Here is a 55511-nt window from a genome sequence, read left to right as displayed (position 1 = left end):
GGCTATTCGGCGCTCATCCTCCTCATGGGCAGCCTGGGCTCCGTCCTGCTGGCGCGCGGCATCAAGCGCGCGACGTTCGGCCTAGAGCCCGCCGAGATCGGCTCGCTCCTGCAGGAGCGCGAGGCCCTCCTCCACGGGATCAAGGAGGCGATGATCGGGCTTGACGACGACGACCGCGTCACCGTGATCAACAACGAGGCCCGGCGGCTCCTCCGCCTTGAGGGCACCGCGCTCGGGCAGCGCATCGGGGAACTCATTCCGGCCGGGCGCCTCAGGGACATCCTCACAGGGAAGGCGTCCGGCGCGGATCAGGCGGTGCTCACCGATGACGCGCTCCTCGTGGCCAACCGCATGCCCGTCAGCGTTGGCGGCCGGAGCGTCGGCGCAGTTGTGACGCTACGGGACCGTACCGAAGTCGAGGCGCTCGTCAGGGACCTCCGTTCGACCGAGGGCCTCATGGAGGCGTTGCGAGCGCAGGAGCACGAGTACGCGAATCGGCTCCACGTGGTGAGCGGGCTGCTGGAGCTCGGCGATGTCGATCAGGCACGCACCTTCATCTCGGGCGTGGCCGACACCTCGCGGTCACTGGGCGAGGGCCTGCGAGCGCGCATCGAGCCGCCCGAGCTTGCGGCACTCATCCTCGCGAAAGTCACCGTTGCGGCAGAGCAGGACGTGCAGTTGTCCGTGACGGACGACTCGCAGCTGCGGCAGCCCTTCCTCCCGAGCCAGGACCTCGTCACCATCGTGGGCAACCTGCTCGACAACGCCGTGGATGCCGTCGTCGGCCAGCCCGCCCCGCGCGAGGTGAGGCTGCAGCTCGACGACTCGTCGGGCATCTTCATCTCGGTGACCGACAACGGGCCGGGCGTGCCCGCGGAGGCGGTGGACGCCGTCGTCCGCGATGGCTACACAACGAAGCCCGGCAAGGCGGGCAAGCCGGCCGGCATGCGGCGCGGGATCGGGCTTGCGCTCGTCGCGCGGATCGTGCACCGGCACGGTGGCACGATGGACGTGTTCGCCGGGCCGGGCGGGCGATTCGAGGTGTGGATTCCGACGGCGGGGCCGGCGGCGGAGGCGGAAGCCGGAGAAGGAGTGGCTCAGGGATGATCCGAACCCTCGTGGTCGACGACGACTACCGGGTCGCGCGAGTCCACGCAGCGCAGGTGGCGCGCGTGCAGGGCTACGAGTGCGTGGGCGAGGCGCACACGGCGGCCGAGGCGCGCGCGGCCGTCGCCCGGCTCAAGCCCGACCTCCTGCTCCTGGATGTCTATCTGCCGGACGACGACGGCATCGCCCTCCTGCGGTCCCTCCGGGAGGCGGGCGAGGACGTGGACGCGATCATCATCACGGCGGCGCGCGACGTCGCCACCGTGCGGGCGGCGATGCGCGGCGGCGCCGTGTACTACCTCGTCAAGCCCTTCGGCTTCGATCAGCTGACGGCGCAGCTCGCGGCCTACCGCAGGTGGCGGAGCGAGGCGGAGTCCGGCCACATCTCGGGCCAGACCGACGTCGACGCCCTGTTCGCGGCCCGGCACGCGCCCACTCCCCCGCGCTCGACGCGCGCCCTTCCGCCCACCATGCAGAAGGTCCTCGACGCGGTCCGCACCGCCGACCATCCACTCGGGGCGCAGGACGTCTCCGACCTGATCGGCATCTCGCGGCCCACCGCCCAGCGCTACCTGAGCGAGCTCGAGCGCAAGGGCCGCCTCGAGCTCAGGCTCGAGTACGGCACGACAGGCCGGCCCGTGAACACGTACATCGTCGCGCTCGGCGCGTAGCGTTGCAGGGTCTCGTCCGCGCCCTTGCCGACACGACCGTCCGTTCGCGGCATAACCGTCCCTTGAAGGCATAACCGTCCGTCGTGCGCACCGGTTATGCCTTCACCCGACGGGCCATGTCGCCGAGGGACGGTTGCGGTGACGCCGGAGCTAGCCCTGACGGCATGAAAACGATTGACAAGCTTGCACAAGTCTTTCCATACTGAGTGAGTGCCAGCCACCCTGACAGACGTAGCGAAGCGAGCGGGAGTTTCTCTCGCGACGGCGTCCCGCGCCTTCAGCGATCCCGGCCGCCTCGCCGCCGAGACCCGGCAGAAGGTCCTCTTCGCCGCCGAGGCGCTGGGCTACGAGACGCAGGCCGCCCCGACAGGCGTGCGCACAGTTGCCGTCGTCGTCCCCGACATCGCGAACGCCGTCATGGCGTCCCTCATCAAGGCCATTCAGGAGCGCGCGTGGCCGGGCCGCCACCGCATGCTCCTCGCTGACACCGGCGGGTCGGCGGACCGCGAGCGCGAGCACCTCGCGTCGCTCGCCGGCTCGGTCGACGGCATCATCCTCTGCTCCCCGCGCCTCCCTGCCTCGGAAATCAAGAAGGTCACGGGCGGCACCCCGCTCGTCGTCATCAACGGCGAGGCCGATGCCGCCCGCGTCCTCATGGACGCCAGCGAGGGCCTGCGTCAGGCGGTCGAGCACCTGCACGCGCTGGGGCATCGCAAGTTCGCCTATGTGCCGGGCCCCGCGTCCTCGTGGGCGAACGGCCAACGGACGTCAGCGGTGAAGCGGCTGTGCGAGGAGTGGGGCGTCGACCTCGTCACCGTGGGACACCAGAACGCAACGGTCGACGGCGGCCTCGCGGCGGCGGCGTCTGTCGTCGCCAGCGGCGCGACGGCGGTCATCGCCTACAACGACCTCGTCGCCGTCGGCCTCCTGGCCGGCGCGCGGACGCTCGGCTACCACTGCCCCGAGGACCTGAGTGTGGTGGGCATCGACGACCTGGACATCGCCGCGGCCGCCGAACCCGGGCTGACGTCGGTGCGCGTCGCGATCGAGCGCAGCGGTTCGCTGGGGCTCGACCTGCTGCTCGAGCAGATCGCTGGCAAGTCCCGTGCAACCGAGGCCGTCCATCTGGGGTCCCAGCTCATCGTCCGGGGCTCGACTTTCGCCGCGCGCGGCGCCACCACTATTAAGGGAGGACGCAAATGAGGATCGTCATCGCGGACCGCAACCTCATGCCCCATCGACCGCTCCTCGAGGAAGCCCTCCCCGCGGGCACCACGACGTCCTGGCATGAATCCTGGAACGAAGAGGCCCTCGCCGCCGACCTGCGCGACGCGGACGTCTACGTCGGGGGCCGCTTCACGGAGGCGATGGGCGCCGCGGCAGAGAAGCTCCGCCTCGTCCACGTCGCGGGCGCGGGCTACGACGGCATCAACGCGGACGCGCTCCCAGCGGGTGTCATCTGCGCGAACACGTTCCATCACGAGAACTCGATCGCGGAGCACGTGGCCGCCGTCCTCGTTGCCCTCCGTCGAGACCTCCTCGGACAGGACGCCGCCCTCCGCACGGGAACGTGGCAGTCCCCGGTGTACTCGCCGTCCACACCCCAGCCCGAGACGCTCCGCGGAGCCACGGTCTCCTTCCTGGGCTTCGGACACATCGGCCAGGCCGCGTGGAACCTGCTGCGCGCGTTCGGCTGCGAGGGCATCGCGATCACCCGCAGCGGCTCCACCGACCCAGGACTGCACGGCCTCCGCTGGGCCGGATCCACCGAGCGCCTCGGCGACTCCCTCACGGAGGCGGACGTCCTCGTGGTGAGCATCCCGCTCAGCGAGGAGACGCACTCTGTCATCGGCGCCGTCGAACTCGACGAACTCGGCCCCGCAGGCCTGCTCGTCAACGTGGCCCGCGGCCCAGTGGTCGACGAAGCCGCCCTGTATGAGGCGCTGCGGGACCGGCGGATCGCGGGCGCCGCGATCGACGTCTGGTACCAGTATCCGGGAGCCGATGGAAAGGCCGAGCCGTCCGCGCTCCCCTTCGGCCGCCTCGACAACGTCATCATGACCCCCCACTCGTCCGGCGTCACAGCGGAAACCTTCCGTGGACGCATCCGGGACATCGCCGAGAACATCACAAGACTCACCCGCAATGAACCCCTGAAGAATGTAGTGATCCCCGCCTCATGACCAAAGCATCAGTCCGCACCATCGCCGCCGTCGACGTCCTCGTCACGAGCCCTAGCCGCAACTTCGTCACCCTCAAGATCACCACGGACGACGGCATTGTCGGATGGGGCGACGCGACCCTCAACGGCCGGGAACTCGCCGTCGCCAGCTACCTCCGCGACCACCTCGCCCCAGCGCTCATCGGCCGGGACGCCGAGCGCATCGAGGACACCTGGCAGTTCCTCTACAAGGGCGTCTACTGGCGCCGCGGCCCGGTCACGATGGCGGCGATCGGAGCGGTAGACCTTGCCCTGTGGGACATCAAGGGCAAGGCGCTCGGCGTCCCCGTCTACCAGCTCCTCGGCGGCGCCGCCCGCGACAAGGTGCTCACCTACACGCACGCGACCGGCTGGGATGTGCCCGAGCTGCTGGACTCCATCGAACAGCGGCGGGAGCAGGGCTTCCGCGCAGTCCGCGCCCAGTCCGGGGTTCCGGGGCTGGACAAGGTTTACGGCGTCACGAAGGGCGCGGCAAGCTACGAGCCCGCCGGCCGCGGCGGCGGCCCCGCCGAGGAGATCTGGGACACGTCGGCCTACCTGCGCCACGCCCCCAAGGTGCTCCACGCGGTCCGCGAGCACGTGGGCCCCGAGCTCAAGCTCCTCCACGACGTGCACCATCGCCTGACCCCGACCGAGGCCGGCCGACTGGCGCGCTCGCTCGAGGACGTCGACCTCTTCTGGCTCGAGGACGTCATGCCCGCCGAGAACCAGAAGCTCCTCCGCGCCGTCCGCGCCCAGACGACGGTCCCGCTCGCGATCGGCGAGGTCTTCAACACGATCTGGGACTGCGAGCAGCTCCTGAGCGAGCGGCTCATCGACTACATCCGCACTGCGGTCGTCCATGCGGGAGGCGTCTCCCACGTCCGCAAGATCCTCGCCCTCGCCGAGGTCTACCAAGTCAAGGGCGCCCCGCACGGGCCCTCTGACGTCTCCCCCGTGAACCTCTCGGCGTCCCTGCACGTGGGCCTCGCGACCACGAACTTCGGCATCCAGGAGTACATGGGCTACGACCCGCTCGTCTCCGAGGTGTTCCGCAGCAGCTTCACGTTCGACGACGGCTACCTCCACCCCGGCAACGAGCCCGGGCTCGGCGTCGAGGTCGACGAGGAAGCCGCGGCCCGCTTCCCCTACTCCCCCGCCTACCTGCCGATCGCCCGCGATCTCGACGGCGCCATGAAGGACTGGTGAGCATGGCTTCAGAGTTCGACTCCGCGCTTCCCCAGCTTTCGGCGAAGTACGACGGCGCCCCTCGCCTCGCCGGGCTCCGGCCCGGCATCGTCCACCTCGGCTTGGGCAATTTCCACCGGGCGCATCAGGCCGTGTACACGCGCGCCGCGCTCGATTCCACAGGCGCATCTGACTGGGGCATCATCGGCGTCGGCAGCCGATCGGCGTCAGTCCCCGATGCGATGAAGGCCCAGGACCTCCTGTACACGGTCGTCGAGATCTCGCCCGAGGGCGAATCGTTCTCGATCCCCGGCGTGCACACGGATGCCTTCACTGCCGCCGCCGAACCCGAGCGGGTCGTCGCGTCCATCGCCGACGCCACCACCCGGATTGTCTCCCTCACCGTGACCGAGAACGGCTACTACTACAGCCCCAGCACCGGGCACCTCGCCGTCGACGACCCGGCGATCCAGCGCGACCTCGCCGACGCCGCACGTCCCGCGACCCCGATTGGCCAGATCGTGCGCGGGCTGCAGTCCCGGGCGCGGTCACATGGTGAGCCCATCACGGTGCTCAGCTGTGACAATCTCGCCGACAACGGGCACCACACGGAGCGGCTCGTGAAGGAGTTCGCCGGCCTCCTGCCCGAAGCCGAGGCCACGGAAACGCTCGCGTTCCTCGAGCGGCACGTGACGTTCCCGTCCACGATGGTCGACCGGATCGTGCCGGCAACGACCGACCACTACCGCCGCCTCGTCGCCGAAGGGCGTGGCTACCGGGACGAGGTCCCGGTTCCGGCCGAGCCGTTCACGATGTGGGTCCTCGAGGACCGCTTTGCCGCGGGGCGCCCGGCGTGGGAGGCCGGGGGTGCGATCTTCTCCGACGAGGTGGCGCGCTACGAGGAACTCAAGGTGCGCCTCCTCAACGGGACGCACTCCCTCATCGCGTACCTCGGGGCGCTCACCGGTGCCGCGACCATCCCGGAAGCGGTCTCGAAGCCCGAGATCGAGGCGGCCGCCCGCGCCGTCCTGCGCAACGAGTACCGCCCGAGCGTGACTGCCCCGAGCGGCATCGACCTCGACGAGTACGAGGAGCAGCTCTTCACGCGGTGGCGGAACACCGCCCTCGGCCACCGGACCAGCCAGGTCGGCTCCGACGGCTCCGTGAAGCTGCGCCAACGCGTCCCCGCCCCGGCGCTCGCGCTGCTCGATGCCGGCCGGACGCCGCACTTCCTCGCCCTCACGGTCGCCGGGTACCTCGCATGCCTCGCACCGCTGCCCGGCTTCGACCCCGGCCAACACGCCGCCGCGATGGTGGACCCAGCGCGCGGTGCGCTCGCCCAGGCAGCCGAGCAGTCGTCGTCGTCCATTGAGCTCGCCCGCCGCGTGCTCGGCGAGCAGCACCTCCTCGGTGAAGAGCTGGCAGCACGCGAGGAGTTCATCGAGCGGACCGGAGAGCTCCTCGACACGATCCGCCGCCACGGTGCACTTGCCGCGGCCGCCGAAGCAGGAGCTGCGTCCGCCAACCACTGACCCGCTGTCCGATCCACCAACCCAACCGAGCTGTGCCCATTCAAAGGAGTATGGACATGAACGTACCCACCTCTGGAAGCGTCGTGGACCAGTCGAAGGTCAGGAAGGCCGCGTTTGCCGGCCTGATCGGAACGACGCTCGAGCTGTACGACTTCGTCATCTACGGCACGGCGTCGGCACTGGTCTTCAGCAAACTGTTCTTCCCGAACGTCTCACCGGCCGCAGGCCTGCTCGCGAGCTTCAGCACGTTTGCGGTCGGGTTCCTGTTCCGGCCGATTGGCGGCGTGTTCTTCTCGCACTTCGGCGATCGGCTCGGACGCAAGTGGGTGCTCGTGACCACGCTGTTCCTCATGGGCGGATCGACGCTCGCGATCGGGATCCTACCGACGTTCGATCAGGTGGGTCTGCTCGCACCGCTGCTGCTGATCGTCTGCCGATCCGCGCAGGGCTTTGGCGCAGGCGCGGAGCAGTCCGGAGGTGCCACGCTTCTCACCGAATCGGCGGCTCCCGGAACCCGCGGTCGGCTCGCGTCCCTCATCATGGTCGGCGCCGCCGCGGGCACGGCGCTCGGCGCGCTCGTCTGGATCGCGGTTCAGGCGCTCGCTCCACACGACATGATGAACTGGGGCTGGCGGCTGGTGTTCCTCTCCAGCATCGTCGTGACGGTCGCGGCCATGATCATGCGGCGCAAGCTCGATGAGTCCCCCGTCTTCGAGGAGATCAAGCAGGAGCGCGCGGAGCCGCCGGCGCCGCTCAAGGAAGTCATGAAGCACGGAAAGGCCAACGTGCTCCGTGTCATCTTCATGAACCTCGGTGTGAGCACGCAGTCGTACACCATTCAGGTGTTCATGGCCTCGTATCTCATCACGGTCGTCAAGACCGACCCGAAGTACATCCCGATCGTCCTTCTCATCGGGTCCCTGTGCGGCGGTTTCGCGGCCTTCGGCTTCGGGTTCCTCTCTGATCGGATCGGTCGACGCAAGGTCGTCTCGCTCATCACCGGTGTTCTGGTGCTGTTCCCCGCTCCCGCATTCCTCATGCTGACGACGGGCGATCCGGTGGCGATCATGCTCGTGATCGTGATCGGCTTCATCCTCGCGTGCCAGGGCGTGGTGGGCGTGCACATGAGCTACTTCCCCGAGGTGTTCGGCAGCCGCTACCGGTACGCCGGGGTGACCCTTGGACGCGAGTTCTCCGCGATCATCGGCGGCGGCATCGCCCCCATGGTGTGCGCCGGACTGCTCGCGGCGTTCGGCAACTCGTGGGTGCCGATCGCCATCTACATGGGGGTCACCATGCTCGTGAGCTTCATCGCCACGCGGCTCACCCCCGAGACCCTCAACCGCGACCTCACGGATCCGGAGGATGCTGACGCTCGGCGCGCGGCCGCCGTCGTACCTGCCTCCGCCGAGGCCTGATACCCCCTCTTGCCGCCTGACGAAGCGTGAGATCTGGGCCCCAAGGTCCCCGCGGGACGCCCAGAGCTCACGCTTCGGCTTGCCTCCCGTCGCCCCTATCGCGGTGGAGGAACGCCGCGATGCGCTGCGGGAACTGCTGGGGATCGACGGCGGGCCCCAGAGGCTCTCCGCGCACCCTCTCGACGAGTGGCCGGAGCCCGTGGTCGACCGCGGCCTTCGCGGCCCGCAGCGAGGGCTGGTCGAGGTCCGCCCACATGTCGAGCAGCTGGGCGAGGGCCGCATCGAGCTCGCCATCCGGGACCGCCCTGGTGATGAGGCCGACGTCGTGCGCCTCCTCCGCGGGCAGGAGGCGGCCGCTGTAGAGCAGGTCCTTCGTGCGACCGGGCCCGATGCGGACTGAGAGCCGCATCGCGAACGACGGCGGCACCAGGATCCCGAGGCGTGAGACCGGCATCCCGATCCTCGCCGAGGCGGCCGCGAGCTGGAGGTCGCATGCGAGGGCGAGCTGGCATCCGCCCCCTGCGGCGATCCCCTCCAGCACCGCGACCGTAGGCATCGGCAGGTCCTCGATGGCCTGGAGCGCCTGCTCCATCACCCCGAGGCTTTGGGTCATCTGGTCGGCGCTGGCGTGCTCCCATTCGCGCAGGTCCGAGCCCGCGCAGAACACGCCACCCCGACCACGGACGACGACGGCCCGCACCGAGTTTGCGTTCGCCAGCTTCCGTGCGGCGCGGCCGAGCTCCTCCCAATCCTGAGTGCCGAGGGCGTTGTGTCGTTCCCCTCCTCCGAACTCAATGGTGGCTACGTGCTCTCGAACCTCTGCCGAGACGCCCTCAGGCATGCCGCATCGCTCGGCGGCTCCTGCGCTGATGCGGCTCCGTCGGCGCAGCAGCCGATGTGGCCCTAGGGCGAAGCAGGATGAGCGAGAACATGCTGACAACGGCGCAGAAGATCAGGTAGACGGAGATCGCCGTCGAGCTTCCTGTGTTCTGGAGCAGCCACGCTGCGATGAGCGGCGCTGGGCCGCCTGCGATGATGCTCGCCAGCTGATACCCCATCCCGGCGCCTGTGTAGCGGATGTCGGGCTCAAAGCTTTCGGCGATGAGCGCCGCCTGGGGGCCGTACTGGATGTCGTGGAAGATGAGGCTCACCACGACCGCAATGGCGATCAGCAGCGCGTTGCCCGTGTTCATGAGGCCGAAGTACGGGAAGGCGTACAGTGCCGTGAGGACGACGCCGATTCCGTAGATGAGCCGGCGTCCGAACCGGTCCGAGAGCATCCCGAAGACCGGAATGCTAATGAGGCCGAGGGCGGCCGCCATGAGGGTGTCGACGAGGATGGCGTCGCTGTTGAACTTGAGCTGCTTCGTCGCATAGGTGATGACGAACGTGATGAAGATGTAGAACGGCGCCTGCTCGGACATGCGGACCAACGCGGAGAGGAGGATTTCCTTGGGCTGCCGGCGGACCGCCTCCACCAGCGGAACCCGTACAACCTTCTCAGCCTTGCGCACCGCTTCGAACTCCGGGCTCTCGATGACGCGCAGCCGGACGAACAGGCCGACGCCGACGAGGATGATGCTGAGGAGGAATGGGATGCGCCAGCCGTAAGTGACGAAGTCGGATCCAGTAGCTCCTGTGGTCAGCCGGACGAGGCCGGTCGAAAGGATGAGGCCGAGGGGTACGCCCATCTGCGGCCAGCTCGCCGAGAGTCCACGGCGGTGCTGCTTCCCCCACTCCATCGCGATGAGCACGGAGCCGCCCCACTCGCCGCCCACGCCGATGCCCTGGATGATCCGCAGGATCACGAGCAGGATCGGCGCCCACACTCCGATGTTCTGATACGTCGGAAGCAGGCCGATCAGCACGGTGCCGAAGGCCATGAGGAATAGCGTGGCCATGAGGGTCGTCTTCCGGCCGATTCGGTCTCCGTAATGGCCAAAGATCGCTGCGCCGACGGGGCGGGCCACAAAGCCGACGAATTGCGTTCCGAAGGCCGCGATGACACCATTCAGCGAATTCTCTCCGCCCGGGAAGAACAGCTGGGGAAAGACCAGAGCTGCCGCCGTCCCGTACAGGAAGAAGTCGTACCACTCGATCGTGGTGCCGACGACGCTCGCGTAGACCGCGCGTCGAACGGCCTGTTCCCTGGTTACTTGTTGAACACTCATCATTCCTCCATCGGACTGATGGTTTGGGCCGTGTGGGCCGGGTGCGGATTTTTCTGACTGACCGGGGTGGATGGTTGTCAGGGCCGCGGCGCCGATGGGCGGGCAGGGAGTTCGGGGGCAGGGAGCCTTCGCACATCGGCGGTCGTTTATCGCCGAGGCGGGGGACGTTTGGAGTTGGTCATCAGCCGTCTCCGCGTCGTCGTCCTTCTAGAACCCGAATATTGGATCCAAGACCCATCGTCCGAACGGGATCGATCCCTGTCAATGGGGAATCACAAGTGGTAGCGGCTCTTTCGCCCGGCGCGGAGCTTCAGTGCCCGCCCGCAGCTACGTATTCGGCCGCGTTGTAGTGAATGTGGACGGTCTTAATGGTGCCCCCGCTGAACTCGAAGAATTCCGCGAAGCGCACCGTTCCCTTGGGGAGGACGGCGTCGTAGAGGACAGCGGCGCTGTCGTCGGCGACCACGGCCTGGAGGAAGGAAATCTCCCGCACCGCCTCGATGAAGCCGCGCACGCCTTGGGTGAAGCGCCCCGCTCCCGCAACCACGCCTGCGATGGGGCCGTCGAAGACGAAGTCGTCGGCGAGCAGGGGCATCAGTTCCTGCCCCTCGCCATACTCCTCAATCCCGCCGGTGAGGATCGTATAGTACGTGCGGAGCAGGGGCGAATCTCCGAGGTGCGCGGACGCGGACATGACTACTCCTCTCGAGGGCCGATCGCGTCCAGCCTACGTTGCGCCGTCACGTCCGCAGGGTGTCTTGTTCAGGAGTGGCCGGGGCTTTCGGGAGCAGTTCCCTTGCCCTTGCCGTGCGAGCCGGACTCGCTGGCTTCGTCGTCTGGCTTCTCGCTGTCGTCTGACTTCGGTTTCGCGGACTCGTGCGCCGCGGTGATCTTGGCGCAGTAGTCGGCGATATTCGCAGCGCTCTTTGCGGCGGATTCGAGGGAGGCGTAGGCGGTCGACGACGGGTGCAGGCCACCGTGGGAATAGGCCGTGCACAGACCGAACGCCGCCGGCCCTGTGGCATCCGGACCGCTGGCGCCCGCGGTCCGGCTCGGTTTCGGCTTCGGGCTCGGTGCCGCGGTACTCGGTGCAGAGGGCGCGGGGGTGCCAGCCGCGGAATGCGCTCCCTGCTGCAGCGATCCAGGGAACGAGCCGGAATACGCGGCCGCCGCCGTGCCGCCGAGCGCTAAGGCTCCAGCGGCGAGAGCGCTGGCCGCGATCTTGCTGGTGATCAAGGTGGTGAAAAGCGACATCGAGTCCTCCCCGCAAACTACTGCACTCCGTCATCGCCCAGAACGAATCTCCTGCAGTATCAACAGTCGCATGAGAGGCAGAAGGCTGTCCCGCGTAGCCAATACTCGAATTCCCGCGGACGGATCCGGTGAACTACCTGAGGAATTCTTGGCCAATACCTAAAACGCCGACTGAGCCTCGAGCGCCGCGCTGAGCCGCTCACCGTGAGCCTCCAGCCACGCAAGCCGGCGCTCGATCCGCTCCCCCACTCCGTCCTGCCACATGCGGAGCCAGCCTCCGCCGTCGTGCTCTGCTCGGTATTTCATGAGGTGCCAACTCCGCTCGGTTCTGCGGATGGCCGTGGGCACGAGGCGTTGGCGGTCGACGGCGGCGAGGCCATAGGCGTCCGCGATGAGGCGCGTGCGGGCGACGGCGTCGACTCCCCGGAGAGGATCCGTTCTGTCTTCCTCGGGCGCGAGCGGGGCCCACCAGAGGCAGAGGTTGAAGACTTCGTCGACCCGTGTGGCCGGTTTGGCGAGGTCGAAGTCGATGAGCGCCACAGCCACCCCATCCCGGAAGACGACGTTCTCAGGTGTGATGTCCAGATGCCCGATAAATTGCGGCTGGGCCCGGGGTTCGGGGGGCATTCCCGGGATCTCGGGCGCCGCCACCGCTTCAAGCATGGACGACGACGGCGCAAAGCCGGCCATCGCGTCATCGAGGCGTCGGACGAGGCGAGCCAGGGAGACGAGGCGGGTCTCGTCGGCCAGCCAGGCAGGGTGCGGGCGGTTCGCTACCTCCCCGTCGATGAAAGTCAGGATCTCGCGGCCCCGCTCATCGATCCCCAAGAACCGTGGGGCGCCGTCGAAGTGCTGTGCTTCTAGGTGCTGCAGGATGGCGTGGACCAGCGGTGAGTGCGGGCCGAGAGGGCGCCGGACGGTGTCGCCGACCCGCACGACGCCCTCGGTGACATCGCCGCCGGGGAGGGGGGTCTCGGTCTCGGAATCCGTCACAGGTCTATCTTGTCTGAGCTGTTCTATAGCCTCCACCCATAGGCCGGAGTGGAGGGGGCAATGGTGGCCGAAGAGCAGGTCAGCGGTATGCGATACGCGGGGAACAGCGAACTAGTAACTGCTTTCTTATTCATGCACCGCGAACTCACCGAGACCATCCACCGCCTCTGCCGGGCCAAGGGACCAGAGGCCCTCAAGAACCATGCATCAGACGCGTTGGAGTGCCTCATCAGCACTCAATCAGAATCCCCTGCGCCGCTGGAACACCTGCTCGGGCTGAGGATCCAGACTTACCTCGACCTGTTCGGTCCTATGACCTTCGTGAAGGCAGTGGCTGCGGAATACGAGCTTGAAGGTGTTGTCGAGGAGTATGTGGCTAATCGGCCAGCCCCTCATGCTGTCAGTCGAGGAGATACTCAAAGGTTGTCGCACGCAGCTTCGCCTCGGCAGGACGCCAGTTCATGAGCACTTCCATGACACCGGGGTGTGTCGAAATCGCCCCATTTGGTTGCCGCTCCCAAGGAACATTTCTCACGATAACAAGGTCCGTGTTTTCAAAGTCTCGGGCGTGCAAGACTTCGTTGCGCGTGAGCTGGATCTTCTCGATGTAGACCTGAGACCCTTTGACCTCAATGTGCCGCTCGACACCGTCTCGAATTGCGCGAAGATCGAAGCTGTGGGTCAGCCCGACATCCTCCACTTTGTATCCCTGATCCTCGTAATACTCCGTGGCCTGCTCAACAGCCGCCTTCTCAACGGCTTTGCGCAGCACGGGATCCAGGCAAACGCCAGCATATCTGCGTCGGTAGTCCCGCAACGGGTCTCCACTAGAGGGTGTACCGATCGGCTGGCCCGCTTGCTCACTGGAGATTCCATAAATGCGGTTCAGGACGACAGGCCGCAACGCGGCTTGAACGTTCGCAGCGGGTTTGTAGCCTTCAATGTATGGCTGCTTCGCCTCGTTCAAGACATGGCTTATGTTTTGGAATTTGTACTCAACAGAGCCACGCGCTCGTCCAGTGCGCGATTGCACTTCTCTGTTGTACTCAGCCTTAACATAAGGCTGGGAAGCCTTCTCAAGTTCGAGCATTCGCAGGTAGACATCAACGATGGCGTTCAGTTCGGTGTCTGACCAGGGCACCCTTTCTCGGGGCTGTTGCCCACGGATGTTGACCGCGCCATCCGCCATGGACTGATTCCCTCGCCTTGCCGTTCAGCCGGAGACAATCGTCCCAGCTCAAATTCACGTTTGTGACAAGAATAGGGTGCGGACGACGAATTGGTGACTCATCTCGGGCGTGTCTGAGGAAGCTCCCTACCCCTTCTTCTCCCGCTCCATCCGCTCACGCCGCTCGCGTTCCTCGCGATGTCGGCGGATCTGCTCGTGGATGAGCTGCTCCTCTTCGGAGAAGCGGAGGTCGTTGGCCTCGTCGCCAGAATCGCCTGGACCGGTGTCTTTGGGCTCGGGGCGGGTCTCGGCGTCGTCGTCAGCGGGCTCGCTGGGGGTGTCTCGCTGCTCAGTCATGCGCACACTGTAAACCTGACAGGGCAAACGCAACATAGGTGCAGAGAGAGCCGTCTACTTCAGCTTGCCGAGGATAAGCCGGACGACGGCCACAACGCCGACGCCGATCACGGCGCCGAGCAAGGCAATGGGGAGCTGCGGGAAGATGAGCCTGCCTACCGCCGCCAAGGCGCAGCCGACCACAATCATGGCAACGACCAGGAATTGCTTTCGACGGCTCACAAGTGCTCCTGCCTGAACGGTGCTGAGTCGGTGCACTTGGCTAAGCCTTAGCCATCTATGCCCGAAGGACCTCTCTGGCTGTACGCGGTCAGCCAGAGAGACCTTCGGCAGCTCATTGGATCAGACGGGACGAATCTTCTGCGCCTGCGGGCCCTTCTGTCCCTGCCCGACTTCGTACTCGACCTTCTGGCCCTCTTCCAGGGACCGGTATCCACGACCGTCGATCTCGGAGTAGTGGGCGAACACGTCCGCCGATCCGTCGTCCGGTGCGATGAAACCGTAGCCCTTCTCGCTGTTGAACCACTTGACAGTGCCAGTAGCCATTAGTGCTGCTGCCTTCCCCGATGACGCCGCAGCCGCGACTCGGCCGCTTTCCCACGCCATCCATTGACCATCCTAAGAGCAAGGGTGGCGTACGACACCTCATGGACTTACGGGTTCTTAATTCAAGGCTCCGCGCCTAGGCCGGCCGGTGCAGCGGAAGCAGCTTCGTGGTGCTCGTGAGCTCCAGCAGCAACAGCACGCTCTCGTTGGGATTTGCGATGAGGAGTTCGCCCCCGTGACGGCGGGCGTTCGTTGCAGCCCAGACGAGGGCACCGAGTCCCGTGGAGTCCACGGACTCGGCCTGCTGGAGGTCGATGAGGAACCGGCTGCGCCCCTCGCCAAGAGCCCTGGCGATGACCTCTCGAAATTCATCAGTGCTCGTCAGATTCAGCCTGCCGTCAACCTCAAACACGCTGAAACCGTCGCGCTCCCCGCGTTCCACGACCACCTGCAAACCCCCTCTTGATGTGAAAGCGGCCGTGTGCTGGACCGTGCTCGCAGGCCACCAGTATGCCGGGGAAGTGGCCCGCAATGACGGACATCACGTCCGACTTGCCGATGAGGCTGTGAACGCTGCGAGAGTCGGCTCTGGTGGATATTCGCGGAGGGGCCTGTGCGCGGGCCCCACCGCGAACATCAGTCAGCCGCTAATGGCTTCCGGTCACATCCTGCCACGGGAGATTGTGGCCGTTGCACAACTGCCCGGGCGTCTCCCCCGCTTGAGTGAGCGTGTCCTTGAGGCCGACTCTCACGAGCTGCCCGAACGACTGAACTCGCCCGCCTTCAGGGAAGGCTGCGTCCGGAGTGTCGTTCTGACCGGAATACGAGCAGATGGAGTTCGCGTTTGCTGGCCCGCGCTCCACCTGGCCTGCGGCCATAGCTGGTGCTGCCGATAGCGCCGCTGAAGCCCCGATACAGAACGTCGCGGCGATGATTTTGATGCGCATGCTGTTACCTCACTTTCATCGGTTGGCGTGAGCCCCCCCAGCCAGCCCGACGCAAGGTCCCAGCAATCTACTACACCCTCAGGAATGAGACTAGAGTCCCGGAAAGCGGCTCTCGTGCCGCTCGTTGTCGCTCACCGGTCCGAGCGGTACCTTGATGGAACCGGGGATCACATTTCTGACTACCGTCGCGGAATGACAGCTGGGGCCAGCCGCATCCCGCTTCGTCGGCGCACTGCCACGGACGTGCGTGACGAGGCAATCCACCCCTTTTGCAAGAAATCGAGACCCAAAATGCCCGTCACCGACGAGAGCATCCTCATTCCCGCGCCCCAAGAGGAGATCTTCGACTACCTCCACGACCCGACGCACACGCCGGAATACGACGCCACTATCCTCACCACCGAGTTCGACGACGATGGCCCAATCCACGTCGGTTCCCGCTTCGGTGGCAAGGCAAGGATCATCGGCAGGACCTTCGACTGGAAGGTGGAGGTCATCGAGGACAACCGGCCTACAAAGATGGCCCTCAAATCTATCGAGGGCAACATCGACTTCACCACCGCCTACACCCTGACACCGGAAGCCGGGGGCACCAGGGTGAATTACCACGTCGACTCGGGAGCTGGCCTCGGCGGAGTATTTGGCCGCGTTGGCGATGCCCTCGTCGCGAAGGCCTACGCACGGCAAGTCCGGGCCAACCTCGCCACGCTGTCCGAGATCCTCACGGACCACACAAGAGAGCAGCACGGTTGAGAGCAACGAGCACGTGAAGCCAGCCGCCGAGTTCGTTCCAAGCGCATGCCTTCTCGGCGACTGGCTTCGGCGTCCACACCATGTGCCGGACGCAGCGCGAGCGCAGAGAGAGGATGCGTGGAATGAGCACAGAGGCCGCAAGGAGCGGCCGTCAGCGGGCCCGTGCTCTCACCGCATGCATGCTTGCCCTGGTCCTCGTCGCGTCCGCCTGCGCTTACACGAACAGCGAACCCGCCCCGACCAGCACTCCTCCCGCAGCCACGGACTCGATAGAGCGACAGGCGAGACTGTTCATGGACAGAGGAGCAGTCGCGGCGGTGGTCCAGGTGCGCTGGCCCGGCGGGGAGTGGTCCAAGGCGTATGGTGCCCGCGACCTCGACACCAGGACCCCAGCGCAGCCCACCGATCGGGTGGAAGTCGCCAGCATCACCAAGACCATGACGGCGGTCACGGTCCTCAAACTTGTCGATGACGGTCTAATCGGCCTCGACGCCCCCGTGAACGACATCATCCCGGGGTTCAAGACGGTCCTCCACCCGCCCGGCCCGATCACCGTGAGGCAGCTGCTGGGCCATGTCTCCGGCATCCCTGACTACACCGATCTGCAGTTCAAGAACCCAGACCAACTCCGGCAGGCCATCTCAAAACCCGAGCAGGTCACACCGGAGAAGGCCTTCGAACTGGCCGGGACCAAGAAATGGGAGGCCTCCAGCGTCGGCACCTTCAGCTACTCAAACACCGGCTACGAAGCATTGGGACTCTTGGTCGAAACCCTGCGCCACAAGCCGTATGCGCAAGTGCTCCGCGAGGAGGTCATTGACCTCCTCGCGCTGAAAGACACGTCCACGGCCCGCGTGGACCTGCACGATCCGCGGCTCCTCCACGGCTACATCACCCTGCAGGGACAGCGGCTCGACATCACGGACAACGCGGACAGCGTCGACTCGGCGGCCGCGGGCGCTACCTCGACCGTGGCGGACGTGAACACTTTCTTCTCCGCCCTCTTCCAAGGCAAGCTCACCTCGGCCGCGAGCCTCGCCGAGCTGAAGAAGCGGCCCAGTTTGGCCCCCTACGCACTGGGAGTCTGGACGTGGCCGGACGGATGCAAGGGCGGCACCAGATACGAGGGCCGCGGCGGATTCTGGGGCTACCTGACGTTCACCGCCGCGTCCGACGACGGACGCTACGTCGCGACAATGACCGTCGTCCCACCACCCCTCCCGACCGAACTGGAGGACTCCGCCGGAAGCGCACAGAGGGACCTATGGAGCGGCCAGATGGAGAGCGTCGTCAACGAGACACTCGACCGGCTATGCCAAAGTCCCCATTGAGGCCAGAGCCCGCATTGAGCAGCATTTCAGCTGGGGTTCTCGTCGTTTGCGACCTCTTCGATCCAGTCGACTGCCGCATCCGACAGCAGTACCCCTGACGGCCACTTTTCGCCGATCCAGGACTCGTCGCCTGAATCGGCCCCGGCCACCGCGGTGATTTCGGAGAGCACCGAGGAGGGGACTTCCTCGCCATTGTGCTCGATGAGCCAGTTGCGCGTTTCGGGCCGCAGTTTCGGCCACCATTCTCCGATGTCCATGGGAGCGCTGCGTTCCAAGTCAGCCGACGTGGACCCAAGGGCGCTGGGTGACGTCCGGGACGGCTTGGCGGAGGACCTCCCGAGTGACGGGGGCGATTTCGCCTTCGCCGAAGAACATGAAGCGCAGCAGGTTGCGCACGGGATTGCCTTCGGTCCAGCGGAAGTAAATGTGCGGCATGAGTCCGGTGACGTCGCGGATGTGGAGCAGGACCGAGGCGATGGTGTTGGGGATGACAGGCCCGTGGACCTCGAGGACGCGGTAGCCGTGGCGCAGGACGCCATGGACTTCAAGATCGGTCTCGAAGTCCGAGGAGTCATCGACGATGACTTCGAGGAAGAGGACGTTCTCGTCCAGGGGGAGGTGGCTGACCTCGCTGGCGGACTCGAGTTTGTCCCGGTAGGCCTGAGCGGTGAGCCGGAGTGGCTCGTGGGCGATGATCTGGAGCGGCCCGGACTCCGCTGAGGCGACGAACTCGATCGCCTTCTCGTCGAAGTGGATGCTCGTGGCATGCAGCTCGAAGGAGCGCCTTGCCCGGGAGATGAAGGAGATCACGATCGTGCCCGCGATGAAGATCGCGGCGATCTGGATGCCCTCGGGCCGTTCGACGATGTTCGCGAGCGTGGTGTAGACGAAGACCGCGGAGATGATCGCGAAGGCGATGGTGAGGCGGCCCTGCTTTCGCTTGCGGGTAGAGAGGGTGACGGCGATCGCGGCGGAGGTCATGAGGACCAAGACGCCTGTCGCGTAGGCGCCGCCCTGAGCGTCGACATTCGCCTCGAAGATCAGGGTGATGAGGAAGCCGATCGCGGTGAAGACGAGGACGAGGGGGCGGGTGGCCTTCGTCCACTGGGGCGCCATGCCGTAGCGGGGCAGGTAGCGGGGCACGAGGTTCAGCAGCCCGGCCATGGCCGAGGCGCCCGCGAACCAGAGGATCGCGATGGTGCTCAGGTCGTAGACCGTGCCGAAGGCTAGGCCCATGTACTCGTGGGCGAGGAGCGCGAGCGCGCGGCCGTCGGCCGCCCCGCCGGGCTGGAACTCCTGTTCAGGGATCAGGACGACGGTGGTGAAGCTCGTGGTGATGAGGAAGGCGCTCATGATGACGGCCGCCGAGGTGAGCAGGCGCTTGGTGCCCCGGATCCGCCCCGTAGGGCGGTCCTCGGTATCGCTTGCATCACCCCTGATCTGGGGCATGACCGCGACGCCGGTCTCGAACCCTGACATGCCGAGGGCCAGTTTGGGGAAGACCAGGACGGCGACGGCGAGCATCAGGACCGGATTCCCGTGGGAGGTCTGCAGTGCCTGCCACCAGTCGTTGACCTGGACGGGGTGGGTCAGTGCCTGGGCGAGGGTGACAAAGACGAGCACAGCATTGAGGCTCAGGTAGAGGCCTACGAGGACAACGGCGACCCCGATGGCCTCTTTGAAGCCGCGGAGGAAGACTGCGGCCAGCAGGGCCAACAGGAAGAGGGTGACGACGATGTTCTGGCCCTGCAGCCATCCGGGGATGAGTGGGTTTCCGATGAGGTGGGCGGCGGCGTCGGCGGCGGAGAGGGTCATGGTGATCATGAAGTCCGTGGCGGCGAAGCCGAGGAGGGCAAGAACGAAGAACTTCCCGCCCCAGCGTGGCAGCAGCCGCTCCAGCATCGCGATCGATCCGGAGCCGTGAGGGCTCTCGACCGAGACCCTGCGGTAGACCGGCAGGGCGCCGAAGAGGGTCACCGCCACGAGGACGAGTGTGGCCAGCGGGGAGAGCACGCCCGCGGCGACGGCTGCGATAGCGGGCTGGTACCCGAGGGTGGAGAAGTAATCGACGCCAGTGAGGCACATGACCTGCCACCAGGAGTGCTTCTTCTCGTGTCCGCGGGGTATTGCGTGCGGCCCTTGGTGGAGGGCTTGGGCCTGATGCAGGTCATGCAGGAGCCAAGCCTTGAACGACCCGCCCCTCGACTTCTTCTCCGCTCTCGGCTCTGCCGGCGGCCTGCTCAAAGTAGTCACGGGCTGGGAGCCTACCCGTCAAAGGCAGAGGTGGAGCCGGGGGTTAACGGGATCTTTACGGCGTAGCATCCACCCATGACCACCCCTCCCCCGCTCGCGATCACCGGCGTCACCGGCACCGTCGGCAGTCAGGTCGCCCGGATTCTGGCCGAGGCAGGATTCCCGCTGCGTCTCCTCGCGCGGACCCCAGCGAACGCGCCCATGCTGCCGGGCGCCGTCGTCCTTCCGTGCGACTACGGCAACCGCGCTCTCTGCCAGCGCTCGCTCGAGGGTGCCGAGACGCTGTTCATGGTGTCGGGCAGGGAGAACGAGGACCGTCTCAGCGAGCACAAGGCCTTCATCGACGCCGCCCAGGCGGCCGGAGTCCGGCAGATTGTCTACACCTCATTCATGGGGGCCGCGCCGGACGCGGTCTTCACCCTCGCGCGCGATCATTTCCACACCGAGGAGCACATCAAAGCCGCTGGCCTCGACTACACGTTCCTACGGGACAACATCTATCTCGACTTCCTCGAGGACTTCGGCGGCCCGGAAGGAATGATCCGCGGCCCCGCAGACGAGGGGCGGGTTTCAGCGGTGGCGCAGGCCGACGTCGCCCGCTCGGCAGCAGCAATTCTCCGGGACCCGAGAGCGCACGCGCAGACTGCGTACACGCTCACGGGCCCCGAAGCTCTCACCCTCACCGAGGCTGCGGCGATCATCGCGAAGGCCCGCAACCGGCCCTTCCGCTTTCGGAATGAGACCGTTCCGGAGGCCTACGAGTCGCGGAAGAAGTGGCCGGCGCCCCCATGGCAGTACGACGCCTGGGTCTCCACCTACACCGCGATCGCGGCGGGCCAGCTCGCCGAGGTGACGGACGACGTCGAACGTCTCACCGGCCGCCGCGCCCTCAGCCTCGCCGAGCTGCTCGCCGGCTGATCACTCTTCCTTGCCGTAGAAGGTGGGATCGTCACTCGCGTCGCCACCGCGCATATCGGCGTCGGGGACGTCGATCCCTGCTGCCGCCTGATCCATGTTGGGCACGCCGGAGGGGACGTCGTCCTTGTCCGGCATGTTGCCGTGGATCTGCTCGCGGATGAGCTGCTCCTCCTCGCTGAAGCGAATGTCGTTCGCCTGGTCGGCGGCGTCGCGGGGCTCGTCGTAGGGGTTGCCCGGCTTGTACGTGTTCTCGCTCATCGCCTCGTCGGGCTCGGTGGGGGTCTGGTCGTTCTCGGTCATGTCCGCCCGCTACCCGCGCCGCCCGTGGGTCAATCAAGCCCGGCGGGGTAACTCTCCTCCGACACTGAGCCAAGCACCGGGAGGACGCGATGAACCTGTTGGACGACGCCGTCAGCCGCCTCGAGCGGTGGTCATTCCTCGACACCATCGGGGAACCGGTCCGCAAAGTCACCCAGGCCGCGCTCAAGCCGCGCCTTGTCCGCAACCTGCTCAGCGGCATTCCGACCGGCCACCCGCTGCATCCGGTCCTCACCGACATCCCGATCGGCGCCTGGAGCATGGCCTCGCTGCTGGACTTGGCGGGCGGGGAGTCCTCAGAGAAGGCCGCGGACGTTCTTGTTGCGGCCGGCCTCGTTGCCGCCGTCCCAACTGCTGCCGCCGGCCTCAACGATTGGGCCGATACGTTCGACGGCGCGGGCCGCATTGGTGTCGCCCACGCGACCCTCAATGTGACGGCGCTCGGCTTCTACGGCGTCTCCCTCGTGGCGCGGAAGGCCGGGATGCGGCGAGCCGGCTGCGGCTTGGCCTTCGCCGGCCTCGGCATCCTCCTCACGAGCGGCTACCTCGGCGGCCACCTCGCCTACTCGAAGGGCGTCAAGGTCAGCCGCACGGCCTGGCACGAAGGCCCCACCGAGTGGACGGACGTCCTCGCCGAGAGCGACCTCGAGGACGGCAAGCCAAAGCTCGCCACCGTGGGCGGCGTCGAGGTCATGGTGATGCGCGACGGCGGTCGCATCGTCGCGCTCGACAACGTCTGCACGCATGCCGGAGGCTCCCTCAACGAGGGCACCATCGAGAACGGCTGCGTCACCTGCCCCCTGCACGGCAGCCAATTCCGCCTCGCCGACGGCGCCGTGGTGCGCGGGCCAGCCGCCGCTCCCGAGCCCAGCTACGAGGCAAGGGTCGACGGCGGTCGAGTTCTTCTGCGGGCGCGGCACTAGCACGCGAGGACGCACCTTTGATACGAGAACGCACCTTTGATACGAGGACGCACCTTTCACGGGGTTGAAAGGTGCGTCCTCGCAGGTAACGTCCGTCCTCGGGGTGAGTTACTTTCGTCACGTGAAAAGCCGCCCACGCTTCCAAACGTACACCACGCTCGTGCGGCGCACCGCGTCTTCACCCATCCTCTGGGCCGTGGTCCTCGCTGTGGGCTGGGCTCGGTTCGTGTCCGACCCGATCCGCGAAGATCCGCCGGTGGCCGATCCCGTCGAGGCTGCAGTCTATTTCGTCGGCATCATCCAGTGGACATGGATGGCGGTCTCCGTCGGGAGGACGAGCGGACAACCGCTCTGGCGCGTGCTCGTCACCCTGGCCAACGCGTTCCTGTTCCTGCTGCTCGGCTTCTCCTACGCGTACTGGGCCATCGGGGAAGCGGCAAACTTCGCGGGCGGCCCCCTGTCGAAGCTCGATGCCGTCTACTTCACGCTCGGGACTCTGACGACGGCGGGGACGGGCACCATCTCCGCCGTCGGTGCCCTCAGCAGGGCCACAGTCTCGCTCCAAATGGCACTCGATATTGCCTTCACTGCTTTTGCCCTCGCGTTCGCCGTCACTCGGCTGAACGCGGAGAAGAGTTAGTATCTGCATATGAATGCAGATAGGCAGAAGTGTGGGCGGAGCCTCGATTCCCCCTACGTCGAGCTCGCCGTCGAAGTGTTCTCGATGCTCGCCGACGCCACGCGGGTGAGGATCATCCTCGCCCTGCGAGAGCACGACGAGCTGTCGGTGAACAGCCTCGCGGAGGCCGTCGGCAAAGCACCGGCTGCTGTGTCCCAGCATTTGGCAAAGCTCCGCCTGGCGCGCATCGTCTCCTATCGTCAGGACGGGAATCGGGCCTATTACCGCCTGGCGAACGAGCACGCCTCCCAGATGGTCTCCGACGCGATCTTCCAGGCCGAACACTCTCTCGACGGCATTCCCCGCCACCACCATGCGGACGCGGACCGGGCGGAGGGGGTGACGGCATGAGCTCCACGCATTCGCATCACGACCATGGGCACACGCATGAGCACCGGCATGACCATCCCCACGACCACGACCACGACCACGATCACCATCACGGAACCGGTTGGAAGGCCACCCTCAAGGAGTTCTTCGTCCCCCACACCCACGACGCAGCTGACTCCATCGACGACGCCCTCGAGGCAAGCCATGAGGGCGTCCGCGCCCTGAAGATCAGCCTCTTCGGGCTGCTGGCGACGACGGTGCTGCAGTTCGTCGTCGTCCTCATCAGCGGCTCGGTCGCCCTGCTCGCCGACACGGTGCACAACTTCTCCGACGCCCTCACCGCCGTGCCGCTGTGGATCGCGTTCATTCTCGCGCGCCGCCCGGCCACAAAGCGCTACACGTACGGCTACGGCCGGGCCGAGGACTTGGCGGGACTGTCGATCATTATCGTCGTGGCCCTATCGGCCATCGTCGCCGCGTGGCAGTCGATCGAGCGTATCCTCAATCCGCAGCCGATCGGCAACCTGTGGTGGGTCGCTGCGGCCGGCGTTATCGGCTTCGCAGGGAACGAGGCGGTGGCGATGTACCGGATCAACGTCGGCCGGCGCATCGGTTCCGCTGCGCTCGTCGCGGACGGCATTCACGCCCGCACCGACGGGTTCACGTCGCTCTCAGTGGTTGTGGGGGCGATCGGCGTCATGCTCGGATTCCCACTGGCAGACCCGATCGTGGGCCTGCTCATCAGCGCGGCGATCTTCGTCCTGCTGTGGGGCACGATCAAGAGCCTTGGCCGGCGGCTCATGGACGGCATCGAGCCGGATCTGGTCCACCGCGCCGAGCACGCGCTCGAAGACACCCCGGGAGTGATGGGCATCGAGAAGCTCCAACTGAGGTGGATCGGCCACCGGATCCACGGGACCGCCGTCGTCATCATCTCGCCGGACTCCACGGTGACCCACGCAGACGGGATCCGGCGCGAAGCCCATCACCGCCTCGAGCGCGCGCTGCCGAATGTCGAGGACATCACGATCGCCGTGGCACCGAGCTGAGGGCTCACCCCGCGCTGCGGGTGCGCTTCTTCGGCGCCGGCTTCTCCTCCGGAGCCTCTTCCTTCTCGTCGCCGTCCTTGGCGGCCTTCGCGCCCTTCCGCCGGCTTTCGACGCTGCGTCGGAGCGCTTCCATGAGGTCGAGAACCTCCGCACCTCCGCCCTCTTCCTCGGGGGCTTCGCCGAAGGTTGCCTCCGTGTCCACGGATTCGCCCTGTTCGAGTTTCGCCTCGACGAGCTGACGCAACTGCAGCTGATATTCGTCGGTGAATTGCTCGGGCGTGAAATCGGTCGAAAGGCTTTCGACGAGGGAAGACGACATCTTGAGCTCCTTGTCTGAGATCTTCACGGCCTCGGACAGGATGGGGAATTCGGCCTCGCGTACCTCGTCCTGCCACAGCATCGCCTGCAGCACCATGACATTCCCGCGGACGCGGAGCGCTCCGAGGCGGCTCTTCTGCCGCAGAGCGAATTTAACGACGGCGGTCAGTTCTGTCTGCTCGAGGGTCTGCCGGAGGAGTTGATACGGCTTGGCGCCGACCTTCTCGGGCTCGAGGTAATAGCTCTTCTCGAAGAGCATGGGATCGATCTGATTGTCGGGCACGAACTCGACAACCTCGATCTCGCGGCTCTTTTCGACGGGCAAGGACTCGAGGTCCTCGTCCGTGAGCACCACAGTGCGGCCGCCCTCCTCGTACGCCTTGTCGATGTCGCCGTATTCGACCGTCTCCCCGCACACCTCGCACTTGCGCTGGTACCGGATCCGGCCCTTGTCCTTGTTGTGGACCTGGTGGAGCTTCAGGTCATGATCCTCGGTGGCGCTGTACACCTTCACAGGCACGCTCACCAGGCCAAAGCTGATGGCGCCCTTCCAGATAGACCGCATGTCCCCAGTGAACCGCACAATCAGGGGCTTGGCGAGAAGGCCGCCGTCGAAAACCCGCACGGTTGGCCGTCCCTCGGCTCCTCGACCGTCTGAAAGTGGCATAACCGTTGGTGCTGCGGGACGGTTATGCCCCTCAGGGACGGCCGGGGTGGCCACGGGCGGACAGATGGCGAGGAACGGTCATAACACCGCCGGCGCGAATTCCTGAATGAACTCGAGCCCGACGTCGGCAACCTCCCGCCAGCCCGAATCGATGATGAGCGAGTGGCCGCGGCCGGGAATCCGTTCGAGGCGGGTGACGCCGCTGTTCTTGGACTGAATCCTGTAGCTGGCCTCGACGATGGCCGAGGGGACGGTGTTGTCGTTCTCCCCGGAAATGAGCAGGAGCGGTCCGCGCCCGGAATTCTTGGTGTCCACTTTGGTCTCAGTGAAGGGATTGAGGTTCGCCGTGGCGGCCTGGAACAGTGGAACGCCGGACGCAGGCACGTGGTACGTATCGTAGAGCTCGCGCGCCTCGGCCTCGTCGAGGTTGTTGGCCCACCCGTACACGAATTGCTCGAACGTCAGCGCCACTCCCCGGGTGAGGCTCCGCGGATGGGCCAAGACGGGCGCGGCGGATTTCAGGGACGATGGCGGCAGCGCCAGAACGCCTTGGAACGGCGCGTTGTCGATCGACACCGTCGCCGATGCTCGGCCTTCGCCTGCAATCTTCTGCGCGATCAATCCGCCGAACGAATGGCCGACGACCGCAGGTGAATGCTCCAGTTGGTCAATTGCCTCGAGGTAATGCTCGGTGACCTGCCCGACCATCTTCCTGGCAAAAACCTCGGGGTGTTCCCGCGCCTCTTCCACGCTGCGTGGGTCGTCGGGCCAGCCCGGAGCGATCGTGGCATAGCCGTTATCCTCGAAGAGGCGACGCCAGCGGTCCCAACTGCTCGAGAGGAGCCACAGGCCGTGGATGAAGACCACGGTTCGGTGCCCGCTCGCGTTGGCAGCCGCGATCTCGTCCCGCTCGGCCGACGTCAGGGTGCTCATGGCGTCACATCATTCCTGCCCAACCACCTCCACGTACAGGGGCCGGCCGTGCAGGCGACGGGCGAGTGGTCCGTGCTTCAGAACCCGCGGGACGTAGGAGTGCCCATAGGGGTCGTGCACGACGAATTTGCCCTCCGCAACGCCGTCACGTTGGACGACGACGCGGTCCACCCCATCAAGCCCTTGACAATGCCACACCTGACCGTGGGAGGAGACGGTCCACGCCCGCTGGTCCCCCGGCGCCTCAAGGCTCAGCTCCTCGAAGAGCTCGGCGAGGAAATCCTCTCGCGACTCGGGGAACCGTCGCAGGATCCGGTGCAGTTCGGGGGCGACTTCGCGCTGGCGCCGCAGGTGCTCCCACAAGGTCTCATGAGCGACGGTGCCGATCTGACGGCTCAGATGGAGACGACCGTCCGGGTCCGAGAGCAGATGGAAGTACTCGCCGTGCCGGCCGATCACGCAGCGCGTCGAGCCGGGGTCCTCCCCCGATTCGGCCAGTTCGGCCTCCGAGGCGTAGAGGCGCAACGCCCCGACATCGTCCAGCAGCACCAACGGACCGTCCATCCCAGTCCCTCCGATCGCCAAGACCATCAGAGCACCGGGCAAGCCGGGCGGCCGCTGTCCTTAACGCAGCCCGAACGCAGGGGGACCGAATTTTGACGCCCTCTTTACGCCCAGCATCTCAGCCTCGCGCGGCGACCACTGCCACGGCGACTCCTGCGTATTGGAAGAGCGCAAGCTGGTGCGGGTCGGCGCCGTCGTCGGTCACAAGGGTCCACGGCACGGGAAGGCGGGCCCAGGCATGGAATGGCCGTTGCCCCAGCTTGCGGGAATCCGCCAGCACGTAGACGTGGAGGCCCCTGCGCGCCATCAGCTCTTTGAGCCGGGTCTGACTGTGGTCTGCTTCGCAGATGCCGTCGTCCGCGGTGACGGCGTCGGCGCCGAGGAAGACCCGGTCGAAGGTCATTCGCTCGAGCGTCGCCTCGGCCAACGGGCCAACGAACGTCTGGCTGACGCTGCGGAAACGGCCCCCCAGACAGTCCACGCGGACGCCGGGCGAGTCGGCCAGTTCCTGCACGACATTGAGCGCAGGCGTGGTGACACTGAGGTCGTCGTGACCCTGCAGGGAATGGGCGAGGGCACCGACAGTTGATCCGCCATCAAGCAGGATCGACTCCCCCGGCTTGACCCGCGTGGCTGCCCACTGGGCGATGTCCTGCTTCTCCTCGAAGGCCTGCCCGATCCGCTGGCGCAGGGAGGCCTCAGGATGCGCGCCAATGGCGAGCGCGCCGCCGTACGTGCGCGCGAGCTTGCCCTGCTCGTGCAGCAGGGCGAGGTCGCGGCGGATGGTCGATGCTGTCACGTCGAACCGTTGGGACAGTTCCTCGACCGAGGCGAGGCCCGCGGTGGCCGCCAATCGGTAGATCTCGTCTCGTCTGGCCTTCGCCGCTGTCATCCGAGTCCCTCCGGGTCATGCGCGATCACGCAAACAATACTGCGCGTTTCACGCAAGTCTGTCATGCTTGAGGATGATGCTGCTCTCACCCACGGTTCTGGTCCAGGCGGACGACTTCTCAGGCGCCGCCGAAGTCGGCCACCAGTTCGCCGCCCAGGGCTTCTCCGTGCGCATCATGCTGACGACGACGGAAGCGCGCCTTCCGGATTCCGCCGGCGGTGGGTGCGAGGTCGCCGTCGTGGACACGCATAGCCGCGGCGCCTCCGCGCACGCCGCACGGGCTGCAGTGAAGACTGTCGTGAAGGCCGGTGTCACCCAGCTCGGCGGCGGAGCGCTCGTCTTCAAGAAAACTGATTCTCTCTGGCGAGGAAACCTCGGACCCGAGCTGTCGGCCCTGGGGGAACTCGGCTACCACGTGGTGCTGGCCGGCGCCCTCCCGGCCATGAAGAGGACCGTCGTGGCGTCCAAGCCTTTCGTGGAGGGCCGCCCGCTCCACAGCTCGCGGCTCTGGGCCGCCGAATCGCGGCGTCCCCCGGAGGACCTGGGCGAGCTCTTCCCTGCAGGCGCCGACGTCCGGTTTGTTCAGCTCGACGAGGTCCGCTCCGCCGACTTCACCGACCGGCTCAGGGCTGCGCTTCGCAGCCCGGGCCCCGTCATCGCCGTCGTGGACGGGGAGACCGACGCCGACCTCGGCGCCGTCGTCGAGACGCTCTTGGGACTCGACTTCTTTTCAGACCGGCCCATCGCCCTCGCCGGGACGGGCCAACTGGCAGGCCTCCTGGCGCGGCGCCTCGCAGAGGAAACTGCGCACACCGCGCACTTTCCCGCCGACCTCGGCCCACGCTCCAGCCGGAACAGCCGGGGTGCGGTCCTCGCCGTCGTCGGCTCGGCCTCCCCAGTAGCCCGACGGCAGGTGGCGCATCTCGCCGAGGCGGGATTCGACGTCGTCGACCTCTCCTCAGGGCAGGAAGGGGCGAAGATCATCCGCGAATCCCTCGCCGGAGGCCGGTGCGTTGCGCTCACCGTCGCCGCCCCAATCGATCCCGCTCGCTCCGCGGAGATCGTCGGCCAGCTCGTGCGCCTGACACAGGAGGCCCAACGGGCCCTCCCCACGGACCTCATCCTCACCGGCGGGGAAACCGCCCGCGAAGTCCTGAATGCCCTCGGCATCTCCTCCCTTGTCCCGCACACCGCGGTCCAGCACGGCGCCGTGGTCAGCACGGCAGACGACGGCAGGCTCGTCGCCACGAAGCCCGGCAGCTTCGGGGACCCGCTCGCCCTGGCCGAGCTCTACCGGGCAATCCAGCTGCACGGGACAATCCACGACCCAGAAGAAACTCCGGAGGTCCGCATGACGAATGAGAACGATGACCGCCCCTACCTCGCCGTCACCATGGGCGACGGCGCCGGGGTCGGACCGGAGGTCACCGTAGGCGCCCTGATCCACCCCGGTGCCTACGCGGACAGCCGCCCGGTCGTGATCGGGGACGCCCGCCGGCTGCGTCTCGCTGCAGAGGCGCTCGGTGCCACCGCCGAGATCGCCACGGTCTCCGGCGTCGAAGAGGCTGACTTCACTCCTGGCCGGATCAACGTCATCGACCCGGAGCTCCTGCCCGAGGACCTCCCGTGGGGACAGGAATCCGCCGAGGCGGGCAACGCCGCGTACCACTACGTGAGGATCGCGTGCGAGCTCGCGATGGCCGGCAAGGTCCAGGGCATCTGCACCGCCCCGCTCAACAAGGCTGCCCTGCACAAAGCCGGGCATATTTTCCCGGGGCACACCGAACTGTTGGCCCACTTCATGGGAGTGGACGAGGTCTCCATGATGCTCTCGACGCCCAAGGTGAAGGTCATCCACGTGACCACGCACGTCGGCCTTGTCGACGCGATCCGCATGATCGAGCCAGGGCTGGTCGAGCGCACGGTCCGTCGTGGCAACGAGGCCATGAAGCGGGCAGGAGTCGCGCAGCCGAAGATCGGAGTCTGCGCCATCAACCCGCATGCGGGAGAGAACGGCCTCTTCGGCTACGGCGAGGAGGAGGAGAAGATCGTCCCGGCCATCGAGCGGCTCCAGGCCGACGGCATCGATGCCCGGGGACCGCTTCCCGCCGACACCGCCTTCTTCCTGGCCGGGCGCGGCGACTACGACCTGATCGTTGCCATGTACCACGACCAGGGCCACGGCCCCGTCAAGGTTCTGGGCATCGAGGAGGGCGTCAACATCACCGTGGGGCTTCCGGTAATCCGCACCTCGGTGGACCACGGCACGGCGTTCGACATCGCGGGCAAGGGCATAGTGGACGTCCGCAGCATGATCGAGGCGCTCCGGCAGGCTGCGGAGATGTCCCCGCGCCTCGCAGTTGGGAGCAACCCGGCCTAGAGCCGCCCGACCTCGAACACGTCCACCGTCGCCTCCGAGTCGGCGAACACCTCGATCTCGAGCTGCTCCCCGCGGGGGAACACGAGGTCGGTGATCGTCGCGAGGCCGCCCTGCACGAAGACCTCGAGCGAGCAGGCGTCGATGAAGACGTCGAGCTCGACGCGGCCGTCGACAGTGTCGAGCGGCGCGCGCTCAACCGACGCGAAGCCCTCATGGAAGTCCACGAGCCCGGACGAGGTCCGGTCGAGCCGCACCTCGCGGGCCGCGGCATCGACAGCGAGAATCGCTGCGTCGCCGTCGCCCGAGCCGAACCGCACGCCGAAGGAGCCCCCAGGCAACGCACCCACGCGCACCCGGCACGCCTCGCCGCGCGGCAGCACCACTCTGGGCGCCTGGGTTGGATCGGACGACGGCGGCACGATGGGCCGCTGGATCAGCCGCAGACGTCCGTCGAGGTTGCGGAGCGCGAGCTCCCGCGGCAGCGACATGGCGCTGCGCCACGCGTCGGTCGGGGTCGCCGCGGCGTAGTCCCAGTTGTTCATCCACCCGATCATGACGCGACGGGCGGGCCCGGCGTCGGGAGCTGGCAGGCCATTGAACGAGACGGCTGCGTAGTAGTCACGACCCCAGTCCAGCCAGGACCGGCTGCCCGGAATCTCGGCGAATCGCACGCCGTCGAACTCTCCGAGGAAGTACCGCGTCCCGGACCCGCCGGCCACCCCGCCCGGGTTCGTGCTCACCACGAGCACCCACGCGGTTCGTCCCGGCTCGCCGTCGACGGGCAGCTCGAACAGGTCGGGACACTCCCACACGCCGATCCCAGGGGCCGCCATGCGAAAGTCGCTCAGGAATTCCCAGTCGATCAGATTCGCCGACTTGTACAGGAGCACTCGCTGCTCCTCCGCCTCGACAGCGACCATCACCCAATAGGCCCCCGCCGGGCCCTCGTACCGGAACACCTTCGGGTCGCGGAAGTTGGCCGAGCCTCGGTCCAGGACGGGGTTGCCCGCGTACTTGGTCCACGTCTGGCCCTCGTCCAGGCTGTAGGCGAGGGACTGGGCCTGGACGCCGGGCCGGGGCGACGACGGCCCATAGGCGCTCGTGTAGACCGCGACCATCGGCGGCGCCACACCGTCGCCGAGTCCAGACGTGTTGGACTCGTCCACGACAGCGCTCCCCGAGAAGATCGACTCGGACTCATCGCAGCGGATGGCCACCGGCTGCTCGGTCCAGCTCTGCAGATCGGGGGAGGTCGCGTGGCCCCAGGACATGTTGCCCCAGTCGGTCCCGAACGGGTTGTGCTGGTAGAAGAGGTGGTAGACGCCGCGGTGGAACACGAGCCCATTGGGGTCGTTGATCCAGTTCCGGGCAGGCGTGTAGTGCAGGCGCGGCCGGTAGCGGTCGCGCGTGGTGGTTGAAGTCATCGGCTCAGTTCTTCAAGGAGGGCGGGCGGTTCAGCGCCGGCCCTCGAAACGGTGATGGCGGCTGCTCTGGCGGCGTAGGCGCCGGCCGCAGCGAGCTCGTCGGAGCCCGAGGGCTCGAGGCGCGGCCGGTCCGCCGCGAGCAGGGCGTGGAGCAGTGCGGACATGTAGCTGTCGCCAGCGCCCACGGTGTCGACGACAGTCGTCGGAACCGGCTCAACCTCCACGCTGCCGCTGCCGGAGACGAGCAGCGAACCTCGCGCGCCGAGCGTGAGGGCGACGACGCGCGGGCCGAGCGCCAGAATGGCGCCTGCCCCCTCGCCCACCTCGAGTCTCGGGTACAGATACTGCGCATCCTCGTCGCTGAGCTTGACGACGTCGGCCAGGGCCGCGAGCCGCTCGAACCGTTCCCGCGCTTGGGAGGCCGGGCCGACGAGGGCGGGGCGGATGTTGGGATCGAAGCTCACGGTCGCGACCTCGCGCAACTCCCGGACCAGCTCCTCCACCCGATCGGCGCCCGGGGCGAGGAACGCCGCAACCGAGCCGACGTGGACGTGGTCCGCCACCGGAAGCTCAACCTCGGCGGGAAGCTCCCAGGCGAGGTCGAACTCGTAGTGGGCTGCGCCGTCGTCCGTGATCTGGGCGCTCGCGGTGGACGTCGAGGCGAGCGACCACGACTCGGGCAGGATCTCGACGCCAGCCCCCGCGAGGCGGGCGGCGATCGCCTCGCCGCGCGCGTCCCGGCCGAGCGCGGTGAGGAACGACGTCGGCACGCCGAGCCGCGCGAGGCCGAGCGCGACGTTCGCGGGCGAGCCGCCCGGATGCTCCCACCGTCCATCTCGGGTGCAGATGATGTCGGTAAGCGCCTCGCCTACAGTAAGGACATTCAGCGCTCGAGCCACGCTCACCCCTTCACCCCACTTGAGGCGATGCTGTTCACGAACGCCCGCTGGAAGGCGATGAAGAGCGCGACGACGGGCAGCGTGATGATCGATGTGTACGCCATGACCTGGCCCCACGAGACGTTGAGCTGGAAGAAGTACTGCACACCGATCATCACCGGCCGCAGCTCCTCGCTCTGCACCACCATGAGCGGCCACAGGTACGAGTTCCAAGCAGGCAGGAAGGTGAGGATCGCGACCGTGGCGACAGCCGGGCCGGAGAGCGGCATGACCACCTTGCGGTAGATCGTGAACCAGCTGGCGCCGTCCACGCGGGCGGCTTCGTCGAGCTCCTTCGGGATGGACTCGAAGTACTGGTGGAAGAGGTAGACCGAGAACGCGTTCGCGATGAACGGCACGATCTGCACGCGGTACGTGTCGAGCCACCCTTGGGTGAGGGTGAGGTTGAAGCCGTCGAACTGCAGCCACGGGAGCTGGTTGACCCACCACACGAGCGGGAGGGCGAGCGTCTCGAACGGCACGATGAGCGTGGCGATGATGAGCGTGAGGATCACGGCCTTGCCCCGGACCCGCATCCGGGAGAGCGCGAACGCTGCCATCGAGTTGATGATCACGCCGAGCACCACGGTGACCACGGAGACGCCCACGGAGTTGACGAGGAAGCGCGCTGCTGGGACCCGGTCGAACACGGCTCCGTAGTTGTCGAGCGAGAGGTGCCCGACCGGGAGGAACGCCGCGATCGACGACAGGTCGCCGAAGATCTGCTGATCCGGCTTGAGCGAGGAGACGAACATGAACAGGAGCGGGAAGCTGAACACGATCGCAAGCGCGATCCGGAGGACCCAGCCGCCAATGCCCGTTCCGGGGCGGAGGCCTCGTGTTGCGGATTTGCGGGCGACGGCGGTTGGGTCGAGTTGAACGGTGGCCATGGTCAGGACTTCTCTCGGGTGAGGTAGCGCTGGACGCCGGAGACGATGAGCACGAGGACGAAGAAGACGAGGGAGATCGCCGAGGCGTACGAGGTCTCCTGCTGCTGGAACCCCGCCCGAACTGCCTGGAACACGATGGTGCTCGTGGAGTCGAGCGGCCCGCCCTGCGTCATCACGTTGATCTGGGTGAAGAGGCTCAGCGCCTGGATGGTGATCGTCACGAGAATCAGGTTCCGGGTGGGCCGCAGGCTCGGCCACGTGATGAAGCGGAACCGCTGCCACCCGCCGACGCCGTCGATCGCCGCGGCCTCGTAGAGGTCCGCCGGAATGGTCTGCAGACCGGAGAGCCAGATGATCATGTGGAAGCCGGCGGCCTGCCACACGGACATGAGGATGATGGCCGGCATCGCGGTCGAGGTGTTGTTGAGCCAGTCGGGGCCGTGGACGAGGCCGAACGTGACCCTCGCGATGATCTCGTTCAGCAGCCCTTCCTGCCGGTACATGAACAGCCACAGGAGCGAGACGACCACCATCGAGGTGACGACCGGGAGGAAGTAGAGCGTCCGGAAGAAGTTCACCCCGCGGACCTTGACGTTGATCAGCAGCGCCATGCCCAGGGCAACCCCGGACTGCAGGGGCACCACGACGACGGCGAAGTAGGCGACGTTGAGCAGCGAGTGCCAGAAGGTCTCGTCCTGGAAAAGACGGACGAAGTTGTCCAGGCCGACGAACGACGGCGCATACGGGGCCAATAGCCGGGCATTGGTGAAGGCCAGTCCGAAGGCGAGCAGAGCCGGCACCACGACGAACAGGATCAGGAGCAGGACCGCCGGGCCGAGCATCGCCCAGCCCAGCGCCTGCTCACGACGGCGCACGGCACCCGAGCGGCGAGCGGACGAAGGTTTCCGCACTTGCCTCACCGGAGCACGGTCGAGAGATTGATGGAGTGCCATGATCAGCTCTTGTAGCCGTTGTTCGACTTGATGTTGTCATTGATGTTCTTGACCGCCTTGTCCAGGGCGGACTTCGCGTCACCGCCCGAGAGGATGTCCTGAACCGTCTTGCCGAATTCGGTGGCGATGAACGGGTACGCCGGCGTCTCAGGCCGCATCACCGCGTAGCTCTTGGAGAATTCGCGGAAGACGCTGTCCGCGCCGTTGGCCGCGTAGTCGGGCATGAGGGCTGCCGCGGCCTGCGTGGCCGGAATCGTGCCCGTGGCCGAGGCAACCTTGGCGACGTTCTCGGGCTTGAGCATGAAGGACAGGAAGTCCATCGCCGCCTGGGAATTCTGGCAGCCAGTGGTCACGCCCCACTGCCAGGACCCGCCGCCGATCTTCGGCCCGGCTCCGAGGTTCGGAACCGGCAGGACGACAAGGTCGTCACCGAGGGCCTTGCGGGCCTGATCCGCGGCCCACGACCCGGTGTAGACGATCGCGCTCTTGCCGTTGAGGAAATCCTTGGTGGAATCCTGTCCGCTCTTCTGCGCCATGTAGCCCTGCGTGACCAGCCCGCGGAACCACTGAGCCCACGCCACCGCCTTGTCGCCGTTGAGCGCGCCGTCGGCCGTCTGGTAGTCCGTGCGGTTGATCAAGTCTCCGCCGAAGGACTGCAGGAGCGGCGAATACGCGTACGGGAGCCATTCGCCGGTGCCTGCCGTGCCGAGGTCAAGCGGGTAGTCCCACTTGCCGAGCTTCTTGAGCGAGGCGAGGGCGGAGTTGAACTCGTCCTTGGTCCACGGCTTCTCTGCGGTCGGAACGCGGACGCCTGCAGCTTGGAGGTCGGACTTGCGGGCGAACATTGCCAAGGCGACGTCGTACAGGCCCACGGAGTAGGTCTGTCCGTTCCACTTGCCCACGGTCGAGGGCAGATTCTGCGAGAGGTCCGCACTGAGGTTGAGCGGCTGAAGGTACTTCGACCAGGCCCAGTTCGGCACATTCGGCTCGTCGATGTCCACGAGGCACGGGAGCTTGTGCGCCGCCGCCGCGGAGACAACCGAGTTGTTGTACGAGTCCTGCGGGAACGCCTGGACCTTGATCTTCACCTTGCTCTGGCTCGCGTTGAACGCGTCGACGAGCGACTGGTCTGCTGCAAGTTCGGCTGCGTTGCCGGCGTTGTGCGTCCACAGGGTGAGCGTGCCGTTGGCGCCGTCGCCTGAGCCGCCGCTGCCGCTGCCCGAACCGCACGCGGCCAGGCTTCCGCCAATGGCGACCGCAGCTACACTGGCAGCCAGGACCCGCTTGAGCGCAGTTTTCATAACGCGTAATTCCTTCTGTCTTTCGAATTTCTGGCGAATTTCGTGGATGGATGAGGTGAGTGGTTCCTTCCGGGTGCGGTTGTTGCAGCAGCCGCACCCGGCCTTCTTGGTGCTCTCAACGAGGCCGTGCGACCGAGCCTCGTCGGACGATCGGGCACTCGAAGCGGATCTGGGCCGGTTCGGCGTCGGGATTCTCGATCTCGTCAAGGAGTCGGCTGACGGCCCAACGGCCCATGTCGTAGTGCGGGAGGGCTACCGAGGTCAGGCCCGGCCAGAGCCCGTCCGCGATGATCTCGAAGTTGTCGATGCTCACCACGGACAGGTCGTCGGGGATGGTGAGCCCCTTCGACGCTGCGACCTCGTAGGCGCCGAACGCTTGGCGGTCGTGGAAGCAGAACAGTGCCGTGGGCCGTTGGGCCAAGCCCAGGAGCTTCTGCGCCCCGGCGCGGCCACCGCCAACCTCTGGCACCTCGTGGGTGACGAGGTCGTCGTCGTACTCGATCCCCGCCTCGGCGAGGGTTTTGCGGTAACCCTGAAGGCGCCCGAGGGCCGCGGGGATGCCGTCCCTGTTGTTGATGAAGCCGATCCGCCGGTGCCCTGCATCGATCAGTTCCTTTACCGCGGTGCGTGCCGCCGCGACTTCGTCGGGCACGACCGAGGAGAACCTCCCGTCGGCATCGAAGGCGTCCAGCAGCACCACAGGAACCCCTGTGGTGCCAGCCGGAACATCGGCCTGCTGGTGGTACATCCTCGCGAAAACGATGCCGTCCACCTGATGCTGGAGGAGGGTGTTCACCTGCTTCTCCTCAAGCGCCCGGTTTCTGCCGCTGTCCACGAGCATCAGCAGCCATCCCCGCTCATAGGCTGCGTCCTGCGCGCCGAGGATCATCTCGCCGGCGAAGGGGGTGCTCGCGATCTCGTCGCTCACGAGGCCCAGCAAGTACGAGCGCTGGTTGCGCAGGCCGCTCGCAAGCCGGTTGGGTGCGTAGCCCAGACGCGCCGCGACCTCGCGGACGTGCTGGCGCGTTTCGGGACTGACGCGGGACTGGTGTGCGTCGCTAAGGGCGTGCGAGACGGTCGTGACGGAAACGCCTGCGGCCTTCGACACGTCGCGGATCCCGACTTTGGCCATCTCGCTCACCTCTTTCGCAAAACGTTTTGTATGTCGTGCTTCACAGTGTGAAGCAAACCGTTTTGCAAAGTCAACCCCCCGCCGAGGTCGGGTCCCCGGCCGCCCACGTCGGGTCCCCTGCCGCCGAGGTCGGGCCCCCTGCCGCCGACGTCGGGCGGCTGGCCGTCTCGGGTACACGAACTCGCCCTGAATGAGCGCCTCGGGTACGCAACTTTCTGTACCTGAAACGAAGAAAAAGGGCGTGTGAAGTCTCGGGACTGAATGGACACTTCTGTCTCAGGTGATCGTGGACAGTGTGTCTCACGAGTGCGTGGACACTTGGCGGTTCTGATCTGCTCATGAGCGTCTATGAGCCTGATCCGCAGGTCCGTCTGAAGGTGGCTTCCTGGCCCGAGAACGCGCCCCGAGGGGCGGTGGCGCGGTTTTGCCGGGAGAACGGGGTCTCGAGGTCCTGGTTCTACAAGGTGCGCGCCAAGGCCCTTGCCGAGGGGACGTGGGCGGCGATGGAGCTGGGCTCGCACCGTCCGGCCACGAACCCCGCCCAGACACCCGAGGACCTCGCGACCCTGGCCGTGAAGATCCGCCGCGAGCTCGCCGCCGAGGGCAAGGACTGCGGGCCGCTGAGCGTCGCGGCCCTGATGCGCCGCCGGGGCCTTGCCCCGCCCTCGAGGGCGACCCTGGCCAGGATCTTCACCCGCGCCGGGGAGGTCGTCCCGGCCCCGAAGAAGAAGCCCCGCTCGGCCTACAAGCGCTTCGCCGCCGCCGCCCCGAACGAGCTGTGGCAGATCGACGCGACCGACTGGCCCATGGCCGAGGGGCGCAAGGCCGTGATCTTCCAGGTCATCGACGACCACTCACGCCTGGCCCTGGCCTCCCTGGCGGCCCGGGGCGAGACCAGCGAGGCCGCCATCGCCGTGGTCAGGACCGCGGTCGCCCGGCACGGGGCCCCGCAGAAGTTCCTCTCCGACAACGGCCTGGCACTGAATCCCTCCCGGCGCGGATACCGCGGGGCCCTGGTGGCCTACCTCGAATCCCTCGGCACCAGACCCATCACCGGCAAGCCCCACAAGCCCACCACCCAGGGCAAGAACGAGCGCTTCCACCAGACCCTGTTCAAGTACCTCTCCGCCCGGCCCGAGCAGGCCACCACCCTCGCCCAGCTGCAAGCCCAGATCGACGCCTTCGACCTCTACTACAACACCGAGCGCGAGCATCAGGCCCACGGCGCCCTGCACCTGACCCCGCAGGAGGCCTGGGACCGCACCCCCAACGCCGAGCCCCCGACTCCGCCCGAGCCCGCCGCACGGGTGCCCGAGCCCGAGATCGCGCTCCGCACCGGAAGCCGGCCCAAAGGGATCATCACGATCCTGAACTGCCATTTCCTCCTCGGCACGGCCTGGGCCGGCCAACGCGTGCGCGTCCTCTACGACGAACGCACCATCGCTTTCTACGACCAGCACGGCACCCAGATCCTGACCCACCCCAGACCCCCCAAGGGCACCCGATTCGTGCCCCGCAGCGGCCTCAAACACCCCGCGCCGCCAAACCGTCCACACTCACGTGAGACATGAACCATCCACACTCACACGAGACATCAACCGTCCACGATCACCTGAGACATCACACGAAGAAAAAGGGCGAGTTTCTGTACCTGAAACGAGGGAAAGGGGGGTTTCTGTACCTGAAACGGAGAAAAGGGGGGGTTTCTGTACCCGAGACGGTTAGCGGGCCCAGTCGCCGGCTTCACCCTCAAGCGGGCGGCCGATGAGCCAGTGATGACCGAACGGGTCCGCGAACCGGCCTTGGCGCAGGCCGTACGACTGATCCGCAATGGGGGCCACCTCGACGGCCCCGGCCGCGACGAGGCGTCCGCCGAATGCGTCCGGATCCGGGACGAGCAGGTTGAGCCGGACGGTCGTTCCGCCCAGCGTCTCGGGGCTGAGATTGGACGCCTCGGGCGCTTCGTCGGCCACCCTGAACCGCGCGTTTCCGACGGCCATTTCGACGACGATTCGCCCGTCCGGATACGTGTTCCGGTGAATCTCCCGGGCACCGAGGGCGCGCTGGTAGAACTCAACCGCCAGGGCGGCGCCTCTGACTGTCAGCACGGGGGTGAGCGTGTTCATGCGAATTGGCTGCGCCTCGTCGGCGATTCATGAGCGACCCGCCCACGCACCCGCAAGAGCAGACCGATGTACGTCAGATCCACAACAGAGCACAGGAGTCCGATTCCGAGCACAAAGGGCCAATTCGAGAACACGCCGAATTGGATGGTTGGGGCCAGCGTTCCCAGCCATTTGGCGACGGCGATGACCAGGCTCTGGCCGCGGGCGCCCCGCCGTTCAAGGAACATGGCGATGAACAGGCCGGACATGAGCAAGTTCTGCAGGAAGGCCGAATAGACCTCTCCGTTTGTCCGGCCGAATTCTGCGAGGAACAACAGCTGCACCGCCACTGAGGCCGCCAGCAAACCGGTCCCTCCCGCAACAAACGTGCCCCGCCCGATTCGATCCGAGAATTCGGCGAATCCGTAACGGAAGAACGTGAAGACAATCGCGATGTCGGCACAGGCCCACACAAGGTTGACGTATCCCTGCACGCTGCCGCCGCCGGAGAGGTCCAGAACGGAATAGAGCCATTCCCACGCGATATTGAGCATGAGCGCCGCGGCGGGAATCGCGTAAGTGCGCTGCATGAAGCCGACACGGATCGCTTCGGCGTAGACAATCGTCCAGGCGAGGCCGCTGAGGAGCGTCAGCACCGTGCCAATGCCGTCCATAAGGCGAGGGTACGCCTGCGATGGCACCAGAGAGCCGGTGCCCGGACACTTTGTCCGCGCACCGGCTCGCTGCGAAAGCGGCGGTTATTCGAGATCCGCGATGGCCCGGCCGGTCCGGTCCGGTGCCATGACCGAGAACACGAGCCCGGCGACCGGCCCGATGATGCCGAGGGCCAGTGCGAACGGCACAGTTCCCGCGAGGCTGAGGGCGAAGAGCGGGAAGATGCCGGCGCCGAGGCCGCGGCCCACGTAGTAGCTCGCGCTCGAGCCGGTGGAGCGGACGCGCGTGGGGAAGAACTCGGACATCCACACGCCCAGCACCCCGAAGCCTCCGGCCGCGCCGGCGCAGAGCATGAGCGCCCAGAAGGTGGGCCACGCCCAGAAGTCGATCCCTACGTGGGCGGAGCCGGTGACCAGGAGCCAGAGGAACCAGGCGAATCCGATCGTCCCGACGGCGGAGGCAAGGGTGAAGGCGTACTTGCGGCGTAGGGCGTCGGAGATCACGCCAGTGAGCGTGTAGGCGATGATCGTCGCAACGTAGCCGATCAGGACGATGAGGCTGACCGTGTCGAGGGAGAGCTTCTGTGTGGTGAGCAGGTAGGTCGAGAGGTACGCGCCCACGGAATTCGTGGTGAGGAACATGGCCGTCGAAAGGACCATGAACAGAACCGTGCCGAACACGAATTGGGGCTTGAAGATGTCCACAACCGGAACCTTGGTGCGGCGCAGCTCCGCGGGAAGGGTGCCGGCCTTGAGGTGCTGCTGATACGCGAGCCACTGCTTCGATTCGGGCAGGAGCTTGAGCGAGGCGAAGCCGATGACGGTACTCACCACACCGATCGCCATGTACCCCGCACGCCACCCGAGGTCGTGGCCGAGGAGGGTGAGGAACAGGAAAATGACGCCTTCGGTGAGGATCTCCCCCGCGAAATACATGGCCTGGATAATCCCGCCCATGGTTCCGCGCTTTGCGGTCTGCCAGCATTCCGTGAACATTGAAAAGGAGAGCCCGAAGAGGCCGCCCATGCCGACACCGGCAAGGACGCGGGTCGCCATGAACGTCTCGTAATTGACGGCGAGGCCACCGAGAAGGGCGGCTAGGCCGAAGGCGACGACGGAAATCGCAAACGTGCGACGGCGCCCCAACGTGTCCCCGAGAGTTCCGAAGACGAACCCGCCGAGAATCGAGGCGAATCCCTGGACCGTTGCGACGGTGATGAGCGCAATGGTTGAGACGTGCAGGCTTCCGGAGATGTAGACGAGCGGGTAGCCGATGAGATTCAGCTCCGCTCCGTCGAAAAGCGTGCCGAGCAGCGCGAAGGTCAGAATGAAGCGGATCTCGCGGCGCGAATAAGTTGTGGCGGTGCCCACCGTAGGGGCTCCCTTGATGATAGATATCACGTGCGCTTCCTCGTCGTTGAGGCTCTATTGAATGCTAGCGAGCTTCTGAACACCAGTGAGCTTCCGCTCGGGGGAGCGCACGACGGCGGGCGGGCACCCGCCGTCGTGCGCTGGACTCCTGCTACAAGCCGGCTCCGCGCGGCCGGCTCAGGCGCGGGCAGGCGCGCTGACGCGCCCGAGGCCGGCTGAGGCGAGGGCGAGGGCGATCTCGTCGTGCGCGCCGGGGGCGAGCGGCAGGAGTGGGGTGCGGACGGTGGCGTGCTCGAGGATGCCGCGGGCCACGAGGCCCTCCTTGAGCGCGACCGTGCCCTCCATGTGCGAGCCGCGGTGGTAGACGTTCTTCGTCACCGGCAGCAGGCGATCGTGGACCTCCCGCGCCTTGACGTAGTCCTTGGCCTTGCCAGCGGCGATGAGCTCGACGAGCGGCTCGGGGGCAAGCCCGCCATAGCCGACGAGCGCGCCGTCGACGTCGAACATGGTGTGCAGCAGGTATTCGTCATGGCACGTGAGGATCTGCAGGTCGGGGAAGGCAGCACGCAGCACGGGGATCTCGGTGTCCCAGCGGCGCATGTTCCGCACGCCGTTCTTCGTGGCGAACACGCCCTCCTGAGCGGCGATCTCAAGCTGCGTGTCGAGGTTGTAGGTGGCCTTGGTGACGTCCGGGTACTGGAACAGGATCAGCGGCAGCCCGCTCTTCTCGTAGATCTCCTTGTAGCGGGACTGCGGGGCACCCTGCTGGTAGCCGAACCGCAGCCAACCGTGGGACGGGTAGACCAAGCCGGCGGAAGCACCGGCGTCGACCGCGCGCTGCGCCTCTTCGGCGGCGACCCTGTTGCCCTCGCCGGTGATGCCGGCAATGATCGGCAGCCTGCCCTCGACCGCGTCGCGGAATGAGGAGATGACGAGGGCCTGCTCGGCCTGGGTCAGGAACGTGCCTTCGCCAGCGTGGCCGAGGACCACCAGGCCCTTGACGCCGTCGACGCTGCCGAGCCAGGCGCCGAGGCGGTGAATGGCGTCGACGTCGACCTCGCCGTCGCGGGTGAAGGGGGTGACGGGGGCGGGGACCAGACCGCGGAGATCGATGGTGCTCATGGGGCTCTCCTTCGAGTTGTCGATCGTGTTGTGCAATCGATTCCGTTATCGATTGCTTCGACTGTAAGCTGGTTCACAGCAGCACGTCAAGGGGGTCCAGGAAGGCACTGATGGAAGCCAAAGAAACGCGCGTCGGCGGACGCCCGACGATCGCGGATGTCGCGGAGGCGGCAGGCGTCGCCCGGTCCACCGTCTCCCGCGCCATGAACCGCGATCACCGCTTCTACCGGAGCCCTTCGGCCGAGCGGATCCGTGCGGTCGCCGAATCCCTCGGCTACGAACCGAACCCCACTGCGGCAAACCTCAGGCGCCAGCAGACGAACACCATCGGCGTGCTGGTCTCCCGCCTCACGGACACCGTCATGGCGATGCTCTTCGAGGAAATCGCCGCGGCGAGCACGGCCCGGGGGTATCACGCGCTCGTTGCCACCACGTACGACGACCCCCAACTCGAGCGGGAGAACGGCCTGGCGATGCTCGCCTCACGCGTCGACGGGCTGATCCTCACCACGGCCACCACGGAAGGTGGCCTGTGCACCGAGCTCGTCGAGCGGGGAATCCCCCACGTCCTCGCCTTGAGGGCGTTCGGCGAGAGCCCGAGCGTGGTGGGCGACGACACCCTCGGCGGCTACCTCGCGACCCGGCATCTCATCGACTTAGGGCATCGCGAGATCGGCCTCGTCGCCGGGCCCGACCATGCCCCGACCGCTGTTGCCCGGCGCGAGGGGTACCGGCAGGCACTCCGCGAGGCGGGCATCGCCGAGGTCCCGGAGTTCGTCTACCCTTCCTCGTTCAGCATGGAGAGCGGCGAGGCTGCGGCGGAAGCGCTGCTGGCTGGCTCGCGGCGTCCGACGGCGGTCTTCGCCGTGAACGACAACACCGCCTTTGGCTTCACCTCGGTGATCCAGCGCGCGGGCCTGCGCATTCCGCACGACCTTTCGATTGTGGGCTACAACGACATTCCACTCGTCGCCCGCCTGGCAGTTCCGCTGACAACCGTGAGGGTGCCCTTCCGGGAAATTGCCTCCGCGGCAGTGGACGGACTGCTGAATTCCATCAACGGACGCACTGCAATCACTGGAGGGCAACGGGTGCTCGCCCCGACATTGATCCCCCGGGCGTCGACGGGGCGGCGCAACGTTTGACGAACCGCTGAACGGGGAAACAGTCGATGTCCAAGAAACCACTCACGCGCAGGAACGGAGGACAGCATGGGATTCGACGACAAGGCCCACAACAAGGCTGAGGAACTTGGCGGCAAGGCCAAGGAGGCACTCGGCCGGTCCAACGACGACCCGGACCTCGAGGCCGAAGGCAAGCGCGACCAGATGTCCGCGGGCCTCAAGCAGGCCGGAGAAAAGGTCAAGGACGCTTTCGAGGACGTGAAGGACGCTTTCAAGAAGCACGACTAGAGAGCACGACGGCGGGCCCTCCCCTCCGCGGGGAGGGCCCGCTCATGCTTTCAGGCCCAGAATGCGGCGCACGTCGAATTCAGGGGTGGTCTCGAGCTGGGCGAAGGTGCAGCTTTCGGGGTCCCGGTCAAAGCGCCAACGACGGAATTGTGCCGTGTGCCGGAAGCGCTCGCCTTCCATATAGTCGTAGGCGACTTCGACGACGAGTTCCGGCCGCAGCGGCACGAACGACAGATTCTTCCCAGCGCTCCAACGGCTCACAGCTCCCGGCATCCTGGTCAGCTGATGCGCTTCTTGATCGGCCCAGTCGCCCCATGGGTGAGCAGAGAGATTCTCCTCGATGAACGGCTTGAGCTGTTCGACGAGATCGCGTCGCTTTGCCATGGGAAACGACGCGGCGACGCCAACATGGTGCAGCCTGCCACCGTCGTCGTAAAGGCCGAGCAGAAGCGAGCCCACCACGCCGCCCGTCTTGTGCCACCGGAATCCCGCGACGACGCAGTCCGCAGTCCGCTCGTGCTTGATCTTGAACATGGAGCGCTTCCCCGGCTCGTACTTGCCGTCGAGCGGCTTTGCGACGATTCCGTCCAGACCTGCTCCCTCGAATTCCGAGAACCATTTCTTGGCCTCTTCGAGATTGCTCGTGGACGGGGTCAGAAGAACGGATTCCGTCCCCTCGCCGATGACATCCCCGAGAATCTTCCGGCGCTCCGCGAAACGACGTTTCATGAGGTTCTCGTCCTGGAGGGCAAGGGCGTCGAAGGCCACGAAGGAAACAGGAGTCTCGCTCGCAAGCAGCCTGACCCTGCTCTCGGCCGGGTGAATCCTTTGCTGGAGGGCCTCGAAATCCAAGCGGTCGCCGCGAATCAGCACAATTTCGCCGTCCACCACGCAGCGTTCTGGGAGTGCGGCCCGCAGTTCCTCGACGAGCTCCGGGAAATAGCGGGTCATGGGCTTGTCATTGCGGCTGCCGAGCAGAATGTCATCGCCGTCCTTGAACACGATGGTGCGGAACCCGTCCCACTTCGGTTCGCTGTGGCCGACGTCGGGGATCTCGGGCACCGAGCGGGCGAGCATCGGCTCGACGGGCGGCATCACGGGAAGGTCCATAGGGATATCCTGCTTCGCCCCAAGGCGGTTCAAACAGAGGTAACGGGGCGAGGCGCTCCTCGGATAAGCCGCCGCCGTTCTGGGTAGTCAAGAAGGACGGAGAGTGGGAAGGTGGCGCCATGGCAGCGAAACGCGAGATCGTGGAAATCGACGGCCATCAGATCCGCCTGACCAATCTCGACAAAGTGCTGTACCCGGAAGCCGGCGTCACGAAGGCCGACATTCTCGATTACCTGCGGACCGTCGCGCCATACATGATTCCCGTCGTGCATGACCGGCCGGCCACGCGAAAGCGCTGGGTCCATGGCGTCGGCACCGCTGACGAGCCCGGCCAGGTCTTCTTCCAGAAGAACTTGGACAATTCGACCCCCAGCTGGGTGGAGCGCGTGACGCTCCATCACCGGCATTCCACCAACACCTATCCCCTCATCAACGACCTCGCCACGCTGATCTGGCTCGGCCAGATGGCCGCTCTCGAAATCCACGTCCCGCAATGGCGCGCAGCCGGGGATGACAAAATGCTCAACCCCGACCGCCTCGTCCTCGATCTCGACCCCGGCCCGGGCGCAGGGCTCCCCGAGTGCGTCGAGGTCGCCCACCTCATCAAGCCGATCCTTGACGACCTCGGCATGGTCTCGGTCCCCGTCACGAGCGGGAGCAAGGGGATCCACCTCTACGCGAAGCTCGACATGAGCCAGAAGTGGGAGCAGGTCTCCGCGGTCGCCCATGAGCTCGCGCGCTCCCTCGCCGCCGATCATCCCGACCTCGTGGTGAGCGACCAGAAGAAGACACTGCGCGAAGGTCGGGTGCTCGTCGACTGGAGCCAGAACAGCGGCCAGAAGACGACAATTGCGCCGTACTCGCTCCGCGGTCGTGCCCAGCCCATGGTCGCTGCACCGAGGACCTGGGAGGAGATCGGCTCCCCGGATTTAGCACATGTGCGCTATGACCAGATGGCGGCCCGGATCGAGGAGTATGGCGATCTGTTCGCGCCCCTCGTGCCGGAGGAGTACCGGTCCCACGACGACGCGAGGAGGCCCCCGCCGTCGTCGTCCGCTCGCATTGGCTCACCCACGACGGCGGGCCCGAAAGACCGCCTGACGGAGTACCGCGCCAAGCGGGACCCCGCCGCGACCCCAGAGCCGGTGCCCCTCGAGTCCCCGACACCGGGCGAGGGGAACACCTTTGTGATCCATGAGCACCACGCTCGACGGCTGCACTGGGACCTTCGGCTCGAGCACGAGGGAGTCCTCGCCTCCTTCGCGATCCCGCGCGGCATCCCGACTGATCCGCAGCGAAACAATCTCGCAGTTCACACCGAAGACCATCCGATCGAATATCTCACCTTCTCAGGGTCCATTCCGAAGGGTGAATACGGCGCCGGCGAAATGTTCATCTGGGACACCGGGACGTACGAACTTGAGAAATGGAAAGACGGCAAAGAAATCATCGTCCTCCTTCACGGGCAGGAGGGCGGCGGGCTCGCGGGCGTCGCCGACGGCAAGCCCGTGCGCCTCGCGCTCATCCACACCGGGACCAGCGACGGCAAGGACAACTGGCTCGCCCACCTGATGAAGGACCAGACCAAGGGCCACTGGCGCCCCGGCGCGCGCCACGACCCAGTTGCGCCGTCAGATCTACACGGTAAAGATGACGGCGCAACGGGAAGCGCAGCGGGAAAGGGCGGGCCGAAGGCGGCGAAGGGCGGGCCCGCGCCGTCGCCGATGCTCGCGCAGATCGGGACCCCCGGGCTGGTCCACGGTGACGACTGGGCGCTCGAAATGAAGTGGGACGGCGTGCGCGCCATCGTCGACGCGCGCGGACCGCTCAAGCTCATCAGCCGCCGAGGGCTCGACACCACGGGAACCTACCCCGAGCTCGCCGGACTCGCCGATTTGGGGCCAGCGATTCTCGACGGCGAAATTGTCGCCATGGATCCGAAGGGTCGCCCGTCCTTTTCTCGGCTGCAGCAGAGAATGGGCCTCAGCGACCCCACCGACGTTGCAGCAGCGCGCCGGAATTACCCCGTGCGGATCATTCTTTTCGACCTCCTCGAATTTCAGGGACGCGACCTCACCACGCTGCCCTTCCGCGAGCGCCGCCAGGCCCTCGAGACTCTCGCGGGCGGCGCCCTGCCCGAGAACGTGGATCTCTCCCCCATCTTCGACGGCGACATCGACGACGTGCTCGAGGCGTCGGCCGAGCACGGCCTCGAGGGCGTCATGGCCAAGCGCCTCTCGTCGCGCTACGAAGCCGGGAAGCGCTCGGGAGCCTGGCTGAAGATCAAGCACGAGCGGATGCAGGAAGTGGTCATCGGCGGCTGGCGGTCCGGAAAGGGCGGGCGCGAGGGCACTATCGGCTCGCTGCTCCTGGGCATCCCGGACGACGACGGCGGGCTGCGCTACGCCGGTCGCGTCGGCACGGGCTTCAGCGAGCGGGATCTGGCGGAAATCGCCTCCAAGCTGCGGCGGATTGAGCGGAAGACGTCGCCGTTCGACGACATCCCCCGCGAGGACACTGCCGACGCCCACTGGGTTCAGCCGAAGTTCGTCGGCGAGGTGCGGTACGGCGAGTGGACCGACGCCGGCCGCCTTCGCCATCCGGTCTGGCGCGGGTGGCGGCCGGACAAGGAACCCAAGGACGTGACCGCGGAGCAGTAGCCAGGCCAGTCGGCCACAGCGACCCAATTGTCGGTTTTTCGCGAGTGCAGCGCCCTGCCACCGGCAGAAAGCCGACAATTCGGCGTGGCCGAGGCCCCTCCAGAGGCCCCTTGACACTCGCGGTGTGCAATGTAACATTTCACAGTGATGTGACACCGACCACTCGGGTCGAGCGTCTCGGATCGCAACCGGAGAACAGGGAAGCATGGCAATGACCGTCTCAGCGACCACAGACGAGGCACGAGCCTCACACGTAGGCATCAAACTGAACAACATCTCGAAGCGGTACGGGGACCACGTGGTTCTCGACGATGTCTCGCTCAACGTTGAGCCGGGCACCGTGACCGCCCTCATCGGCCCGTCCGGCGCGGGGAAGAGCACGTTCCTGCGCTGCATCAACCTCCTCGAGCGACCGGATTCGGGGACAATCCGCGTAGCCGGCCACACCATCGAGCCGGGCAAGAACGTGAGCGCCCGGGATCTGGCCGCCCTGCGACGCAGTGTCGGCATGGTCTTCCAGTCCTTCAATCTCTTCCCGCACATGACCGCGCTGAAGAACGTGAGCTTCCCGCAGCAGCGCGTGCTCGGGCGCAGCAAGGAAGAGGCGGACGAGCGCTCTATGCAGCTCCTCGAACGCGTCGGGCTCAAGGAGAAGGCCGGGCAGCACCCGGGCCGATGCTCCGGGGGCCAGCAGCAGCGCATTGCGATCGCTCGGGCCCTCGCCTTGGATCCGAGCATCATGCTCTTCGACGAGCCCACCTCAGCCCTCGATCCCGAGGTGGGCCTCGAGGTCCTCTCGGTCATGCGTGAGCTCGCCGCGGACGGCATGACGATGGTCGTGGTGACGCACGAGATGCAGTTCGCCCGCGACGTCTCCGACACCCTCGTCGTGATGGCGGACTGCAAGATCATCGAGCAGGGCGATCCTCGGGCGATCATGAGCGACCCGCAGGAGACCCGGACCCGGCGCTTCCTGCGCGCCGTGCTGGAGCGCTGACATGGACGCCTTCTCCGCAGTCCTTCAGGGGCTGCCCATGACGCTGACGCTGACCCTCTCGGCGTTTGCGATCGGCATCATCGGCGCCGTCCCGCTCGCGGTGGCCCTGACCTCGCCCGTCGCGCCGGTGAAGCTCGTGGCCCGGATCTTCGTGGACCTCGTCAGAGGCGTGCCGATCATCGTCTGGCTGTTCCTGCTGAAGTTCGGCATCCAGATCGGAACGTTCAAGTTCAACCCCGTCAGTGCGGCCATCGTGGGGTTGGGCATCGTCTCCGTCGCCTACCTGGCCGAGATCTATCGCGGAGGCCTGCAGGCCGTGCCGCGCGGGCAGCTCGAAGCCTCCCACGCCTTGGGCCTTCCGCAATCGAGCACGTTCTTCGGGGTTGTGGTCCCGCAGGCGTTCCGGATCGTCTCGCCGTCGATCGCCACCTACCTCGTGGGACTGCTCAAGGACTCCTCGATCGCCTCGACCATCATCGTCTCGGAGATGGTGTTCCAGTCCCAGGCCTTCGCCCGGCAGCACCCGACCGTCGAGGGCATCCTGCCCTACATCCTCGTGGGCATCCTCTACATCGGCCTCAGCCTGCCGGTCGCCTACCTTTCCCGAACCCTTGACGCCCGCATGAGGAAGGCAGTGTTCGCATGACCTGGCTCGCACAGTGGGCGGGATACCTCCCGCAGATGATGTCCGGCCTCGGCGTGAGCCTCCTGATCGCCGGCATCTCGATCGCCGCAGGCTACCCGCTCGGCCTGGCGCTCAGCATGATGGTTTCCGCCAAGAACCTCGCCGTCCGCACCCTCGGCCTCGCCGTCGTCGAGATCGGGCGCGGCGCCCCGGCCCTCGTGATCCTGTACCTCTTCTACTACGGCCTGCCGAAGTTCGGCATCGCCTTTGAGAGCATCACGGCGGCCTGCCTTGCGCTCACCTGGAACGCTGCCGCCTACTCGAGCGAGATCATGCGGGCTGGAATCCAGTCGGTGGCCCGCGGGCAGACCGAAGCTTCGAACGCCCTCGGGATCTCCCAGCGCGACACCTTCTTCCGCGTCGTCATGCCGCAGGGCATGCGCTCGGCCATCCCGGGCCTCATGGGCGTGGCCATCCAGATGTTCCAGGGCACCTCGCTTGCCTACGCGATTGCGGTTCCCGAGCTCATGAAATCCGCCTACAACATCGGCAGCCAGGACTTCAACTACCTCCAGATCTTCGCCCTCGCCGGCATCTGCTACGCCGTCATCTCCATGCCGGCCACGTGGATCACTGTGTTCTTCGAGAAACGTCTTGCTCGCCACGCGTAACCCCACGAAAGGAAAATCCATGAAGAATCCCACGCGCACCGGAGCCTTGGCCGCCGTCGTCCTCGCCGCCGGCGTGAGCCTCACCGCCTGCGGAGGCACGACCACCGCCTCCTCGGGCGACTGCACGCCGAAACATCAGGGGGTGCAGACGGTCGCGCCCGGCAAGCTCACGGTCGGGGTCATCGACATCCCGCCGTTCAGCAGCTACAACAGCGGCAAGCCCAACGGCATCGACGTCTCGATCGTGAGCAAGATCGCCAAGGACGAGTGCCTCGAGCCCGTCTACCAGCAGGCGACGTATGCGGACGCGGTGCAGTCGATCTCGGGCGGCAACATCGACCTCGCGGTGGGGACGATCGACGCGACAGAGAAGCGGCTCAAGGCCGTCGACTTCTCCGCATCGACCTACCTCGACGGCATGGGCATCGCGTCGAAGACGGGCGCGACGACCGTGGCGGACCTCGAGAAGATGGGCAAGGTCGGAACGATCGACGGCTACCTCTGGGTTGAGGACCTCAAGAAGATCCTCGGAGACAAGCTCGTCACGTACCCGAGCAGCGTTGAGCTCAAGGCCGACTTCGACGCGGGCCGCCTCCAGGCCGACGTCGACGCCTACGGCGTGCAGGTGCTCCAGTTCAAGGGCGCGCAGGGCGTCACGGTCTCGCTCGCCAACGACAAGCCGGACCCCCGGGTCGGCGCCATCACCCAGGCGCCCGAGGCGGCCTTCCCGCTCACCAAGGGCAACACCACGCTCAAGAAGGCGCTCGACGACGCATCACAGCCCAGCGCGAAGACGGCACCATCACCAAGCTGCTCACCGATGCGGGACTCTCGGCCGGCCTCGGGAAGGTCGCCGCAAAGCAGTACGTCGTCCCGGCAAGCTGACTTCACATTTTTCTCCTCCATGTGCAATGTCACATGGTAAAATTCCCTGAAAGGAACATCATGACCGCCAAACCCTGGCACGGCGTCCTCGTCGCGACCGCCCTCCCCTTTAACGAAGACCTCAGCGTGGACTTCGACGCCTACGCCGAACACGTCCGCTTCCTGGCGAGCGCGGGCTGCGACGGCGTCGCCCCCAACGGCTCGCTCGGCGAGTATCAGACCCTCAGCGACGAGGAGCGCGCTCGGGTCATCACGACGGCGGTCGAGGCCGCGCCCGAAGGCTTCACCGTGATGGCGGGGGCCGGCGCCTACGGCGGCCTCCAGACCCAGCGCTGGGCGGAGCAGGCTGCCGAGGCCGGCGCACACGCCCTCATGCTCCTCCCCCCGAACTCCTACCGAGCCACCGACGAAGAAGTCGTAGACCACTACCGGCGCGCGGCCGCCGTCGGCCTCCCCATCGTCGCCTACAACAACCCGATCGACACGAAGGTCGACCTGACCCCGCAGCTCATCGCGCGCCTCCACGGCGAGGGTCTCATCGTTGGGGTCAAGGAGTTCAGCGGCGACGTCCGCCGGGCCTACGAGATCAAGGAACTCGCCCCGGAGGTCGACCTGCTCATCGGCACGGACGATACCGTGGTCGAGATGGGCCTCGCCGGTGCCGTCGGCTGGGTGGCGGGCTACCCCAACGCACTCCCGGAGTCCACCATTGAGCTGTACCGTCTCTCGACCTCGGGGAACGTCGCGGACCTCGAGCGGGCCAGAGAGATCTACCGGGACCTGCACTCGCTGCTCCGCTGGGACAGCAAGACCGAGTTCATCCAGGCCATCAAGCTGTCGATGGATATCGTGGGCCTTCGCGGCGGCGTGTGCCGACCGCCCCGGAGCCCGCTCTCGCCCGAGGCGCGCGACGCCGTCGTCCGTGCGACGGAGGCGGCACTCGCCAAGGGCTACAAGTAACCACCCGTTCATCGATTGCTCCGTAACTGTCGTTATCAGCGTCCAAAACGACAGTTATGGAGCAGTCGATGGTCCTGATTGAGGAGAGCAGCATGAGAACGAGCCGGATCTTCCACGCCGTCGACTCCCACACCGAGGGCATGCCGACCCGAGTGATCACAGGAGGAATCGGCACGATTCCCGGGGCAAGCATGGCCGAACGCCGGTTGTGGTTCATGGAGAACAGCGACTGGATCCGGACTCTGCTCATGTATGAGCCCCGCGGGCACGCGTCGATGAGCGGAGCGATCCTCCAGCCATCGACGCGCCCCGATGCGGACTTCGGCGTCCTCTACATCGAGGTCTCGGGCCTGCTGCCCATGTGCGGGCACGGGACGATCGGGGTGGCGACGGTCCTGGTGGAGACCGGAATGGTGGAGGTGGTCGAGCCGGTCACCACAGTGCGGCTCGACACCCCCGCCGGCCTCGTCATCGCGGAAGTCGCCGTCAAGGACGGCCACGCGGAGTCGGTCACGATCCGGAACGTGCCCTCGTTCGCGGAACGGCTCGACGCCGCCGTCGAGGTTCCGGGCTACGGTTCCGTGGCCTACGATCTCGCCTTCGGCGGGAACTTCTACGCGATCGTCGACCTCGAGGCGCTCGGCCTCCCGTTCGAGCGCTCGCGCAAGGACGATCTCCTCAAGGCCGGGCTCGCGATCATGGACGCGATCAATGCCGACGGCGAGCCTGTCCACCCCGAGCGCAGCGACATCCGCGGATGCCACCACGTGTACCTGAAGGCGCCCGGCTCGACGGCGCAGCTCTCGCGGCATGCGATGGCCATCCACCCGGGGTGGTTCGACCGCTCCCCGTGCGGCACCGGGACGAGTGCGCGGATGGCCCAGCTGCACGCGCGCGGCGAGCTTGCGCTTGAGACGGACTTCGTCAACGAGTCCTACATCGGCTCGCGCTTCATCGGGCGGCTGGTCGAGGAGACCGAGGTTGCGGGCCGGCCCGCAGTCGTTCCGACGGTCACGGGCCGCGCGTGGGTCACGGGCACCGCGCAGTACTTCCTGGACCCGACTGATCCTTTCCCCGCGGGGTTCCTGCTGTGACCCTCGCCAGCACAGCACTCCCCTACCTCGATGCCGCGGCCGTGCGGGCGGCGGCTCCATGGACGACGGCGGTCGCCGCTTTGGAGCGCGCCCTCCTTGACGGGGTGGACCCCGAGGAGGACAGTCCGCGGCTGTTCAGCCCGGCGCCCGCCGGCGAGTTCCTGATCATGCCGGCGGTCGGTGCGGCGTACAGCGGGATCAAGGCCCTCACCGTGGCACCGGGCAACCCCGCCCGTGGCCTCGAGAAGATCCAGGGCGTCTACCTCCTCGTGGACTCGGACACCCTGGCCCCGGTCGCCGTTCTGGACGGCACCGAGCTCACGGCAATCCGCACCCCCGCGACGACGCTGCTCGCCGTGACCCGAATCCTCGCCGCGGGGCCGGGCGGGGTGTCCCCGTCCCCGCACGTGCTCGTGTTCGGCGCCGGCGTCCAGGCGCTCAACCACGTTCGGGCGGCGCACGCGCTCCTGCCCGGGGCGAGCTTCGCCGTCGTCGGCCGCCGTCGCGAGAGGGTCCGCGGGCTCCTCGCGACGCTCGCCGCGGAGGGGATCGACGCCCGGGAGGGGACGGTCGAGGAGGTGCCGGCGGCAGACGTCGTGCTGTGCACCACCTCGTCGTCGACCCCGCTGTTCGACGGCGGACTCGTGGCCCCCAACGCGGTGGTCGCCGCCGTTGGGCAGCACGGACTCGACGCGCGCGAAGTCGACGCGACGCTCGTGCTGCGCAGCGATGTCGTCGTCGAAGGCCGGGCCTCCGCCCTCCGCGAGGCCGGTGACCTCATCCCGGCGCGGAGCGCTGAGGAATGGGAGGCGATACGCCCCGCGAATCTGAGGGAGCTCGTGCGGGGCGAGTTCGTGAGGACCCCGGGGCGTCCCTGCCTGTACGCGGGAGTCGGCATGGCCTGGGAGGACCTCGTCACGGCGGCCTTGGTGTATGAAGGGGGCACGAGACATTGACGCCCGTCCAAGGAGTGTCCGCCGTGGCAGCCAGCAACAACCTCCCAATCGCCCCGCTCGGCCCCCAGCGGAGCCTGCGCGAATCCGTGACCGAATCCCTCCGCGCAGCGATCATCGCAGGCTCGCTCGAGGAAGGGACGCTGTATTCGGCGCCCGCTCTCGGCGCGGCGTTCGGCGTGTCCGCGACCCCCGTGCGCGAGGCGATGATGGATCTGGCCCGCGAAGGGCTCGTGGAGACCGTGAAGAACAAGGGCTTCCGGGTCACTCGGATGAGCGATCGGGAGCTCGACGAGATCACTCAGATCCGCCTGCTGCTCGAGCCCCCGGTGGTCGGCGAGGTTGCCGGGACCATCCCGGCGCAGGGCATCACGGCCCTCCGCGCCATGGCGGACGCGATCGTCGCCGCCGCGCGCGAGGGCGACCTCGCCGCCTATCTGGCCGCCGACCGCGACTTCCACGCCGAGGTCCTCCGCTATGCCGGCAACGATCAGCTCGTGGCCCTCGCCACGAGCCTCCGCATGAAGACCCGCATGTATGGGCTCAAGAGCCTGAGCGAATCAAACCGCCTCGCCGACTCCGCCCAAGAGCACCATGAGCTGCTCGACCTGCTCGAAGCCGGCGACAGCCAAGCCTCGCTCGCCCTCATGCGCCGCCACATCAGCCACGCCCGCGGCCTCTGGGCCACGGGCGAGCAGGAGCCACCACCCCAGGAGAAGGAATGAACCCACCCAGCGACGTCGTGGTCGTGGGCGCGGGAGTGATGGGCGCAGCCACCGCCTACTTCGCCGCCCGGCAGGGCCTCCGCGTCACCGTTCTCGACAAGGGCCTGCCCGCCAGCGGCACCTCGTCCGCCTGCGAAGGCAACATCCTCGTCTCCGACAAGGAGCTCGGGCCGGAACTCGAGCTCACCCGCTATTCGCTCAGCGTCTGGCAGCGCGACCTGGCGGACCATGAGCGCCTCTGGGAGTTCGAGCGCAAGGGCGGAATCATCGTCGCCTCCCACGAGAGCAGCCTCGCCTCGCTCCACCGGGTCATGGCAGTTCAGAAGGACTTCGGGGTCCAGGTCGAGGAACTCGACCGGGACGCCCTTCGCAGCGCGGAGCCCCACATCACCCACGAAGCCCTCGGGGGCGCCTACTATCCCGAGGACTGCCAGGTTCAGCCGATGCTCGTCGCGGCCCAGCTCGTGCGGCTTGCCGTCGCCGCCGGCGCCACGTTCCACGCCGACACTCCGGTCACGGGGTTCCTCCGCTCCGGCGGCCGCGTGACCGGTGTGCGGACCGCGCGCGGCGACTTCCCGGCGTCGGCCGTCGTCAACTGCACCGGCACGTGGGCCGGAGAGCTGGCCGCCCTGGCCGGGGTCGAGGTGCCGGTGATGCCGCGGCGCGGCTTCGTCATGGTCACGGAACCCCTCCCGCCCATGGTCCACCACAAGGTGTACGCGGCCGAGTACATCGACAACGTGGGGAGTTCGGACGCCGGCCTGCAGGCCTCGCCGGTTGTCGAGGGCACGCCGAGCGGCACCATTCTGATCGGCTCGACCCGCGAGCGCGTGGGGTTCGATCGCTCCGTGAGCACGGAGGCCCTGGCCCGTCTCGCCCGGAACGCAGTAGCGCTGTTCCCCTTCCTCGCCGAGGTCAAGGCGATTCGCCACTACCACGGCTTCCGGCCCTACTGCCCCGACCATCTGCCGGTGATCGGCCATGACGAGCGCGCCCCGGGCCTGTGGCACGCGGCCGGCCACGAGGGCGCCGGGATCGGCCTCTCGGCCGGCACCGGCAAGCTCCTCGCCCAAGCCCTCGCGGGCCAGGCTCCGGACCTCGATCTCGCCCCCTTCTCCCCCGCCCGATTCGCAGAGGCGTACGCATGAGCATCTCCTTCACCTTCAACGGCCGCCCCCTCGAGGCGAGCGCCGGCCAAAGCGTCGGCGCGGCCCTGACCTCCAACGGGTTCACCGCCTGGCGCTCGACCCGCAAGGGGGGCCGCCCGCGCGGCCTCTTCTGCGGCATCGGCGTGTGCTTCGACTGCCTCGTGACGGTCGACGGCGACGCAAACCAGCGCGCGTGTCTCGCCGAAGTGCGCGACGGCATGGTGGTCGACGGCGTCGAACCTCTCGAAGGAGACCGCACGTGACCGAGCACGTCGTTCAGGTGGACATCTTCTGGGCCGACGTCGCCGTCGTCGGCGCGGGCCCCGCCGGTCTGGCCGCAGCTGTGGCGGCGGCGGAAGCCGGGGCGAGCGTCGCCGTCGTGGACTCCGCCGCGCAGCCGGGCGGGCAGTATTGGCGGCACCGGCCCGAGACCGTCATTCCGGACCCCGATGGCCGGGGTCATCACGACTGGGACGTGTACCTCGATCTCCGTTCCCGGTT

The 55511-nt window shown here is 66.9% G+C and carries 59 protein-coding genes (2 of these 59 cut by a window edge); 30 read left to right on the top strand and 29 right to left on the bottom strand.

Going from position 1 to position 55511, the window contains the following annotated elements:
• The 7 genes from E5679_RS07380 to E5679_RS07350 all read left to right on the top strand — a co-directional run.
• A protein-coding gene (locus tag E5679_RS07380) for an ATP-binding protein (RefSeq protein ID WP_212746913.1) crosses the window boundary here: on the top strand, positions 1-1107 show its 3' portion. Its footprint begins 534 nt before the window's first position; 1107 of the gene's 1641 nt are visible here — the last part of the coding sequence; its start codon lies beyond the left edge, outside the window; the stop codon is at positions 1105-1107.
• Positions 1104-1778, top strand: coding sequence for a response regulator transcription factor (locus E5679_RS07375; protein ID WP_138414437.1), 675 nt, complete (start codon positions 1104-1106; stop codon positions 1776-1778). Before E5679_RS07380 ends, E5679_RS07375 begins: the two co-directional genes overlap by 4 nt.
• Positions 1779-1988: 210 nt before the next feature.
• Positions 1989-2981 (top strand): LacI family DNA-binding transcriptional regulator, encoded by a 993-nt coding sequence (locus tag E5679_RS07370; protein ID WP_138414436.1) that lies wholly within the window; start codon positions 1989-1991, stop codon positions 2979-2981.
• Positions 2978-3961 carry a 2-hydroxyacid dehydrogenase gene (locus E5679_RS07365; protein ID WP_138414435.1) on the top strand — a complete coding sequence of 328 codons (984 nt, stop codon included), beginning with the start codon at positions 2978-2980 and terminating at the stop codon, positions 3959-3961. Before E5679_RS07370 ends, E5679_RS07365 begins: the two co-directional genes overlap by 4 nt.
• Positions 3958-5187 carry a D-mannonate dehydratase ManD gene (gene manD, locus E5679_RS07360; protein ID WP_138414434.1) on the top strand — a complete coding sequence of 410 codons (1230 nt, stop codon included), beginning with the start codon at positions 3958-3960 and terminating at the stop codon, positions 5185-5187. Before E5679_RS07365 ends, manD begins: the two co-directional genes overlap by 4 nt.
• Positions 5188-5189: 2 nt before the next feature.
• Entirely contained in the window at positions 5190-6698 is a 1509-nt protein-coding gene (locus E5679_RS07355) for a mannitol dehydrogenase family protein (protein ID WP_138414433.1), read from the top strand.
• A 56-nt stretch (positions 6699-6754) separates the two neighbouring features.
• Entirely contained in the window at positions 6755-8116 is a 1362-nt protein-coding gene (locus tag E5679_RS07350; RefSeq protein ID WP_249336011.1) for an MFS transporter, read from the top strand.
• A 67-nt stretch (positions 8117-8183) separates the two neighbouring features.
• On the opposite strand, the gene E5679_RS07345 is transcribed toward E5679_RS07350, so the two are convergent.
• The 11 genes from E5679_RS07345 to E5679_RS07300 form a co-directional block, all read right to left on the bottom strand.
• Positions 8184-8957 carry an enoyl-CoA hydratase/isomerase family protein gene (locus E5679_RS07345; RefSeq protein WP_138414431.1) on the bottom strand — a complete coding sequence of 258 codons (774 nt, stop codon included), beginning with the start codon at positions 8955-8957 and terminating at the stop codon, positions 8184-8186.
• Entirely contained in the window at positions 8950-10287 is a 1338-nt protein-coding gene (locus E5679_RS07340) for an MFS transporter (protein ID WP_138414430.1), read from the bottom strand. The genes E5679_RS07345 and E5679_RS07340 overlap by 8 nt, the downstream gene beginning before the upstream one ends.
• A 310-nt stretch (positions 10288-10597) precedes the next feature.
• Positions 10598-10981, bottom strand: a complete 384-nt coding sequence (locus tag E5679_RS07335) for a nuclear transport factor 2 family protein (RefSeq protein WP_138414429.1) — start codon at positions 10979-10981, stop codon at positions 10598-10600.
• A 68-nt stretch (positions 10982-11049) separates the two neighbouring features.
• Complete coding sequence (locus tag E5679_RS07330; protein WP_138414428.1) at positions 11050-11541, bottom strand: protein tyrosine phosphatase; 492 nt, start codon at positions 11539-11541, stop codon at positions 11050-11052.
• 159 nt (positions 11542-11700) lie between these two features.
• Positions 11701-12534 (bottom strand): aminoglycoside phosphotransferase/kinase family protein, encoded by an 834-nt coding sequence (locus E5679_RS07325; RefSeq protein WP_138414427.1) that lies wholly within the window; start codon positions 12532-12534, stop codon positions 11701-11703.
• 400 nt (positions 12535-12934) lie between these two features.
• The gene (locus tag E5679_RS07320) at positions 12935-13723 is read right to left on the bottom strand and encodes a protein NO VEIN domain-containing protein (protein ID WP_138414426.1); all 789 of its coding nucleotides are present in this window, start codon (positions 13721-13723) and stop codon (positions 12935-12937) included.
• Between the two features lie 126 nt (positions 13724-13849).
• Positions 13850-14059 carry a hypothetical protein gene (locus tag E5679_RS07315; protein WP_138414425.1) on the bottom strand — a complete coding sequence of 70 codons (210 nt, stop codon included), beginning with the start codon at positions 14057-14059 and terminating at the stop codon, positions 13850-13852.
• 54 nt (positions 14060-14113) lie between these two features.
• A complete protein-coding gene (locus E5679_RS20790) occupies positions 14114-14317 on the bottom strand; it encodes a hypothetical protein (protein WP_171042278.1) in 204 nt (67 codons plus the stop codon).
• A gap of 84 nt (positions 14318-14401) precedes the next feature.
• A complete protein-coding gene (locus E5679_RS07310; RefSeq protein WP_138414424.1) occupies positions 14402-14605 on the bottom strand; it encodes a cold-shock protein in 204 nt (67 codons plus the stop codon).
• 136 nt (positions 14606-14741) lie between these two features.
• Complete coding sequence (locus E5679_RS07305) at positions 14742-15047, bottom strand: STAS domain-containing protein (RefSeq protein WP_275092547.1); 306 nt, start codon at positions 15045-15047, stop codon at positions 14742-14744.
• A gap of 205 nt (positions 15048-15252) precedes the next feature.
• On the bottom strand, positions 15253-15552 hold the full coding sequence (locus E5679_RS07300) for a hypothetical protein (protein WP_138414422.1): 300 nt from the start codon (positions 15550-15552) through the stop codon (positions 15253-15255).
• 291 nt (positions 15553-15843) lie between these two features.
• Here E5679_RS07300 and E5679_RS07295 point away from each other — a divergent pair, with 291 nt between their 5' ends.
• The gene (locus tag E5679_RS07295; RefSeq protein ID WP_171042276.1) at positions 15844-16305 is read left to right on the top strand and encodes an SRPBCC family protein; all 462 of its coding nucleotides are present in this window, start codon (positions 15844-15846) and stop codon (positions 16303-16305) included.
• Positions 16306-16427: 122 nt separating this feature from the next.
• A complete protein-coding gene (locus tag E5679_RS07290; protein WP_249336010.1) occupies positions 16428-17636 on the top strand; it encodes a serine hydrolase domain-containing protein in 1209 nt (402 codons plus the stop codon).
• 26 nt (positions 17637-17662) lie between these two features.
• Here the strand turns inward: E5679_RS07290 and E5679_RS07285 are convergent, their stop codons facing one another.
• Together E5679_RS07285 and E5679_RS07280 are read right to left on the bottom strand one after the other, a co-directional pair.
• Positions 17663-17893 (bottom strand): hypothetical protein, encoded by a 231-nt coding sequence (locus E5679_RS07285; protein WP_138414420.1) that lies wholly within the window; start codon positions 17891-17893, stop codon positions 17663-17665.
• Between the two features lie 19 nt (positions 17894-17912).
• Positions 17913-19889, bottom strand: coding sequence for an APC family permease (locus E5679_RS07280; protein ID WP_138414419.1), 1977 nt, complete (start codon positions 19887-19889; stop codon positions 17913-17915).
• A gap of 75 nt (positions 19890-19964) precedes the next feature.
• On the opposite strand from E5679_RS07280, the gene E5679_RS07275 reads away from it, so the two are divergent.
• On the top strand, positions 19965-20807 hold the full coding sequence (locus E5679_RS07275) for an SDR family oxidoreductase (RefSeq protein WP_138414418.1): 843 nt from the start codon (positions 19965-19967) through the stop codon (positions 20805-20807).
• On the opposite strand, the gene E5679_RS07270 is transcribed toward E5679_RS07275, so the two are convergent.
• On the bottom strand, positions 20808-21107 hold the full coding sequence (locus tag E5679_RS07270) for a hypothetical protein (RefSeq protein WP_138414417.1): 300 nt from the start codon (positions 21105-21107) through the stop codon (positions 20808-20810).
• An 89-nt stretch (positions 21108-21196) separates the two neighbouring features.
• On the opposite strand from E5679_RS07270, the gene E5679_RS07265 reads away from it, so the two are divergent.
• The 4 genes from E5679_RS07265 (at position 21197) to E5679_RS07250 (ending at position 24106) form a co-directional block, all read left to right on the top strand.
• On the top strand, positions 21197-22048 hold the full coding sequence (locus tag E5679_RS07265) for a Rieske (2Fe-2S) protein (protein ID WP_138414416.1): 852 nt from the start codon (positions 21197-21199) through the stop codon (positions 22046-22048).
• 121 nt (positions 22049-22169) lie between these two features.
• Entirely contained in the window at positions 22170-22688 is a 519-nt protein-coding gene (locus tag E5679_RS07260; protein WP_138414415.1) for an ion channel, read from the top strand.
• 9 nt (positions 22689-22697) lie between these two features.
• On the top strand, positions 22698-23078 hold the full coding sequence (locus E5679_RS07255) for an ArsR/SmtB family transcription factor (protein ID WP_138414414.1): 381 nt from the start codon (positions 22698-22700) through the stop codon (positions 23076-23078).
• A complete protein-coding gene (locus tag E5679_RS07250; protein ID WP_138414413.1) occupies positions 23075-24106 on the top strand; it encodes a cation diffusion facilitator family transporter in 1032 nt (343 codons plus the stop codon). The genes E5679_RS07255 and E5679_RS07250 overlap by 4 nt, the downstream gene beginning before the upstream one ends.
• Positions 24107-24110: 4 nt before the next feature.
• Here the strand turns inward: E5679_RS07250 and ku are convergent, their stop codons facing one another.
• The 4 genes from ku to E5679_RS07230 form a co-directional block, all read right to left on the bottom strand.
• On the bottom strand, positions 24111-25049 hold the full coding sequence (ku, locus tag E5679_RS07245; RefSeq protein WP_420821059.1) for a non-homologous end joining protein Ku: 939 nt from the start codon (positions 25047-25049) through the stop codon (positions 24111-24113).
• 120 nt (positions 25050-25169) lie between these two features.
• Positions 25170-26024 (bottom strand): alpha/beta hydrolase, encoded by an 855-nt coding sequence (locus tag E5679_RS07240; protein WP_138414411.1) that lies wholly within the window; start codon positions 26022-26024, stop codon positions 25170-25172.
• A gap of 9 nt (positions 26025-26033) precedes the next feature.
• Positions 26034-26588, bottom strand: a complete 555-nt coding sequence (locus E5679_RS07235; protein ID WP_138414410.1) for a hypothetical protein — start codon at positions 26586-26588, stop codon at positions 26034-26036.
• Positions 26589-26706: 118 nt separating this feature from the next.
• Positions 26707-27480, bottom strand: coding sequence for a DeoR/GlpR family DNA-binding transcription regulator (locus tag E5679_RS07230; RefSeq protein ID WP_138414409.1), 774 nt, complete (start codon positions 27478-27480; stop codon positions 26707-26709).
• Between the two features lie 76 nt (positions 27481-27556).
• Between E5679_RS07230 and pdxA the strand changes: the two genes are divergently transcribed.
• Positions 27557-29860, top strand: coding sequence for a 4-hydroxythreonine-4-phosphate dehydrogenase PdxA (gene pdxA, locus E5679_RS07225; protein WP_138414408.1), 2304 nt, complete (start codon positions 27557-27559; stop codon positions 29858-29860).
• Here pdxA and E5679_RS07220 read toward each other — a convergent pair.
• The 6 genes from E5679_RS07220 to E5679_RS07195 form a co-directional block, all read right to left on the bottom strand.
• Positions 29857-31284: a glycoside hydrolase family 32 protein gene (locus E5679_RS07220; protein WP_138414407.1), complete on the bottom strand. Its 1428-nt coding sequence runs from the start codon at positions 31282-31284 to the stop codon at positions 29857-29859. The two genes, pdxA and E5679_RS07220, sit on opposite strands and share 4 nt — an antisense overlap.
• Positions 31281-32183 (bottom strand): carbohydrate kinase family protein, encoded by a 903-nt coding sequence (locus E5679_RS07215; protein WP_138414406.1) that lies wholly within the window; start codon positions 32181-32183, stop codon positions 31281-31283. The genes E5679_RS07220 and E5679_RS07215 overlap by 4 nt, the downstream gene beginning before the upstream one ends.
• A 2-nt stretch (positions 32184-32185) precedes the next feature.
• Positions 32186-32977 (bottom strand): carbohydrate ABC transporter permease, encoded by a 792-nt coding sequence (locus E5679_RS07210; protein ID WP_249336022.1) that lies wholly within the window; start codon positions 32975-32977, stop codon positions 32186-32188.
• A 137-nt stretch (positions 32978-33114) separates the two neighbouring features.
• Positions 33115-34065, bottom strand: coding sequence for a carbohydrate ABC transporter permease (locus E5679_RS07205; protein WP_138414404.1), 951 nt, complete (start codon positions 34063-34065; stop codon positions 33115-33117).
• Positions 34066-34067: 2 nt separating this feature from the next.
• A complete protein-coding gene (locus tag E5679_RS07200; RefSeq protein ID WP_138414403.1) occupies positions 34068-35366 on the bottom strand; it encodes an ABC transporter substrate-binding protein in 1299 nt (432 codons plus the stop codon).
• A 115-nt stretch (positions 35367-35481) separates the two neighbouring features.
• Entirely contained in the window at positions 35482-36498 is a 1017-nt protein-coding gene (locus E5679_RS07195) for a LacI family DNA-binding transcriptional regulator (protein WP_171042275.1), read from the bottom strand.
• Between the two features lie 338 nt (positions 36499-36836).
• Between E5679_RS07195 and E5679_RS21430 the strand changes: the two genes are divergently transcribed.
• Entirely contained in the window at positions 36837-38069 is a 1233-nt protein-coding gene (locus E5679_RS21430) for a DDE-type integrase/transposase/recombinase (RefSeq protein WP_138414402.1), read from the top strand.
• Between the two features lie 150 nt (positions 38070-38219).
• On the opposite strand, the gene E5679_RS07185 is transcribed toward E5679_RS21430, so the two are convergent.
• The 4 genes from E5679_RS07185 to E5679_RS07170 form a co-directional block, all read right to left on the bottom strand.
• Entirely contained in the window at positions 38220-38624 is a 405-nt protein-coding gene (locus E5679_RS07185) for a VOC family protein (protein WP_138414401.1), read from the bottom strand.
• Positions 38621-39277: a transmembrane-type terpene cyclase gene (locus E5679_RS07180; protein ID WP_249336009.1), complete on the bottom strand. Its 657-nt coding sequence runs from the start codon at positions 39275-39277 to the stop codon at positions 38621-38623. The genes E5679_RS07185 and E5679_RS07180 overlap by 4 nt, the downstream gene beginning before the upstream one ends.
• 84 nt (positions 39278-39361) lie before the next feature.
• Positions 39362-40678: an MFS transporter gene (locus E5679_RS07175; protein WP_138414400.1), complete on the bottom strand. Its 1317-nt coding sequence runs from the start codon at positions 40676-40678 to the stop codon at positions 39362-39364.
• Positions 40679-40825: 147 nt separating this feature from the next.
• Entirely contained in the window at positions 40826-41770 is a 945-nt protein-coding gene (locus E5679_RS07170) for a dihydrodipicolinate synthase family protein (protein ID WP_138414399.1), read from the bottom strand.
• 110 nt (positions 41771-41880) lie between these two features.
• Here E5679_RS07170 and E5679_RS07165 point away from each other — a divergent pair, with 110 nt between their 5' ends.
• Both E5679_RS07165 and E5679_RS07160 read left to right on the top strand, forming a co-directional pair.
• The gene (locus tag E5679_RS07165) at positions 41881-42915 is read left to right on the top strand and encodes a LacI family DNA-binding transcriptional regulator (RefSeq protein ID WP_138414398.1); all 1035 of its coding nucleotides are present in this window, start codon (positions 41881-41883) and stop codon (positions 42913-42915) included.
• Positions 42916-42981: 66 nt separating this feature from the next.
• On the top strand, positions 42982-43182 hold the full coding sequence (locus E5679_RS07160) for a CsbD family protein (RefSeq protein WP_138414397.1): 201 nt from the start codon (positions 42982-42984) through the stop codon (positions 43180-43182).
• 42 nt (positions 43183-43224) lie between these two features.
• Here the strand turns inward: E5679_RS07160 and E5679_RS07155 are convergent, their stop codons facing one another.
• Positions 43225-44292, bottom strand: coding sequence for an ATP-dependent DNA ligase (locus tag E5679_RS07155; protein ID WP_138414396.1), 1068 nt, complete (start codon positions 44290-44292; stop codon positions 43225-43227).
• A 119-nt stretch (positions 44293-44411) separates the two neighbouring features.
• On the opposite strand from E5679_RS07155, the gene E5679_RS07150 reads away from it, so the two are divergent.
• The 12 genes from E5679_RS07150 to E5679_RS07095 all read left to right on the top strand — a co-directional run.
• Positions 44412-46952: an ATP-dependent DNA ligase gene (locus E5679_RS07150; protein ID WP_138414395.1), complete on the top strand. Its 2541-nt coding sequence runs from the start codon at positions 44412-44414 to the stop codon at positions 46950-46952.
• Between the two features lie 205 nt (positions 46953-47157).
• Complete coding sequence (locus E5679_RS07145) at positions 47158-47949, top strand: amino acid ABC transporter ATP-binding protein (RefSeq protein ID WP_420821058.1); 792 nt, start codon at positions 47158-47160, stop codon at positions 47947-47949.
• 1 nt (position 47950) lies between these two features.
• Entirely contained in the window at positions 47951-48595 is a 645-nt protein-coding gene (locus tag E5679_RS07140) for an amino acid ABC transporter permease (RefSeq protein WP_138414393.1), read from the top strand.
• A complete protein-coding gene (locus E5679_RS07135; protein ID WP_138414392.1) occupies positions 48592-49245 on the top strand; it encodes an amino acid ABC transporter permease in 654 nt (217 codons plus the stop codon). The genes E5679_RS07140 and E5679_RS07135 overlap by 4 nt, the downstream gene beginning before the upstream one ends.
• Positions 49246-49264: 19 nt before the next feature.
• Entirely contained in the window at positions 49265-50170 is a 906-nt protein-coding gene (locus tag E5679_RS07130; RefSeq protein WP_138414391.1) for a substrate-binding periplasmic protein, read from the top strand.
• 20 nt (positions 50171-50190) lie between these two features.
• Positions 50191-51090: a dihydrodipicolinate synthase family protein gene (locus tag E5679_RS07125; RefSeq protein WP_138414390.1), complete on the top strand. Its 900-nt coding sequence runs from the start codon at positions 50191-50193 to the stop codon at positions 51088-51090.
• Between the two features lie 92 nt (positions 51091-51182).
• A complete protein-coding gene (locus E5679_RS07120; protein ID WP_138414389.1) occupies positions 51183-52184 on the top strand; it encodes a proline racemase family protein in 1002 nt (333 codons plus the stop codon).
• Positions 52181-53140, top strand: a complete 960-nt coding sequence (locus E5679_RS07115) for an ornithine cyclodeaminase family protein (protein WP_138414388.1) — start codon at positions 52181-52183, stop codon at positions 53138-53140. The genes E5679_RS07120 and E5679_RS07115 overlap by 4 nt, the downstream gene beginning before the upstream one ends.
• A gap of 23 nt (positions 53141-53163) precedes the next feature.
• Complete coding sequence (locus tag E5679_RS07110) at positions 53164-53862, top strand: GntR family transcriptional regulator (RefSeq protein ID WP_138414387.1); 699 nt, start codon at positions 53164-53166, stop codon at positions 53860-53862.
• Positions 53859-55010 carry an NAD(P)/FAD-dependent oxidoreductase gene (locus E5679_RS07105; protein ID WP_138414386.1) on the top strand — a complete coding sequence of 384 codons (1152 nt, stop codon included), beginning with the start codon at positions 53859-53861 and terminating at the stop codon, positions 55008-55010. Before E5679_RS07110 ends, E5679_RS07105 begins: the two co-directional genes overlap by 4 nt.
• Positions 55007-55273 (top strand): (2Fe-2S)-binding protein, encoded by a 267-nt coding sequence (locus E5679_RS07100; protein WP_138414385.1) that lies wholly within the window; start codon positions 55007-55009, stop codon positions 55271-55273. Before E5679_RS07105 ends, E5679_RS07100 begins: the two co-directional genes overlap by 4 nt.
• On the top strand, positions 55270-55511 hold the beginning of the coding sequence (locus tag E5679_RS07095; protein ID WP_275092546.1) for an FAD/NAD(P)-dependent oxidoreductase. The gene runs 1252 nt beyond the window's last position; only the first 242 of its 1494 coding nucleotides appear in the window; its start codon is at positions 55270-55272; its stop codon lies beyond the right edge, outside the window. The genes E5679_RS07100 and E5679_RS07095 overlap by 4 nt, the downstream gene beginning before the upstream one ends.

The organism is Sinomonas gamaensis, from assembly GCF_005876955.1.
In the GTDB taxonomy this organism is placed as follows: Bacteria; Actinomycetota; Actinomycetes; order Actinomycetales; family Micrococcaceae; genus Sinomonas; species Sinomonas gamaensis.
Note: the sequence above shows the minus strand (reverse complement) of the source record. Positions and strands in the feature narration are given on the sequence as shown.

What these genes read in the sequence shown, in the direction of transcription:
- E5679_RS07145 (WP_420821058.1), top strand. Translation starts at nt 47,158, where the DNA reads ATGGCAATGACCGTCTCAGCGACCACAGACGAGGCACGAGCCTCACAC.
- E5679_RS07130 (WP_138414391.1), top strand. Translation starts at nt 49,265, where the DNA reads ATGAAGAATCCCACGCGCACCGGAGCCTTGGCCGCCGTCGTCCTCGCC.
- E5679_RS07250 (WP_138414413.1), top strand. Translation starts at nt 23,075, where the DNA reads ATGAGCTCCACGCATTCGCATCACGACCATGGGCACACGCATGAGCAC.
- E5679_RS07135 (WP_138414392.1), top strand. Translation starts at nt 48,592, where the DNA reads ATGACCTGGCTCGCACAGTGGGCGGGATACCTCCCGCAGATGATGTCC.
- E5679_RS07235 (WP_138414410.1), bottom strand. Translation starts at nt 26,588, where the DNA reads ATGGACGGTCCGTTGGTGCTGCTGGACGATGTCGGGGCGTTGCGCCTC.
- E5679_RS07220 (WP_138414407.1), bottom strand. Translation starts at nt 31,284, where the DNA reads ATGACTTCAACCACCACGCGCGACCGCTACCGGCCGCGCCTGCACTAC.
- E5679_RS07335 (WP_138414429.1), bottom strand. Translation starts at nt 10,981, where the DNA reads ATGTCCGCGTCCGCGCACCTCGGAGATTCGCCCCTGCTCCGCACGTAC.
- E5679_RS07285 (WP_138414420.1), bottom strand. Translation starts at nt 17,893, where the DNA reads ATGGACATCGGAGAATGGTGGCCGAAACTGCGGCCCGAAACGCGCAAC.
- pdxA (WP_138414408.1), top strand. Translation starts at nt 27,557, where the DNA reads ATGCTGCTCTCACCCACGGTTCTGGTCCAGGCGGACGACTTCTCAGGC.
- E5679_RS07255 (WP_138414414.1), top strand. Translation starts at nt 22,698, where the DNA reads ATGAATGCAGATAGGCAGAAGTGTGGGCGGAGCCTCGATTCCCCCTAC.
- E5679_RS07155 (WP_138414396.1), bottom strand. Translation starts at nt 44,292, where the DNA reads ATGGACCTTCCCGTGATGCCGCCCGTCGAGCCGATGCTCGCCCGCTCG.
- E5679_RS07265 (WP_138414416.1), top strand. Translation starts at nt 21,197, where the DNA reads ATGAACCTGTTGGACGACGCCGTCAGCCGCCTCGAGCGGTGGTCATTC.
- E5679_RS07170 (WP_138414399.1), bottom strand. Translation starts at nt 41,770, where the DNA reads ATGAGCACCATCGATCTCCGCGGTCTGGTCCCCGCCCCCGTCACCCCC.
- E5679_RS07180 (WP_249336009.1), bottom strand. Translation starts at nt 39,277, where the DNA reads ATGGACGGCATTGGCACGGTGCTGACGCTCCTCAGCGGCCTCGCCTGG.
- E5679_RS07340 (WP_138414430.1), bottom strand. Translation starts at nt 10,287, where the DNA reads ATGAGTGTTCAACAAGTAACCAGGGAACAGGCCGTTCGACGCGCGGTC.
- E5679_RS07160 (WP_138414397.1), top strand. Translation starts at nt 42,982, where the DNA reads ATGGGATTCGACGACAAGGCCCACAACAAGGCTGAGGAACTTGGCGGC.
- E5679_RS07365 (WP_138414435.1), top strand. Translation starts at nt 2,978, where the DNA reads ATGAGGATCGTCATCGCGGACCGCAACCTCATGCCCCATCGACCGCTC.
- E5679_RS07200 (WP_138414403.1), bottom strand. Translation starts at nt 35,366, where the DNA reads ATGAAAACTGCGCTCAAGCGGGTCCTGGCTGCCAGTGTAGCTGCGGTC.
- E5679_RS07300 (WP_138414422.1), bottom strand. Translation starts at nt 15,552, where the DNA reads ATGCGCATCAAAATCATCGCCGCGACGTTCTGTATCGGGGCTTCAGCG.
- E5679_RS07290 (WP_249336010.1), top strand. Translation starts at nt 16,428, where the DNA reads ATGAGCACAGAGGCCGCAAGGAGCGGCCGTCAGCGGGCCCGTGCTCTC.
- E5679_RS07195 (WP_171042275.1), bottom strand. Translation starts at nt 36,498, where the DNA reads ATGGCCAAAGTCGGGATCCGCGACGTGTCGAAGGCCGCAGGCGTTTCC.
- E5679_RS07330 (WP_138414428.1), bottom strand. Translation starts at nt 11,541, where the DNA reads ATGTCGCTTTTCACCACCTTGATCACCAGCAAGATCGCGGCCAGCGCT.
- E5679_RS21430 (WP_138414402.1), top strand. Translation starts at nt 36,837, where the DNA reads ATGAGCGTCTATGAGCCTGATCCGCAGGTCCGTCTGAAGGTGGCTTCC.
- E5679_RS07270 (WP_138414417.1), bottom strand. Translation starts at nt 21,107, where the DNA reads ATGACCGAGAACGACCAGACCCCCACCGAGCCCGACGAGGCGATGAGC.
- E5679_RS07345 (WP_138414431.1), bottom strand. Translation starts at nt 8,957, where the DNA reads ATGCCTGAGGGCGTCTCGGCAGAGGTTCGAGAGCACGTAGCCACCATT.
- E5679_RS07310 (WP_138414424.1), bottom strand. Translation starts at nt 14,605, where the DNA reads ATGGCTACTGGCACTGTCAAGTGGTTCAACAGCGAGAAGGGCTACGGT.
- E5679_RS07120 (WP_138414389.1), top strand. Translation starts at nt 51,183, where the DNA reads ATGAGAACGAGCCGGATCTTCCACGCCGTCGACTCCCACACCGAGGGC.
- E5679_RS07140 (WP_138414393.1), top strand. Translation starts at nt 47,951, where the DNA reads ATGGACGCCTTCTCCGCAGTCCTTCAGGGGCTGCCCATGACGCTGACG.
- E5679_RS07230 (WP_138414409.1), bottom strand. Translation starts at nt 27,480, where the DNA reads ATGACAGCGGCGAAGGCCAGACGAGACGAGATCTACCGATTGGCGGCC.
- E5679_RS07205 (WP_138414404.1), bottom strand. Translation starts at nt 34,065, where the DNA reads ATGGCACTCCATCAATCTCTCGACCGTGCTCCGGTGAGGCAAGTGCGG.
- E5679_RS07185 (WP_138414401.1), bottom strand. Translation starts at nt 38,624, where the DNA reads ATGAACACGCTCACCCCCGTGCTGACAGTCAGAGGCGCCGCCCTGGCG.
- E5679_RS07355 (WP_138414433.1), top strand. Translation starts at nt 5,190, where the DNA reads ATGGCTTCAGAGTTCGACTCCGCGCTTCCCCAGCTTTCGGCGAAGTAC.
- E5679_RS07375 (WP_138414437.1), top strand. Translation starts at nt 1,104, where the DNA reads ATGATCCGAACCCTCGTGGTCGACGACGACTACCGGGTCGCGCGAGTC.
- E5679_RS07105 (WP_138414386.1), top strand. Translation starts at nt 53,859, where the DNA reads ATGAACCCACCCAGCGACGTCGTGGTCGTGGGCGCGGGAGTGATGGGC.
- E5679_RS07240 (WP_138414411.1), bottom strand. Translation starts at nt 26,024, where the DNA reads ATGAGCACCCTGACGTCGGCCGAGCGGGACGAGATCGCGGCTGCCAAC.
- E5679_RS07100 (WP_138414385.1), top strand. Translation starts at nt 55,007, where the DNA reads ATGAGCATCTCCTTCACCTTCAACGGCCGCCCCCTCGAGGCGAGCGCC.
- E5679_RS07125 (WP_138414390.1), top strand. Translation starts at nt 50,191, where the DNA reads ATGACCGCCAAACCCTGGCACGGCGTCCTCGTCGCGACCGCCCTCCCC.
- manD (WP_138414434.1), top strand. Translation starts at nt 3,958, where the DNA reads ATGACCAAAGCATCAGTCCGCACCATCGCCGCCGTCGACGTCCTCGTC.
- E5679_RS07210 (WP_249336022.1), bottom strand. Translation starts at nt 32,977, where the DNA reads ATGTTCGTCTCCTCGCTCAAGCCGGATCAGCAGATCTTCGGCGACCTG.
- E5679_RS07315 (WP_138414425.1), bottom strand. Translation starts at nt 14,059, where the DNA reads ATGACTGAGCAGCGAGACACCCCCAGCGAGCCCGCTGACGACGACGCC.
- E5679_RS07275 (WP_138414418.1), top strand. Translation starts at nt 19,965, where the DNA reads ATGACCACCCCTCCCCCGCTCGCGATCACCGGCGTCACCGGCACCGTC.
- E5679_RS07320 (WP_138414426.1), bottom strand. Translation starts at nt 13,723, where the DNA reads ATGGCGGATGGCGCGGTCAACATCCGTGGGCAACAGCCCCGAGAAAGG.
- E5679_RS07165 (WP_138414398.1), top strand. Translation starts at nt 41,881, where the DNA reads ATGGAAGCCAAAGAAACGCGCGTCGGCGGACGCCCGACGATCGCGGAT.
- E5679_RS07150 (WP_138414395.1), top strand. Translation starts at nt 44,412, where the DNA reads ATGGCAGCGAAACGCGAGATCGTGGAAATCGACGGCCATCAGATCCGC.
- E5679_RS07350 (WP_249336011.1), top strand. Translation starts at nt 6,755, where the DNA reads ATGAACGTACCCACCTCTGGAAGCGTCGTGGACCAGTCGAAGGTCAGG.
- E5679_RS07295 (WP_171042276.1), top strand. Translation starts at nt 15,844, where the DNA reads ATGCCCGTCACCGACGAGAGCATCCTCATTCCCGCGCCCCAAGAGGAG.